The organism is Lacihabitans sp. CS3-21 (genome assembly GCF_024343675.1).
Classification (GTDB): domain Bacteria; phylum Bacteroidota; class Bacteroidia; order Cytophagales; family Spirosomataceae; genus Leadbetterella.
On the sequence record NZ_RJUD01000012.1, the window covers coordinates 57,672 to 102,265 of the forward strand.

35 protein-coding genes and 3 tRNA genes (1 of these 38 only partly in view) are annotated in these 44,594 nt (G+C 36.4%); 23 read left to right on the forward strand and 15 right to left on the reverse strand.

Annotation, left to right across the window (positions count from 1 at the left end; genetic code table 11):
* On the forward strand, window positions 1–48 hold the end of the coding sequence (locus tag EGI24_RS09385; protein WP_255048122.1) for a hypothetical protein. It extends 291 nt beyond the left edge of the window; the window shows 48 of its 339 coding nt (coding positions 292–339); the start codon falls outside the window, past its left edge; the stop codon is at window positions 46–48.
* An 8-nt stretch (window positions 49–56) separates the two neighbouring features.
* Here the strand turns inward: EGI24_RS09385 and EGI24_RS09390 are convergent, their stop codons facing one another.
* Window positions 57–1,922, reverse strand: coding sequence for a sensor histidine kinase (locus EGI24_RS09390; RefSeq protein WP_255048123.1), 1,866 nt, complete (start codon window positions 1,920–1,922; stop codon window positions 57–59).
* A 147-nt stretch (window positions 1,923–2,069) separates the two neighbouring features.
* Here EGI24_RS09390 and EGI24_RS09395 point away from each other — a divergent pair, with 147 nt between their 5' ends.
* From EGI24_RS09395 to EGI24_RS09405, 3 genes are read left to right on the forward strand one after another with little or no spacing between them, the layout of a single operon-like run.
* Window positions 2,070–2,819, forward strand: a complete 750-nt coding sequence (locus EGI24_RS09395; protein ID WP_255048124.1) for a hypothetical protein — start codon at window positions 2,070–2,072, stop codon at window positions 2,817–2,819.
* A 17-nt stretch (window positions 2,820–2,836) separates the two neighbouring features.
* Window positions 2,837–4,105, forward strand: coding sequence for a hypothetical protein (locus tag EGI24_RS09400; protein WP_255048125.1), 1,269 nt, complete (start codon window positions 2,837–2,839; stop codon window positions 4,103–4,105).
* A 10-nt stretch (window positions 4,106–4,115) separates the two neighbouring features.
* Complete coding sequence (locus EGI24_RS09405; protein WP_255048126.1) at window positions 4,116–4,442, forward strand: LytTR family DNA-binding domain-containing protein; 327 nt, start codon at window positions 4,116–4,118, stop codon at window positions 4,440–4,442.
* A gap of 70 nt (window positions 4,443–4,512) precedes the next feature.
* Here EGI24_RS09405 and EGI24_RS09410 read toward each other — a convergent pair whose 3' ends face one another.
* Entirely contained in the window at window positions 4,513–5,298 is a 786-nt protein-coding gene (locus tag EGI24_RS09410) for a LuxR C-terminal-related transcriptional regulator (protein ID WP_255048127.1), read from the reverse strand.
* 236 nt (window positions 5,299–5,534) lie between these two features.
* Between EGI24_RS09410 and EGI24_RS09415 the strand changes: the two genes are divergently transcribed.
* The 3 genes from EGI24_RS09415 to EGI24_RS09425 all read left to right on the forward strand — a co-directional run bounded on the left by EGI24_RS09415 (window position 5,535) and on the right by EGI24_RS09425 (window position 10,211).
* On the forward strand, window positions 5,535–7,142 hold the full coding sequence (locus EGI24_RS09415; protein WP_255048128.1) for a hypothetical protein: 1,608 nt from the start codon (window positions 5,535–5,537) through the stop codon (window positions 7,140–7,142).
* A 24-nt stretch (window positions 7,143–7,166) separates the two neighbouring features.
* The gene (locus tag EGI24_RS09420) at window positions 7,167–8,531 is read left to right on the forward strand and encodes a hypothetical protein (protein WP_255048129.1); all 1,365 of its coding nucleotides are present in this window, start codon (window positions 7,167–7,169) and stop codon (window positions 8,529–8,531) included.
* Between the two features lie 126 nt (window positions 8,532–8,657).
* Entirely contained in the window at window positions 8,658–10,211 is a 1,554-nt protein-coding gene (locus EGI24_RS09425; RefSeq protein WP_255048130.1) for a 3-coathanger stack domain-containing protein, read from the forward strand.
* 52 nt (window positions 10,212–10,263) lie between these two features.
* On the opposite strand, the gene ispF is transcribed toward EGI24_RS09425, so the two are convergent.
* Window positions 10,264–10,743 (reverse strand): 2-C-methyl-D-erythritol 2,4-cyclodiphosphate synthase, encoded by a 480-nt coding sequence (ispF, locus tag EGI24_RS09430; RefSeq protein ID WP_255048131.1) that lies wholly within the window; start codon window positions 10,741–10,743, stop codon window positions 10,264–10,266.
* Between the two features lie 134 nt (window positions 10,744–10,877).
* On the opposite strand from ispF, the gene EGI24_RS09435 reads away from it, so the two are divergent.
* The 3 genes from EGI24_RS09435 to EGI24_RS09445 all read left to right on the forward strand — a co-directional run bounded on the left by EGI24_RS09435 (window position 10,878) and on the right by EGI24_RS09445 (window position 13,475).
* Entirely contained in the window at window positions 10,878–12,113 is a 1,236-nt protein-coding gene (locus EGI24_RS09435) for a pitrilysin family protein (protein WP_255048132.1), read from the forward strand.
* A 270-nt stretch (window positions 12,114–12,383) separates the two neighbouring features.
* Window positions 12,384–12,920 (forward strand): hypothetical protein, encoded by a 537-nt coding sequence (locus tag EGI24_RS09440; RefSeq protein WP_255048133.1) that lies wholly within the window; start codon window positions 12,384–12,386, stop codon window positions 12,918–12,920.
* Between the two features lie 162 nt (window positions 12,921–13,082).
* Window positions 13,083–13,475, forward strand: coding sequence for a hypothetical protein (locus EGI24_RS09445; RefSeq protein ID WP_255048134.1), 393 nt, complete (start codon window positions 13,083–13,085; stop codon window positions 13,473–13,475).
* 56 nt (window positions 13,476–13,531) lie between these two features.
* Here the strand turns inward: EGI24_RS09445 and EGI24_RS09450 are convergent, their stop codons facing one another.
* Window positions 13,532–14,572, reverse strand: coding sequence for a N(4)-(beta-N-acetylglucosaminyl)-L-asparaginase (locus EGI24_RS09450; protein ID WP_255048135.1), 1,041 nt, complete (start codon window positions 14,570–14,572; stop codon window positions 13,532–13,534).
* A 4-nt stretch (window positions 14,573–14,576) separates the two neighbouring features.
* A complete protein-coding gene (locus tag EGI24_RS09455; RefSeq protein WP_255048136.1) occupies window positions 14,577–15,992 on the reverse strand; it encodes a sulfatase in 1,416 nt (471 codons plus the stop codon).
* A gap of 212 nt (window positions 15,993–16,204) precedes the next feature.
* On the opposite strand from EGI24_RS09455, the gene gpmI reads away from it, so the two are divergent.
* Window positions 16,205–17,740, forward strand: coding sequence for a 2,3-bisphosphoglycerate-independent phosphoglycerate mutase (gene gpmI, locus EGI24_RS09460; RefSeq protein ID WP_255048137.1), 1,536 nt, complete (start codon window positions 16,205–16,207; stop codon window positions 17,738–17,740).
* Between the two features lie 76 nt (window positions 17,741–17,816).
* On the opposite strand, the gene EGI24_RS09465 is transcribed toward gpmI, so the two are convergent.
* The 6 genes from EGI24_RS09465 to EGI24_RS09490 form a co-directional block, all read right to left on the reverse strand.
* The gene (locus tag EGI24_RS09465) at window positions 17,817–18,566 is read right to left on the reverse strand and encodes a hypothetical protein (RefSeq protein ID WP_255048138.1); all 750 of its coding nucleotides are present in this window, start codon (window positions 18,564–18,566) and stop codon (window positions 17,817–17,819) included.
* 491 nt (window positions 18,567–19,057) lie between these two features.
* Window positions 19,058–20,443 carry a glycosyltransferase family 39 protein gene (locus EGI24_RS09470; protein ID WP_255048139.1) on the reverse strand — a complete coding sequence of 462 codons (1,386 nt, stop codon included), beginning with the start codon at window positions 20,441–20,443 and terminating at the stop codon, window positions 19,058–19,060.
* Window positions 20,444–20,476: 33 nt separating this feature from the next.
* Window positions 20,477–21,217, reverse strand: coding sequence for a glycosyltransferase family 2 protein (locus EGI24_RS09475; protein ID WP_255048140.1), 741 nt, complete (start codon window positions 21,215–21,217; stop codon window positions 20,477–20,479).
* Between the two features lie 267 nt (window positions 21,218–21,484).
* Window positions 21,485–22,390, reverse strand: a complete 906-nt coding sequence (locus EGI24_RS09480) for an SPFH domain-containing protein (protein WP_255048141.1) — start codon at window positions 22,388–22,390, stop codon at window positions 21,485–21,487.
* A gap of 175 nt (window positions 22,391–22,565) precedes the next feature.
* Entirely contained in the window at window positions 22,566–24,332 is a 1,767-nt protein-coding gene (locus EGI24_RS09485; protein ID WP_255048142.1) for a RagB/SusD family nutrient uptake outer membrane protein, read from the reverse strand.
* A gap of 26 nt (window positions 24,333–24,358) precedes the next feature.
* Window positions 24,359–27,616, reverse strand: coding sequence for a TonB-dependent receptor (locus tag EGI24_RS09490; protein ID WP_255048143.1), 3,258 nt, complete (start codon window positions 27,614–27,616; stop codon window positions 24,359–24,361).
* A gap of 149 nt (window positions 27,617–27,765) precedes the next feature.
* On the opposite strand from EGI24_RS09490, the gene EGI24_RS09495 reads away from it, so the two are divergent.
* Entirely contained in the window at window positions 27,766–29,451 is a 1,686-nt protein-coding gene (locus tag EGI24_RS09495; RefSeq protein ID WP_255048144.1) for a GMC oxidoreductase, read from the forward strand.
* A 3-nt stretch (window positions 29,452–29,454) separates the two neighbouring features.
* Window positions 29,455–30,579, forward strand: coding sequence for an FAD-binding oxidoreductase (locus EGI24_RS09500; protein ID WP_255048145.1), 1,125 nt, complete (start codon window positions 29,455–29,457; stop codon window positions 30,577–30,579).
* Between the two features lie 138 nt (window positions 30,580–30,717).
* Here the strand turns inward: EGI24_RS09500 and EGI24_RS09505 are convergent, their stop codons facing one another.
* Window positions 30,718–32,235: an aldehyde dehydrogenase family protein gene (locus EGI24_RS09505; RefSeq protein WP_255048146.1), complete on the reverse strand. Its 1,518-nt coding sequence runs from the start codon at window positions 32,233–32,235 to the stop codon at window positions 30,718–30,720.
* Window positions 32,236–32,326: 91 nt separating this feature from the next.
* Between EGI24_RS09505 and EGI24_RS09510 the strand changes: the two genes are divergently transcribed.
* Genes EGI24_RS09510 through EGI24_RS09520 form a run of 3 tightly spaced genes read left to right on the forward strand, consistent with a single transcriptional unit; the run spans window position 32,327 to window position 34,919 of the window.
* On the forward strand, window positions 32,327–33,304 hold the full coding sequence (locus tag EGI24_RS09510; protein WP_255048147.1) for a zinc dependent phospholipase C family protein: 978 nt from the start codon (window positions 32,327–32,329) through the stop codon (window positions 33,302–33,304).
* A 2-nt stretch (window positions 33,305–33,306) separates the two neighbouring features.
* A complete protein-coding gene (locus EGI24_RS09515; protein WP_255048148.1) occupies window positions 33,307–34,389 on the forward strand; it encodes a hypothetical protein in 1,083 nt (360 codons plus the stop codon).
* Between the two features lie 29 nt (window positions 34,390–34,418).
* Window positions 34,419–34,919 carry a nicotinamide mononucleotide transporter gene (locus EGI24_RS09520; RefSeq protein ID WP_255048149.1) on the forward strand — a complete coding sequence of 167 codons (501 nt, stop codon included), beginning with the start codon at window positions 34,419–34,421 and terminating at the stop codon, window positions 34,917–34,919.
* On the opposite strand, the gene EGI24_RS09525 is transcribed toward EGI24_RS09520, so the two are convergent.
* Genes EGI24_RS09525 through EGI24_RS09535 form a run of 3 tightly spaced genes read right to left on the reverse strand, consistent with a single transcriptional unit; the run spans window position 34,906 to window position 37,543 of the window.
* A complete protein-coding gene (locus EGI24_RS09525; protein WP_255048150.1) occupies window positions 34,906–35,523 on the reverse strand; it encodes a polysaccharide deacetylase family protein in 618 nt (205 codons plus the stop codon). The two genes, EGI24_RS09520 and EGI24_RS09525, sit on opposite strands and share 14 nt — an antisense overlap.
* Window positions 35,520–36,632: a glycosyltransferase gene (locus EGI24_RS09530; RefSeq protein ID WP_255048151.1), complete on the reverse strand. Its 1,113-nt coding sequence runs from the start codon at window positions 36,630–36,632 to the stop codon at window positions 35,520–35,522. The genes EGI24_RS09525 and EGI24_RS09530 overlap by 4 nt, the downstream gene beginning before the upstream one ends.
* Window positions 36,629–37,543, reverse strand: coding sequence for a hypothetical protein (locus EGI24_RS09535; protein WP_255048152.1), 915 nt, complete (start codon window positions 37,541–37,543; stop codon window positions 36,629–36,631). Before EGI24_RS09535 ends, EGI24_RS09530 begins: the two co-directional genes overlap by 4 nt.
* A 72-nt stretch (window positions 37,544–37,615) precedes the next feature.
* Here EGI24_RS09535 and ruvC point away from each other — a divergent pair, with 72 nt between their 5' ends.
* The 7 genes from ruvC to carB all read left to right on the forward strand — a co-directional run.
* Window positions 37,616–38,188 (forward strand): crossover junction endodeoxyribonuclease RuvC, encoded by a 573-nt coding sequence (gene ruvC, locus EGI24_RS09540; protein WP_255048153.1) that lies wholly within the window; start codon window positions 37,616–37,618, stop codon window positions 38,186–38,188.
* A 278-nt stretch (window positions 38,189–38,466) separates the two neighbouring features.
* A tRNA-Ser gene (locus EGI24_RS09545) sits at window positions 38,467–38,553 on the forward strand.
* Between the two features lie 20 nt (window positions 38,554–38,573).
* A tRNA-Pro gene (locus EGI24_RS09550) sits at window positions 38,574–38,648 on the forward strand.
* An 85-nt stretch (window positions 38,649–38,733) separates the two neighbouring features.
* Window positions 38,734–38,807: transfer RNA gene (locus EGI24_RS09555), tRNA-Arg, on the forward strand.
* Between the two features lie 124 nt (window positions 38,808–38,931).
* Complete coding sequence (locus EGI24_RS09560) at window positions 38,932–39,837, forward strand: phosphatase (RefSeq protein ID WP_255048154.1); 906 nt, start codon at window positions 38,932–38,934, stop codon at window positions 39,835–39,837.
* Between the two features lie 113 nt (window positions 39,838–39,950).
* On the forward strand, window positions 39,951–41,501 hold the full coding sequence (locus EGI24_RS09565) for an NFACT RNA binding domain-containing protein (RefSeq protein ID WP_255048155.1): 1,551 nt from the start codon (window positions 39,951–39,953) through the stop codon (window positions 41,499–41,501).
* A gap of 399 nt (window positions 41,502–41,900) precedes the next feature.
* Window positions 41,901–44,594, forward strand: a 2,694-nt coding sequence (gene carB, locus EGI24_RS09570) for a carbamoyl-phosphate synthase large subunit (RefSeq protein ID WP_255048156.1), incomplete at its 3' end; no start/stop codon positions are given.

Genomic DNA, 44,594 nt, shown 5'->3' on the forward strand with positions numbered 1-44,594 from the left:
CCTCCAAAAATTGAATTCCTTTTAGAAGGATTCGTAACCACCAGATAATTGATATTTCAAACAGGAAAAGTAATGACAATTTCTGTTCCTGTTTGATTTTCCGATTTAATCTCCAGATTGCCATCTAGAGCTTTTACCCGAGTATTCATATTTTTCAATCCAAAACCACCAGAGTTTTCACTACTGATACCTATGCCATTGTCTTTTACAGTTAGTTGAATCGAATTATTTAGAAGTTGAATCGAAATATCCGCAATAGAGGCTTTTGAATGTTTCAAAATGTTATTTATGATCTCTAAAATAAGGCTATAAATGTTAATTTCAAATTTTGTATCAAGCCTTTTTTTGACCAAATCGTAAAAATTAAATTGAATTTGATTGGTCGTATTTAGCTTTTTGACAAGGTTTTGAATAGTCGCTTGTAGACCAATTCTCTCTAGTTCTTCGGGCATTATATTATGCGATATATTCCTAACTTCTGTGTAAGCATTATTCATCATGTCTTTTAGGCCTAAATAGATTTCTTTCTCCTTTTCTGAATAATTTTTAGTATTTATAGCCCCAAAACTCATTTTTATGGCTGAAAGTAAACTGCTCAGATTGTCATGTAACTCAACTGCAACTCTTTTACGTTCAATGGTTTGACCTTTAAACAATGCCTGACTTATTTCTTCATTTTTTCGAATTAAAACCTCATTTGCATTTTCTAATTCCGCCGTTCTTTCCCTTACTTTGGTATCTAAAACTGCATTTAGCTTTCTTAATTTAGATCTATTGTAAAACAAAAATCCGCCAATTAAAAGCATTACTCCAACCAGAAGAGTTAACAAAGTCCTATTTTTTTGGAGTGAAAGGTTTTGGTTTTCTTTTTTTACCAAATCAAAATTTTTACTCAATATTTCAGTCTCCTTTTGAGAAAGGTCGTATTCATATTGCAGGGATTTTATTCGCTTATCTACTTCTTCTTGCGAAGAGAGTTCTTTTTGATAAGTATAATCCTCAAAAGCTATCAATGCCTCTTTGTGCTTGTTAAGTGCCTGTAAGTTTTTGTATTTCCAAAATAAACTATTGATAAGGAATTCATTAGATCCGCCTTCTTGGCTCAATGCAAAAGCTTTATTTCCATATGCTAAGGACTTTTCGTATTGTTTTTGTCTGAAATAATGCGAGGCCAAATCAACATACACGCTACTTAAAGAGTTGGTGGCTTTTTCCTTTGTATGCATTTTTATGCTTTCTTCAAACAAAGGCAAGGCTTCTTTGAATCTCTTTTGCAAACTCAAAGCCTGAGCTAGATTATGCAATGCAATGGCATTTGAATGAAAATCTTGTAGTTCTTTAGCAACAACAATTGTTTTTTCATAAAACAGCTCAGCCATTTTATAATCACCTCTTTCAATGGATAAATTACCCAAGGCATTCAGGGTGGCCAATTGTTCATATTGGTCTTGATATTTAAGAGCTAATTCGTAAGCAGAATTGAGTAGTGCTTTTGCCCTATCATATTTTTTCAAGTCATAATAGGAGGTTCCCAAAACTCTATAAATGTAAATGGTGAGTTGAGGTTTTTTGAGCTTGTTGGCAAGAATTAATGCCTTGTAATTGAGGTCTATAGCCTTATATACCAACCCTTTCTGTTGATAGGCGAATGCCAATTGATTCATTAATTGAACCTCGCTTTCTGCCCAATTTCTCCTTTTAGCAATTTCAATTGATTTTTGAATAAAATAAATAGCAGAATCAATATTTACTTTAAAATAATAGTCAACAAAATAGGTAGAATTTACGGTAAAAAAGGTTGTATCGTTTTTTGCTATTTCCTTCAAATTGCTTCTTAAGCTATCAATGCTTTTTTTTGATTGAGAAAAAAGCTGGCTATTTAATATCAAGCCAATCAAGAAAAGGAATACCTTTTTTTTCACTTTTCAAATTGTTAATTATTAACTCCCTTGCATCGATATCCCTAAATTCAAGGATACTAAATCCCTATTAAGCAGGATTTTCTACGATTTAAAGCTTCTGCAATTTTGTAATATTATTTCGATAACAAAACAAAATCTTTTTAAATCATGAAAACAATAAGAATCTTTGGCTTATTAATTCTTATTTCTGCTTACTCTTTTGGGCAAAACCCTACAGTTCTTCAAACCAATAAAAACATTTTGAAAGCAGGCAGTATTGCAGCTGGCTCTACTGAAAAAATCAAACTAGAAGACATCGACGAATGGCTTTGCCCCAATCGACTCGAACGTGGCGACAGAGAATTTGGTGGCAATGGGCCAAAAGTAAAATCTGAAGTAAAACTTCGATTGGCCAACAATGGAACCGAAATATGGGCAGATATCACTTTTTCGGCTGTGGAAACGGTCCAAGACTTCAGCACAACTTCGGGAAAATGGTCAAAAAAAGTGTTTGATGTACCCTACGGCAAGAAAATCACAGCTATAAATTCTGATATGGCCTCAAGAACTCAATTTATTAGCCCAGCTGCAGGATTTCAGTTTTTATTGCCAGGTGAAGACGTTGCCAATGCATTCCATACTTTTCTAGACGGCGTAGATATCGAAAAAAAGATATTTGAGATGCATGGCATCAAACGAGAAGACAGAGCTGCTCTAAAAAACCTGATCAATACTGCCATAAATCATGGAAATACTGTAATAAAGGTTCCTGCTACCGAAGGTACCCTGGTAAAATCCTTCCATATCGTCGGCGATACTGGCGGCGATGACATCAGCCATGACGATAATTGCAATGACGACACCCGAATCGTGAAAATTGAGTTTTTCCCAGTGACAGTAACATATCAAAACAAATAATCTTAAATATTATTATCATGAAAAAAATTATTTATTCTTTCATTTTTCTTTCATTTTCTGCATCTGTTTTTGCCCAACAAAGTAATGATGCAACATCTACCGTTTCACCAAATACAAATGTAGAATCGATATCCGAAACTAAAATTTCTACACAAAGGGAAATAGGAGCAAAAAGTGTGGCCGTAACAAATTTTTCAGCATTTCACGAAATAGCAGGAGCTGAAAATAGTAATTCAAAAGTGCATTTGTTAATCAAGGAAACCTCTAATGCTTATCCAAGAATTAGAATGATTGGTTCAGCCTCTACCCCCGAAAATGATAGATTTTGGGACATCAGAGGTGATGTATACGAACCTACCATTACTGATGATTTTATGTTTTTCAAATACGGAAATGTTACTTATCCATCCATGTCTTTAAACCCCAATGGAAAAGTAGGAATAGGTATTTTAACTGAAACAAAAAATCTTCATGTGCATGAAAATAATACAGCTACTGTAGCCAGTGTAAAATTAACAACAGCGTCTACTGGTGCTGCGGATACAGACGGTTTGGAATTACAAATATTGGGAAATAATGATGTCTTACATGCCAATGCTGCTAGGGTGATGAACAGAGAAAATACCCAGCTCTTTCTAGGTGCAAATAATACTCCTGTGGTAAACATTACACCAACTGGCAATGTGGGCATTAATAGCTTATTTGGAGGTGCTCCCACAGCGAGGTTTCAGATATTCCATGATACAGAGGGCGGTTTTGTAAAACCTCATATTAATCTAATAACTGCGGTAGATGCCAACAACGGAATGATAAAAATGACCAACATAACCGCAAGCCGATATTTTGGACAATATTTCAACCTCAACAGCGGTACTGCGGCCAACAATTTTCTATCTTTTGACTACAATGGAACAACTCCAATTCTAGATTTAAAAGGAAATGGAAACGTCAATCATGCAGGATTTACAAAACTCGGTAGCGATGCCCCGAGTATAAAAGTGAAAAAATATACTGGCAATACAGCTTCTGTAGATGGAGGAACAATTGAAATATTGCATGGCCTTGGAAATGATAAAATTGTTTCAATGGATTTAATGGTAAATTATTCAGGAGTTGCCTACATAGAGGAAGATTATGTCGCAGCTGCTGGGTATGAATGTAACTTATTTGTCGGATTAGGAACCATAAATTTTTTACAACCAGTTATTAAAATTACAAATAAGGCAGGAAATAGTGCCAATGTTCTTAATAAACCATACAAATTGATTGTCACCTACGAAGAATAAATCAATACCCATGGAAACCATAAAATACATAGAAAACTGCCCACTAGTTCATGTGGGCAGCCGCAAATACCTTGCACCTTCTGAGATTTTACATTTGGAATCAGACATTAATTATACCCAAATACTTTTAGCAAATGGCAAGAAAATATTGAGTTCGACTACGCTCAAAATCATTGAAAACAGGTTAAGCCCTTTCAAGAATTTTGTAAGAATAAACCGGCAGAGTGTTGTCAATCTCGATTTGGTAGAAAAAATAGAAAATCAAACGCTGTTTTTACCAGGTAAAAAAAAGATAATATTCTCTAGAAGAAGGGAGAAAGCTTGGCGAAATCGCTGAATTACGAGATAAGCTTAAGTAAAAAATAAAATTCTTTAACATTTTGGCTCATTCAAATTTGATGTTCTTCTCAAATCAGATTATTTCGCCATACAAAATCAATGAGTTCTGCGGTGGTTTTGGTTCCTGTTTTTTTTCTGAGGTTCCGTTTGTGGTTTTCTACTGTGTGATAAGATATACATAGGTTTTCAGCTATTTGTGGCGAATTCAGCCCCCTTACCATGAGTTGAAGGATTTCTAATTCTCTTTTTGAGATAATAGGTAAGTTGAGTGAAATCAAATTTTTATTATCCACCTGACTTGCAAAAATTATATTTTCATTGTTGGAAGAATCCATCATAGTAAGCATCTTAGAAAAAGACTTCTGCAGATGCGAAAAGTCAGTAATTAAAATAAATGTACTCAAAACTTTGCCTTCCTCATCATACATTTTTCGGGGAAATTGAATCAAAACCCAGCGGTAGCAATTATTACAATCTAACATTCGAATATAGATGTTGATTTGAATCATTTCAACTTTTTCCTTAGGTGTATTTTGAGTCACTTCCATGCTAAGAGCAAAAGAAGCAACGGCAAATTCCCGATCTTCTGGATGCATATTTCGAAGCCAGAAGGTAAAATCTTGATTTAACCATTCCGAATGAGCAAAGGGCGTCATTTGGAAAATATTTGGACTACAAGCACCAACTTTCATTTCAGATTGATCTGGAATCAGCCAAAAATGAGGTCCAATGGCATATTTTTTTGCAATATCAATATCATTTTCAAAAAAGTCAAGACATTGACTTTCAGTAAGTTTAAGATTTCTAGTTGCTAAATTTTTAAACTCTGAAACACTGACAGGTTTTAAGTCCATAAATTAAAATGGAATATTCTTTGGGTATTTAATGGATATAAAAATACTAAAAAAATGACAGATATCTGTCATTTCATGCCAAAATTCAAAATCCGAACTTTGGGAGTTTATTGGATGAAAATCTAAAAAAACAAAATATCCTCAAAATTAAGGATGCGGAATACCCAAATTTTAGGATTTTAAACCATTCAATAAAATAAAATCTTTGTGTTTTATTTTTTTTACCCAAAAAACTCATGAAAAACTTCGTCAAAATTCTAATTTTCAGCCTTTTCGCTATCTCTTCCAATGCACAACTTGCCATCGAGATTGACTCCAAAAGTGTGAAGCTACCGAGGTATGCAGATTTGGCGGCTATTCAAGCCGCTATTCCTACTGCTCAACAGGGCATGATGGTTTATAATGTTGGCACTGCATCTAATTGGTATTATAATGGTACGGCTTGGACGAATATTTTGGGGAATGTTATTGCACCTTTAAATTTGATTTACTCAACCACTCCAGCAGTTAGCATAGGTCTTGATCAGACCATTTCAGGAGAAAGAATAGTGGGTGGCGACCCTTTTAATCCAACCCTTAGTGCAGCTTATGGTGTAAAAGGATCAGTAAGTGGAGTTGGATATCAAGGAGCAGGAGTATATGGAATAGGGTCGAGTCAAAACTATGGAGTAAGTGGTTATTCTCAATACAGGTCTGGAGTTTATGGTTCTTCTGAAAATAACATCGGTGTCGAAGGTATATCATCATCGGGGGTAGGTGGCTATTTCGTGGCAGGTAATGGACTTACTGTACCCCCAAACGACGCAGCTTTAGTTGCTTTCTCTTCCCTTAATAGTTACAAAGCAGTTTATGGTCTAATGAAAGGTTTGGGCCGAGGTGGGGTTTTTGAAATCGATAATGTTGGAAGTTCTAATCCCGCATTGGAAGGTATAACAAATGGAGCAGGAAATGGAGTTAGGGGAATATCTTATAATGGAGTTGCGGGCTTATTTAGTAGTTCTAATTATTACGTTTTGGGAGGAAATTCCTCGTTAATTGGGCATAGTAGTAAAGATGGTTTTAAGTCAATCTATGGAATTTCAGAGGGAAGCAACGGACAAGCTGGTGTTTTTGAAATTCAAAATAGTTCAAATTCTAATGCTGCCTTGGAAAGCTCTACTAATGGCACTGGAAAAGCTGCCTATTTTCACGGTATCAATGCCCTTGAAACTAATGGAAGTATAAAATTTGGAGGAGCTGGCGTAGGTACAATTGCAGCTGGGAAAGTTTTAACTTCTGATGCTGTTGGTAATGCAACTTGGCAAGGAATTCCTGCTGTTACTGGACCTCTAACATTAACCTCTACCACCACCACTATGTCTTCAACAGCGACAGGTACTGTGGGAAACGCAAGTAATTTTAGTATTTCAAATGTCTCAAATCCTTCAAATGGTATCTCTGTATCTACGTCAGGCACAGGTAAAGCAATATTTGCAACTAATAATTCTAGTATAAACCCCACAATTAATGTAGTAAATAATACTAATTTGGGCAATGCCCTTGATATTTCAGGCGGAATTAAGGTTTCGGGTACAAACAAAGCAGCTTTTAAGATTGTATCTACGGGAGGTCCTTTAACAAATATTTTTTTAAATCAACTAATAATACCTAATACATCACTTGCAAACCATATCGATGACATAGTAATGATAACCCATAATTACGGAGGAAGTTCAACCAATAATTTCGTAAAACCATGTGGTGTTTATTGGGAACCTGGTACTTCAACTTGGAGAATTTATGTTGAAGACGGAACAGCAATGCCACTAGGAATTACTTTTAATGTATTAGTGATCAAACAATAAACAATTGAAAATTTTATAGCTTACATGAAAAAACTAATATCTATCACCATATTAATGTCTTTCTCAGTATTCGGCATCAGATGCAAAAAATCAGGAAAAGACATAATTCCAGAAGAAAAAAGCATCACCATTGGGCAAAATCGTCTCTATGAACCCGACCAAGGCACGGTTTCTAATGTCGTAAAACAAGCCAATACAGCCGAAGTGCCTTTGGAAACCATGACGAAAAGTTTTGAAAGTTTCGACAAAGCCACTGGGCAAATGACCTTTAAAAGTGACGCCAGTGAGCTAAAATCCTTAAAAACTGGCTCAGTGGTTTTGTTTACTGGACATTCGCTCAAAAAAATCAGCAATGTGACAGAGTCGGGTGGTAAAGTTGTAGTAAAAACCTCCGCCGCCAAGTTTGTAGATTATTACAAATCGGCTAAAATTGCCTATAAAACCAATTTTCAATGGAATGCTTCTACCTTGGCAAGTTCTAGAATACAAGTAAATGGTGATCCGAATGCCCGAGTAAGACATATTGAAGGAACAAATGAATGGTCTTATAAAGGAAAAATAGGCAATTGGGAAATGGAATTGAAATTGGCACCTGAAACGTCAGGAGAAAATCGAAAACTCGCTATACAGCTCAACGGTAAAAGGGGCAATCTTGGAGGAGTTGAGTTTAAGGGTTTCATTTCCAATTTTGAGATAGAAAATAATATTTCAGTAGAAAATAGCCGGGTTACCAACTATTCCGAAACACATACGGGTGCAAATGGTGAAATAGAAGCCAAATACGCGTTTTTGTCACTCGCAAACGAAGATGCAGTATTCGAACTACCTATTGATTTTTTTCGAACTATGATTGTGCATGGCGTTATTCCGGTCACCTATCGATTAAGATGCGTATTTAAAGTTTATCCACAAGTTTCAGCCAATAGCTCTTCTCAAGCCAATTTAAAATTAACTTATTCAGGTACAAATGGCTTCAATTATCAAAATAATGGTCTTACCCCACGAGCTACCATGACTAATTTTAACCCATCAATAATAGGAGATACTGGCTCAGCCTCTACGGGTATTGTGGGTGTAGGTGTAGGTCTAGAATTCCCGAGATTCGAAATCGGTATATTTGATACCGTGGTGGTGCCATATATGTTAATGAATACCAGCATTGTAAATTATTTTGAAAGTGGCCTTCCTTTTATGCCTGGGCCATGCAATCGTACTAGACTTACATTTAAAGGCGTGGCAGGATTGGAAATGAGTTTCTTAGGTGCAAACTTTAAACAAGAAATGACACTTTTTGAAAAAATGCAGGAGTACAAAACAGAGGGTTCTAGATGTCCCACTTCTACTATTCCATTTGTTGAAAATGCTTTTTTGTTACCAAAGAGTTTGTAATAAGCTTTGTTAATTGTTGTATGAAATCAAAAACGCTTTTAAAAATTCTATTGAAGACCGCTTATTAAAATGTTTAAAAAAAGCATTGAAATAATAGAAATAATAATTTGATTTGAAGAAAAAACTATGAAAATAATTCGTAAATTAATCATTGTAAATTGTTTATATTTAAGTGTTTCGGCACAAATTACCCTTGTAAAAGACATTAACCCAAATGCCTTTTCTTCCAATCTCAATGGACAATACAATCGTCTTGTAAAAATGGGCAACCATGTTTATTTTGGTGCCTTAGAAAATAACAAAAGCGGGCTATTTAAAACTGACGGCACTACAGTGGGAACTGTGAGAGTAACGGATTCAAATGAGAATATTTTTGTAAAAGAACCAACAAGTTCTGGCACTTTTATAGGCTGGAGTGGTCCAAATCCTTTTGGAGCAGGTGAATATCCTTGGTCAAGTAATGGTATCACTTCTGGAACCGCAGGCTACAATACCTTTGTGCAAACACTTTATCCCTTTAACGGTGAGATATTTTATGCGGGATCTACATTTGATGAAGGATTTGAACTTTGGAAAATAAATACTTCAGGAATAGCGGAAATGGTAAAAAATATACCAGGAGTAGGAGTTAACAACACCATTTCACCTTCAAAATTTGTTGCTCATTCTGATGGATTCTTGTATTTTTTAGGTTGGGCAAATAATGCCCCTTGTGCTCTTTGGAAAACCGATGGAACCACCGCGGGCACTTCAAAAGTAAAAGACATGCCTTATTGTACGCAATTATTTTCAGCAGGTTCTAATCTTTTTATTTTTGGACCAAATTCAGGCTCATATACTGGTAATTATAAACTTTGGGTTTCAGACGGCACGAATGCTGGGACAGTGGTTATCAAAGATTTTAATCCAGCTGGTTTTCCGGTTTCAAGCAATTATTACACTTTTAATAATCACTTGTTTTTTAGTTTGGACGATGAAATAAACGGAACTGAACTTTGGGTTTCTGATGGTACAACACTTGGTACACAAATGGTCCAAAACTTAAATCCCGGGGTAGCCTCAAGCTTTGCAACGCCACTTGGTCATGCGGGCAATTTTATGTATTTGGCTGCAAATAATGGGCTTAATGGACCAGCCTTGTATAAAGTGGCTGCCGATCCAATAAATATCATTGGAGGTATTGGTCAATATGAAATAACATTTGTAAAAGACATCAACTCCATAAGTGACGCCACCAGTTATTTTGACAAAGGCATAGAATTTCAGGGCAAATTTTATTTTCCAGCAGGCGATGGGGTTACAGGTATGGAACTTTGGAGAACTGACGGAACAGCAACAGGAACGGAACTTTTAGGCGACATAAACCCAACTGATGGCTCATACCCTAGTCGTTTTTGTGTTTTAAATAATAAATTGCTTTTTGTAGCCTATACTTTTGATTTGGATCATGAACTGTACAAATACGAAGACCCTACATTTGTTCCTTGTGCAAATACCGGCTCATTTCAAGGTAATGCATCTGATAATCTATACGAAGCCAACAGTTCAATTCAATCCATTCATATCATACCAGCTTTGGCAGGATTTACAATTTATAAAGCACAGGCTATAACACTAAATCCGGGATTCAGAACGGAACCAGGAGCCAAGTTTATGACAATTACCGCTGGATGTAACTAAAAAAGCAGCATTTCTTTACTGAGATGCCGCTTTTAATGGAAATATCAAATCATTAATCTTTATAAACCAAACAAACCGCATGAGCTTCTAAACCTTCTTTTTTACCTACGAATCCCATGGTTTCAGAAGTAGTAGCTTTTATGGAAACATCGTCGGGTTCGATATTTAAACATTCGGCAATGGCGATTTTCATTTCAGGAATAAATTTCCCAATTTTTGGTTCCTCTAAAATCAATGTACTGTCTATATTGCCTACTTTATATCCTTTATCCGCTATCATTTCATTGACTTTTCTTAGGAATACCTTGCTGTCCATTCCTCGCCATTGCGGATCAGTGTTCTTAAAGTGCTTGCCAATATCACCCAAAGACAAAGCTCCTAACAGTGCATCACAAATGGCATGAAGCAATACATCGGCATCAGAATGTCCCATAGAACCCACAGAATGAGGTATTTTGATTCCTCCTAAACTCAACTCATATCCTTCTGCCAACTGATGCACATCGTAGCCATGCCCTATTCTGAATTTCATATTTTCTTAATTTAACCGTCATGACCCCATTTGACAAAGTGCAATTTTAACTTCGACCAAATGTCCTTCCGTCGTTTCTTTTTATTTTTTTATCGTAAAATTAGGCATAAATTTACACCAAATTAATGTATTTGATGATTCAATTCCAACATTTCGAACTCAATAACGGCCTAAAAGTTTACGTTCACGAAGATCCAACTAGCCCAATTGCCGCATTTAATATTTGTTATAATGTAGGCTCTAGAGACGAAAATCCAGACAAAACTGGTTTCGCACACTTATTTGAGCATTTGATGTTTGGTGGCTCAAAAAATATTCCTTCTTATGACGAACCACTTCAAAGAGTTGGAGGGGAAAACAATGCTTTTACCTCACCCGACATCACCAATTATTATATAACCTTGCCTGTCGATAATCTTGAAACCGCCTTTTGGTTGGAATCGGATCGTATGTTGGGACTTTCATTTGACCCAAAAGTATTGGAAGTACAAAGAAGCGTAGTAATTGAAGAATTTAAACAACGTTATCTGAATCAACCCTATGGAGATATTTGGCTAAAGCTCAGACCTTTGGCTTACCAAGTACACCCCTATCAATGGGCAACGATTGGAAAAGACATTAGCCATATTGAAAACGCAACAATGCAGGACGTCAAGGATTTTTTCTATTCACATTATTTACCCAACAATGCCACCTTGGTGGTGGCTGGAAAAGTAACCGTCGCTCAAATTGAAAAATTAACACAAAAGTGGTTTGGAGATATTTCTAACAGGGAAATAGCTAAAAGAAGTTTACCCATGGAACCCAAACAAACACAAGCTAGACGTCTAGAAACTTCTGCAAAAGTCCCTTTAAATGCGATTTATAAGACTTTTCATACATCTGGAAGATACCATGAAGATTTTTATGCCATCGATTTGCTTGGGGATGTTTTGGGAAGAGGAAAATCGGCACGTCTACATCAAAAATTAGTAAAAGAGGCTAAATTATTCAACAATATTTCGGCTTATTGTACAGGTTCCCTCGACCCAGGCCTTTTTGTAGTTAGTGGCAACCTAAATCAAGGAGTGGATATAAAAACTGCGGAAGACGCCCTCACTGAGGAATTAGAAAACATTAAAAAGGCTAACATTACAGAAATCGAACTTGAAAAAGTCAAAAATCAAGCCTTGGCAACTACTGCTTTTGGTGAGGTGGAATTGTTAAACAGAGCTATGAACATCGCATTTGCGGCAAACGCTGGTAATGTAGATTGGTGTAATCAAGACAAAACAAAAATTGAAGAAGTTACGGCAGAAATGATGCACAAGCAGGCCATTGAAGTATTGAGCGAGGACAATTGCAGTACATTAATATACGCAGCAGAATGAGCGTTTTAGTGTTGGAGATTATTGAATCATAAATAAGAAAGCAATTTTCCAAACGAATTTATTCTTATACCTCCGAAATAGGAAGTACTAATCGAGAAAAGCATATTTAAATGCCATGCTCAATTTCATCTCTGAGTTTTACAAGTTGGATACTTACCCTATTTAAAATGAGAATTATATAAAACAAAGATTTAATTCTAGAACATTGTTTTTTCATAAAGCCACAACTTTGTGTTGCTATTAAATTTTAATTTTAATAAAACACAGTATATGTTTAAATATCAATCCATCAGTATTTATGGTTTAATGATCATTTTGGCGGGCATTTCTTTGCTAATAAAATCAGGGACGAATATTGAAGTACACGCCACTTTAGTTTCCGTTTTTATATTATTGAGTGTGATAGTTGCAGGTTGGGTGGCTTTAAAAACGACAGCAAATAAAGTACAGAGTCGTTATCATACCCTACACGCCATTGGCTTACTTTTTTATGCAATCCTACTTTTTTTTTACAAAAATTCAATCTCAAAATTCTCAGACATTACTGCCTTGTTTTTTATATTTTATGGTTTTTCTGAAATTTTGTTTTGCTTCTGGCTATTCAACTTACAAGCTAAAATCAAGGTTTCTCAATTAATCATCCGACTTTCAATGGGTTTGGTGTTTTTTCTAAGCTCCTTGCTCATGATTGGGTTGAGACATCCATATCAATTAATGGAGTTAATTAGTGCAGGAATAATTTTCATCATTATTGGTATTCAAGTTATCCTTACAGCTCCAATTGTAACCAGATTAAATGCCATATAAAGATGGAATTTTTAATTTTAAATAGTATTAATATACCAAAAGCATAGATATTTCTTTGAAATCAATGGTTTTGGCACATAAAAATTGCCACTTAATAAAAAGTCTAAAGCGTTTATTGCTAAAAATGACTAACTTAGGTTCATAAAACAAACCCTAAAATTTATGAATACAAAAAATTTCTTTACGCTGGAGGCTATTAATTGTGTGTTATTCGGCATTATTCTCTTTTTTTTCCCAGATTTCATTGGACAAGAATACCTAACGAATCCAGATTTGATAAACGAGGCCTCAAAGATTGTCGCTAAAGGTTATGGTTCACTTCTTTTGGCTATGGCTATTGCATTTTGGCTTTCTAGAAAATCGGGGCCATCTATTGCTAGGCACGCGATGGTAGTTTTAGCCACTTTCTCCAACATTTTCTTGATAATTATTCATTCCATGGCCATTTTGGGAGGCGTAGAAACTGCAATTGCCTGGGGAACAGTAGTTATGTCGTTAATTTTAGCCATTTGGGGATTGACATTAATTCCTAAAGAAAAAGATATCACTGTATAAAAAAAATATAGACTTAAATTCCTCATTTTCAGCAACCTGAAAATGAGGATTTTTTTTTAAGAGAAATGGCTCTTTGCTTTTATCACTCTACCATTGCCCGGAGCGGTAGTTACAGAAAATACAAAACCTGGATTCACAGCATAAGCACCATACTCTCCATTTTTGTTTAAGGCTATTAAACCTACTTGGAAATCTCTGGCTTTTTTAGGGTTAATTTTCACCAATCTTTCAACTGCCATTTTACAAGCTGCTTCGGGCGACTTGCCTTGCCTCATAAATTCTACCACCATGGCCGCACCAGCTATTCTAATTACTTCCTCACCTTGGCCAGAACCTGTGCACGCACCTACTTCGTTGTCGACATACAGACCCGCTCCGATTATGGGCGAATCTCCAACTCTACCCCGCATTTTAAAACCCATACCCGAGGTTGTACACGCTCCTGATAGGTTTCCTGAATGGTCTAAGGCCAACAAAGCCATGGTGTCGTGGTTAAATTCCCCGTTTTCCAACATTTGTGGAGCAAATGGACCTTTGCCTTTTTGCATGGCTTTGTTTTGCTCCAATTCTATATTCTTAACAGGTTTATATTCAGATTTTTGAAGCCAATTTTTGTAGGCATTCTCAGCATCTTTTGAGAGTTTGTCTTCTTCCACTTTAAAGCCTTTTTCTATAGCAAACTGCCGAGCACCCTCACCAACCAAAAGTACATGAGGCGTATCTTCCATCACTTTTCTAGCCACAGAAATTGGATGCTTTATGTTTTCCATAAATGCCACACCTCCACAATTCATTTTTTCGTCCATTATGCACGCATCAAGTGTCACTTTCCCTTCTCGGTCAGGATTACCACCCAAACCTACACAACAGTTTATGGCATCTTCAATATTGTTTGCACCTTTCTCAACGGCATCCAAGGCTCTGCCTGTTGGATTTTTTAGGATTTCCATCGCTGCTTCGTTGACCGGAATTCCACTGTCCCAAGTTGAAATTACGATGGGCTTTTTTATAGCTTTTGTTTGCCCAAAAGCATTGGTTAATGATAAAAAAGGCAAAGAAAATAAGCCTTTTGTTAAAAATCCTCTTCTGTTTGTCATGAAATTATACTTTTATTTTTCCGATAGTTCTTCTATTCTTTCCTTCTGATTTGGTCAATTCATCACCTATATCTTGCCTAGCTTCCTCAGCTAAATGTGTCAATCTTTTTACAACCTCTGGATTTTCGGCTATAACATTATATCTTTCGCCTGGGTCTCGCCTTAAGTCGTACAATCCACCCTCAAAAGCGAAGTTTTCATTTGCACCACCCGGCATTCCGTCTTTCCCAGCAGAAAAACCTACATAAATACGGCCAGGATGTGGAAATACTAACTTCCAGTTTTCATCTCTTACGGCCTCTAAATTATTTCTTCTGTAATAATATAAAAACGTAGTTCGTGGATTGACCGTTGTATTTCCAGCTAAAACACTTAGTAGACTAACGCCATCAATACGCCTTTTGGGCATTTTTGCACCTGTAGCTTCTACAATAGTAGGTAAAATATCCAATCCAGCCGAGAGATTATTTGCAATCATACCTGCCGGAATTTTACCTTTCCATGTCATTAGGCAAGGTACACGTTGTCCGCCCTCAAAACTTGTCCCCTTTCCTTCTCTTAGACCACCAGCACTACCTGCGTGATTGCCGTAGTTGAGCCAAGGTCCATTATCGCTGGTGACAATGAGTAGTGTATTCTCCTCCAATTTGAGTTTTTTTATTGTTTCTCTTATCTGCCCGATGCTCCAGTCCAATTCCATCATCACATCGCCATAAAGCCCTTGTTTGGATTTACCCTTAAATTTATCAGAGACCGCCAAGGGGACATGCGGCATAGGATGAGCCAAGTAAACAAAGAAGGGTTTATCTTTTTTTCTCTTAATAAAATCAATGGTTTTTTCAGTAAAACTGGTCGTGAATTGGCTTTGGTCTGGGTTTGTTTGGATGGTCTTTTCACCCTCAATTAAAGGCAACTCTGGGTAATAATTCTTTGTAACGGGATGATTGGGCCACATATCATGCGAATATGGAATACCATAAAACTCATCAAATCCATGCTTAGTGGGCAAAAATTCAGGCAAATGCCCCAAATGCCATTTACCAAAGGCGGCCGTTGAATATCCTTCGGCCTTTAGCAATTCGGCAATCGTCTCTTCCTCTGAATTCAAGCCAATTTTTGCGGTATGATCAAAGGCTCCACTGAATCCAAGCCTGTTGGGGTAACAACCTGTTAATAATCCAGCTCTAGAAGCGGTACAAACAGCCTGTGGAGAGTAAAATTGAGAAAAATAGATACCATCATGAGCCATTTTATCAAAATTTGGAGTCAGATAGCCTTGAGCCCCATTTCTGCTTATGTCACCAAAACCCATATCATCCAAGTAAACCAATACTACGTTTGGCCTTGAGACTGGTTTGTCTTTTAGAACAAAGGAAAAGAAAAAAATAGGTAAAGAAACTGCAATTATTTTTTTCAGCATTAAAGAGAAATAGTTGATTTAATTAATGTCTGCATTTGATTTTTCTTCACGAAAATAATAAAATATTTTATTAAATATGATTTTCCATAACCTAAATACTTTGTGATCTTTTTAAAATACAAAATCAAAAAATATAATAAGGCTAAAACTACCTCCTTTCACCTAAAAAATTCTTAATTTTGCAGGTGATTTTAACCAAAAACATTAATATTTTGAACAAGAAAGTAATTTTAGCGATACTAGATGGTTGGGGATTGCCAAAACCAGGAGAAGAGTGGCGTTCGGCTATAGATGCAGCAAATGTGCCCTTTTTCAGGCATTTAATGGCTACCTATCCCAACAGTACCCTTGAGGCATGCGGAAGAGCTGTGGGCTTACCTATTGGACAAATGGGCAACTCTGAGGTCGGTCATACCAATTTAGGAGCAGGTAGAGTGGTGTATCAAGAGCTTGAAAAAATTAACGTGGCTGTTGAGGAAGGAAAAATTGCCAAAGAAAAAGTAATGGTGGATGCCCTTGCCTATGCCATAGCAAATAATAAGAAAGTACATTTCATTGGATTATGCTCAGATGGTGGTGTGCATTCGCACATTGAACATGTGAAAGGATTGTGCAAAATAGCAGCTGAAGCAGGTGTAAAAGATGTTTTTGTCCATGCATTTATGGATGGCCGCGACTGCGACCCAAAGTCAGGTAAAGCGTTTATAGCAGATTTGCAGAATACCTTGGACCAAACAGGCGGCCAAATTGCTTCTTTGACTGGAAGGTACTTTGCAATGGACCGCGACAAACGATGGGATAGGGTAAAACTAGCTTACGATGCCATGGTGAATGGAATTGGAGAATTAGAGGTTTCTAAAGAGGAAATATTAGCGAGCATCCAAAAATCCTATGATGCCGATATAACGGATGAGTTTTTAAAACCAATTGTAGTTGTTGAAAATGGTAAACCTGTTGGAAACATTGAGACTGGGGATGTGGTCATGTGTTTCAATTTTAGGACAGACAGAGGACGCGAAATTACAGAAGCTTTGACGCAGAAGGATTTTCACGAGCAAAATATGCATGCATTGGATTTGTATTACATCACCATGACCAATTATGATGAGACTTACAAAAACGTAAAAGTGATTTATGACAAAGACAATTTGACCAATACTCTGGGAGAAGTTTTAGAAAAAGCAGGAAAGAAACAAATACGCTCTGCAGAAACTGAAAAATATCCGCATGTAACTTTCTTTTTCTCAGGTGGAAGAGAGGAGCCTTTTGCGGGTGAAACTAGGTTGTTGTCTCCTTCGCCCAAAGATGTTGCCACCTATGATTTGAAGCCTGAAATGTCAGCAAAAGATTTAGCCAATAATTTGGTCCCAGAACTTCAAAAAGGAGAGGTTGATTTTGTTTGTTTAAATTTTGCTAATCCTGACATGGTGGGTCACACTGGGGTATTTTCGGCTGTGGTGAAGGCTGTTGAAACTGTGGATGCTTGCTTAAAACAAGTAGTGGAAGCTGGGGCAGCCAATGGATATACTACACTGGTAATAGCGGACCATGGAAATGCCGACTATATGCTGAACGATGATAAATCAGTAAATACAGCCCATTCGTTGAACCTTGTACCTTTTATAGTAGTAGATGATGCCTACAAAGGCCAACCTAAAAGTGGAAAACTTGGAGATGTGGCACCTACCATTTTGAGTATCATGGGCATTGATATTCCAAAAGAAATGGATGGAAATGTCTTGATTTAATATAACTTAAGCAATATGAGCAAAAAAACTCCTGAGGAATCAGGAGTTTTTTTTTGTTTAAATTATTGAATCCAAATTACAAGTTAGAATCCAAACCATTGAGATGCTTGACAATTTTAATTAAGTCAGAAGGATTTTGTATATTCAGATTATTTTTTTCTGCAAATTCTTTGGCCTTACCTTCATTTTCATCAAATATTTTAAATTTCTTACCTACTCGTTGCATTTTGTTGTGATAATTGATGTAATACGTAGTTTCTTTCTCAAAATATCCCTCATATCCATCGCCTGTTTGTTCGTAGCCTGTTTTTTCTCCTACCACCGCTGGGGTATATTTACATTTAAAATTTCTGAAAAGTTCGATTTCACCTTCTACTAATTTTTGATAATACAATTCACCCGCAGCTACATATTGATTTCTGAATTTCTTAAATGTGTTTCCATTCAAAGTAAATTCCTTGGGTCTTATTTCTACTGCATCTTTATTTTCTCCTATTGAAAAGAACAAGGAATTTGTTAAAACATTGTAAGCCATAAAGCCCTTTGAAACTCCACCAGTTTCGGTGGTTATACTTCCTTTAAACCAACCATTGTTAAAAAAGGGGGTTCCTTTATAAAACTTCTTGAAATCATTTTGGCTTTGGAAACGGACATTGGGGTTTTTGTATTCTGATACAAGCACCGTGTCTTTTCCTCTAATTTCAATTCTACTATCCGACGCTAAGACTGAAAGTTTGTCTACAAAATAAGAGGTTGTAGAATTCTGGGCATAAGAAATGATATTTACGAAAACAGCCAAAAGAACGGAGTTAAAATATTTCTTCATTTGAATTCAATTTTACCGGGTGATATTGATCAAAAACTAGGATTAAAATTCATAAAACATACTAATATACAGTACGTTATTGGTTTTTCAAAATTTCATTTATGTTTTAAAGTTGGCTTGATTATTTTCCAAATAAGCAAACTTTAATTTTACAGAATGATTATTTAAATGATATTATTCTTAAATTTCTACTGTGTAGAGTAGGAAAAGCAAAATAAAAAATTGACAAAATAGTTTATGAGATATCGAATTTATTTTTCGTTAATCATATGCTTCTGGTTTAATTATATCAAGCTTTTTACTAAAAAACTTTAAGTGATTTTAGCAAGTTATGAATTATACCAAGGTGTCCTACCTGAAATTTAATTTCAAACTATTGAGGCTAGATTAAATATCTATTAAAAAAAACAAGCTCTAATTGAAAAAAAAATAGTTTTCAATTATGAAAAAACTTAAGATTAATATTTCCAATAAACCATTAGCAGTTCACACTAAGAAAACTTTTCACTGAACATCCTAAATATTAAATCAACAACTGGTAAAAGGTAAAGCAGGGCAAAAACACAAATAAAGCTGTAATATACTTTCTTTAACATTTCACTTTTCAAAATGCCAAAAAAATAGCGATGACCAATACAAAATGGAATAATTACAGATAACAATCCAGGAAATAGATAAATATCTTTCATAAATACATGGATCCTTCCGAATAATGAAAAAATAATCGAAAAGCTTAAATAACCTATAAAAAATATGGAAGTCACCCATAAATCACTTTCTATAAAAAAAATTAAATTGCGATTTAAAACGCTAACAATTACACTATAAAGCATAAAGAAAACCCCAAAAAGGAGGATAATGGTGGGCAATATGGCTAAAGCCAATGTAATGCTCCCAACACGAATCATAAAAGGATTAAATGACTGCCATTGGGGTGGCCAGTGCTGAAAATATAAAAAGTGTGTTCTTCCATAAAGCTGCGAAAAATGCGACGTAAGATGTTTTATATTTGGTTCTTTTGGGCCTACTATTACCTGTGGATTTCGTATAAGATCAAAATAATAAAACTTAAAGTATCCTGAGTAAATGGTATTTATTCCCGGTAGGTAAGGGCCATTGGTTTTATAAATGGGCGGAAGTCCATGCAGTGGAGTATTGTAGGTAAAAGGCTTTTTTTCTTCAGTAATTGCCTTATAGTAACCGTTAAAGGTTAAAACTGCAACAATCGAAAAAATAATAATCAATAGGACTGTCCCCAAATATCCTTTTGAAAGAGATAAATAATAATTCTTCTGAGTTAAAGCAAACGCAACTAAAGAGATGACAGAACCCAAAAAGAAAATTATAGAATTATGTTTGGTCATTGTACCCAAAACCACCGATAGAATCAATATAATTGCATATTTGATTGAAGCCTCTTTATGCAATTTCAAGGTAGAATAGAGTGCTAAATTTCCCAAGAAAATAACCATTGCATCATTTGTGGCAAAAGAAAAAATTGAAATCAAACTTGGATTGAGAGCAATTAAAGCAAATACTATCAACTTGATGTTAAGACTAAAATTTAAACCAAATATAAATTTTCTCACCAGCACCAAAGTTCCCACACCAAAACAAGCATTTAAAAACTGGGCAGTTATTTGCTTCCAAAGGTGCGACTCCAAACCAAATAGATTCCAAATTTTAGCTACTATCCAATGGTATAACTTTGGATGGTAGCATTGCCAACACTGTGTCGAAACGGGCTGTTTTTTAAACTGAGCGATAATCTCTATGACTGTAAAATGGTCGTCAGGTGCATATCCATTATTTGCCACTGCCAATAGCACCATTAGCCCTGCTGATAAAAAAAAGATAACTCTAGACAGGGTTTGCATAGTTTTTAAAAAAAAGTGGATAAATTGAAACGCTTACTTGAATATTTCAAACTTGACCAATCCTTTTATGTCAAGCCAATATTGAACGGAAGTTAGTAAACAGCCTAAACCATAAATAGAGCTCCTTTTAAAGTTAATTGACGAAGCCTCCTCAAAATATTTTGTGGGACAGGTTACCTCTCCGATTTCATATCCTTTTCTAAAAATTTGACATATCATCTGATTATCAAATATAAAATCATCGGAGTTGGCCTCAAGATTTAAGCTTTTAATAACTTCAGCAGAAAAAGCTCTATATCCTGAATGATACTCAGAAAGTTTTTGATTGATCATTAAGTTTTGAGCAAAAGTTAAAAATCTATTGGCAACATATTTATATAAAGGCATTCCACCTTTTAACGCACCCTTTCCTAATATTCTAGAGGCTAGCACAACAGGATATAGACCTTCTACAATTATACTGACCATAGATTTTATTAAAAGTGGCGTATACTGATAATCTGGGTGTACCATGATCACAACGTCACCTCCTAATTCTAATGCCTTTTTATAGCAACTCTTTTGATTTCCACCATATCCTTTGTTACTAATGTGTTTAATAATGTGCTTGATTCCAATTTCCTTCGCCAAATTCACGGTATCATCAGTGGAGCAATCATCAACCAAAACCACCTCATCAACTATATCAAAAGGTATTTCTCTGTAAGTCTTTTCTAATGTGGATGCTGCGTTATAAGCAGGAAATACGACTACTACTTTTTTATTTTTATACATGAAGAAATATTATAATTAGTTTTTGATTCCGCTTAATCACTCTTCTAAACTAACGAACCAGTCGGAAGTTAAAAAATATTTCGCATTCAATAACAAAAAATATTTTTATTTTTAAAACTTGCAGCACCTTTTCGTTTATTCAAATCATTTAAAATACTTAAAGCTTCTTTAAAAGCTTAATTCTCGTTTCTGAGTGACCTTTCAAAAAAAAATCTCCAAGGAGTACTTTCTTGGAGATTTTCAGAACGATTACGAAAAATAATGGTTTTAATTTGCGTTTAACAATACCTGAGAGCCTTTGCTATTTCCCATGATGACTATTTTAGTATTCGGCGATGCTGCAAGATCTTTTTGAGCTTTGATTTGCTCATATTGAAGCTGCTTATCAGTCAATGTTGAGGTAATGATTCTCTGATAATCTGCAATACCTTGTGCTTCAACTCTTTTTCTTTCGGCTTCTTGCTTTTCTTTTTGAAGCACAAACTGCATTTTTTGAGCATCTTGCTCTGCGTTAATTTTAGACTCAATGGTTTTCTTAACCGATTCTGGCAAAGCTATATTTCTCACCAAAAGTTGTTCCAAAACCAAACCTCTGTCCTTAAAATCCTTTTCTATTGAATTAAAAATACGGGTCTGAAATTCGTCTCTTTTTGTAGAATATAAAGCGATGGCGTCATAATTGGCTGAGATATCTCTGATTCTCGTCCTAGATAATGGTCGAACAATCACATCCACATAGTTTAAACCTATTTGCTTATAAATGTCTGGTGCTTTTGCTGAAACTATCCTAAACAGAACGGTCAGGTCAATTGTAACTTCAAGGCCATCCGCAGACAAAACCTTTATAGCATCATCTCCAGACTTTTGCCCTTCATCATGAACCCCAGACATGGTATAGTTTTGGGTTTTCAAATCCAATTCTTTTATATCGGCCAATGGATTCACAATATTCAAACCACTGTTGAGTGTTTCTTTTTTTACATTTCCAAAAATAGATTGGACACCTACTTTACCTGCATCCACCTGAACCACACACTTAGAAAGAATTCCAAAAATCACCACAACGATTCCGATTACTCGAATCATTCCAGAATTGGCCGAAAGTGGGCTGTTTACTTTTTTAAGGTTATAGGCCACCAACAACAGTACAAGTCCAACAATAATAATTATCATCTGTTTATAAGTTTATTTGGGCAAATGTATGCCTACTTTCTACATTTTGTATCAAATATTTATGAATGGATTTTTTGCTTAGAAATAATGCTAAAAATTTATTTGGATCCTAATAATCTCTTAAACTAAAAAGCCTGAACAAATTGTTCAGGCTTTTTATGTATGCTATAAAATATTAGTAACCAGTATTTTGAACCAAAGTTGGTTTTCCATCTTTTTGGCTGTTCAATATTTCGTCTTGAGGGAGTGGAAAGTAATTGTTTTTACTTGTAAAAGTTTTACCTGCCATATATCCTCTTTTGTTGAATACTCTGCCAGAAGGCTCTTTACCAGGAGCTGCCTCTTCAGCGGCGTATTTGTTCAACACCTTCTCTGCAATACCCCAACGCACCAAGTCGAAGAATCTGTGACCTTCCATCGCAAACTCCAATCTTTGTTCCATACGTGTTGCATTTCTTGCAAAATCAGCTCCCTTTGTAGCGAAAGTTCCTGCAGGATAAGGTTTAACTACATAGTTAACTGTTGGATCTTGCACAGAGCCTTTTTGTGCTCTTTCCCTGATCATATTTACATAACCTTCCGCAGCAGCCAAATTCCCTAATTCTATTTCACATTCAGCCAACCAAAGTATTACATGTGACATTTTCAACAGTCTATAGTTATTATTTACATTTCTCTTACTTGTAGAGTGTGTAGTACTGTTTTCTTCAGCCAAATAGTACATCCATTTTTTGCCAGTAAAAGGACCAGCATATACTTGGTCTCTAATCCAAGTTGATCCTGGCATAGGACCCCAGTCAAGGAAATTCACTCCTCTTCTACCCACTGTCCAGTCTAATCTAGGGTCAACAGGGATACTTTTGTCTAAAGTAAAGGCTGTACCAGCACTTATACCTTGATCGTTTGGTAAATCTACTTTGTTGTAAGTATCTTCTGTACCATCAGCAGCGTTTCCAATTAGAGGAAGTCCATCTGAAGATGTCTTGAAAGCATTCACCAGGTTATGAGAAGCCTGATAAAAACCACAACATCCACGACCTGGAGCTGTTGAAGAATAAGGCCAGTTAAGGTTATCTCCAGCATTTCCGTTGTTACCAGTAGTTCCATCATTTACAGAAAATTGAACTTCAAAAATAGACTCTGAGTTATTGTTCGTAACGGTTCTATAATTGTCATGATAGTTGGCAACTAGTTTCTTTCCAGAGTTTTTGTAAACATCTTCTAAAAGAGCTTTTGCATCACCCCATTTTTTCTGGAAGATTTTGGCTTTGGCCAAATATGCCTTAGCTGCCCATTTGGTAGCTCTTCCTTTTTGAGCCTGTACCGCAGGAAGTGTATTTGCAGCAAACTCAAAATCTGCCTCTATTTTAGGCCAAATATCCTCTGTATTAGGAATTTTTGTAGAATTTGGGTCTGATGCTTTGTAAATTTTATCATCAATATAAGGCACTTTACCCCACATTTTTTTAGCCTCGAAATGATAATGTGCTCTTAAGAAACGTGCTTCGGCAATTACCTGAGCTTTCTCTGCATCGGTCATGTCTTTCACATCAGGACTTCCAACGATTTGGATAACTTCGTTTGCACGAGCTACACCATCGTATGAATGCCACCATTTTCCGAGGAAATAAGTGTTATCTGCAAGCCAGTTATATTGCTCAATAAAAGACTGCTCAGGTTGGTCACCCGCATCGGTACCTTTTACAGCATCATCTGAACTTATTCCACCAAATACGTAGTTTGAAATGGTAGACTGGCGACCCGTATTACCTGCTCCTACACCATCCAAAAGTGAGTAGGCACCTATCAACAAGGCATTTACGCCATTTTTTGTAGAAAGCTGAGCGAGTGATGCTCTACCCTGAGGCTTTAAGTCGAAAAAGCTATCAGAGCAAGAAAAGCTGATAAAAACAGCGACTAATAGTATGATTATTTTCTTCATTTTATTTAATATTTTTATCATTATAATTAAAAACCAAGTCTAACACCCACCAAATAAGACTTAGCTACTGGATAAGCACCCTCGTCAATTCCCATGTGAATATCTTGGTTGTCGTTGCCTGATCTTCTCAAGTTAATGTCTGGATCAAGACCTGTATATTTGGTCAAAGTCAGCATATTTTGTCCTTGAACATAGATTTGAGCAGAACCCATTTTTGCTTTATTCATGATAGCAGCTGGAATAGTGTAAGTCAACTGCACATTTTTCAATCTCAAATAAGAGCCGTCCTCTAAGAAATAAGAAGAAATCTGCTGACTTGTTGCATCGCCAGAGTTCAACCTCGGAAGCTTAGCTACATCACCTTGTTTTTTCCAAGAATCATACAACATTTCTTTTGATCTGTTTCCTTGGAAAGTGTTGAAGTCTGTCCAATATCTCACGTAGTTGAAAATCTCGTTTCCTTGAACACCCTGACCAAACATGGTCAAATCAAAGTTTTTATAGCCCAAATTAATGTTAATACCGTAAGTAAAATCAGGATGCGGATTACCAATAATTGTTCTATCTGCGGCTGTGATGACTCCGTCTCCATTTACATCTCTGAATTTAAATGTTCCAGCTCTCGTATAAGAACCAAACTTAGGTGCTGCTGCCGCTTCTGCGTCGTCTTTGATAACTCCATCTACAAAATAGCCATAATAACTCGCAATTGGTAAACCTGCTTTTGTTGCAGAAATTGCAGGTAAACGAGTCGTAAATCCGAATATCGTTGCATTAGGGTCATCATTCAGTTTAATCACTTTGTTTTTATAATGACCAATGCTGAAACCTATTTGATATCTAAAATCACCGACTTTGTCTCTGTAGTTGATACCCAAGTCAATACCCTTGTTTTGTACTTCACCAATGTTTGTATATGGAATTGAACCTGTACCTGCCGTTCTTGGAATGGCAATTTGGGTCAACATGTCAGAAGTTACCCTGTTGTAAACATCTAATACCAACTCCATTTTATTGTTTAACAAAACTGCATCTAAACCAATGTTTGTTGAAGTAGTAGTCTCCCATTTACCATTTGTGTTACCAAACTGTACCAAGTCAAAACCTCCAACAATTGACGAACCAGTTCCGTTGATGTCATAGGCATTGTTTGATGGGTCAGCGGCATACAAAGTATAAGCATTGTACACGTTCGGAATTAACTGATTACCAGTTTTACCCCAACCAAACCTTAATTTTAAGTCATTTACAAACTTCAAGTCTTTCATAAACTCAAACTCTGACATACGTACACCCACTGAAAAAGCTGGAAAAACACCATATCTATAAGCTTCTGAGAAACGAGATGAACCATCCCTTCTTAAGGTGAAGTCAGCTAAATAAATATCTTTGTAGCCATAATTTACTTTACCAAATTGAGAAAACAATGCACTTCTAATGGCACCGTCACCCGCATTGGCCAAACCAGCAGCCGAACCTGAGTTCAAATAACGATAGTCTAAGTCATCAAATGAGAAGTTACTTCTACTTGCTGAAAATCCAACTGAGTAAGTAGTTACTGACTCTGTTCCTACCAATACATTCAGCTCATGTAAGCCCATTGTTTTGGCATAGTTGATTGTATTAAACCAGGTAGCTGATTTATCAAAATTGTTAAGTACGTTCAAGCTATTGGCGTTTCTTGCTTCTGCAGCTTCAATATCTCTATGAAAATACTCAGAACGGTTAAATTGATTGTACTCTAATCCATAACTCGTTCTGGCTTTAAGACCTTTCATGATATCAAATTCTGCAAAAACATTTCCAAAAATGTGAGTTCCTTTGGTAAGGTTATCTTGTTCACGGTATAACCTCGCTAAAGGATTGGGAGCATTTCCAAGGTTTACCCCTTTACTTCCTGCAAAACCATTGTATGGTGAAGTATTTGTACCACCCAAAGCCACAGGGCCACCGGTGATGTCAAATACAGGAATGATAGGATGCACACGAATGGCAAACATAATCGGGTTTGATTCGTCGTTGTTGGTGATTCCTTGTCTTTCGTCATAAGAGAAAGTAAAGTTCTCACCAATGGTCAAGAAGTTTTTCTTAAATTCAGTATTTGCTCTAACCGAATATCTGTTGTATTTGGTGTATTTCAAAATACCATCTTGAGAAAAATAATTAGCCGAAATGGCATATTTACCAGAATTTGAACCGCCAGTAGCACCAATTTGATAATTAGAAATGGGAGCTGGATCAAAAATAGCATCTTGCCAATCTGTACCTTCTTTGTTGGCTTTGGTAATATTATAAGCCGTTTTACCCAAATTTGGGTCTGCAATATCGTTGGTATAGGTGTAATTGGCTGGCAAAGAACCATAAACGTTCGGATAGATATAATCCGCAATCGTTTGCTCACCGTTTGGACCAAATTTATACTGTACAGATGGAGAAGTCACCGAAGGATTTTTTCCTGCACCTAAATCTGCTTCATATAGATACTGACCAAGTTCCGAAGTGTTCAATAAATCCAACATTCTACCTGGTCTTTGTGTACCTGTGTAATAATCAAATGAAATATTCGGCTCACCAGCTTTACCCTTTTTGGTGGTAATGATTACTACACCATTGGCAGCTCTTGCACCATAAATAGAGGCAGCAGAAGCATCTTTCAATACCTGCATAGACTCAATATCATTTGGATTGAGCTGATTTAGTGTTCCTTGAGTAGGCACACCGTCAATTACATACAGTGGACTGTTGTTGTTTACTGAGCCAAATCCCCTGATACGAACCATCGTACCACCACCAGGAGAGTTGTCGTTGCCCACTACCACACCAGCAGCTCTACCTTGGAGCATCTGAGTGACACTGGCCGCTGGCGTTGCGGTCAATTCTTTGGCGTTTACTACCGTTACCGCACCTGTAATGTCTTTCTTACGTTGCGATGCGTAACCTGTAACCACCACTTCGCTCAGAGATTTTGTGTCAAGCGATAGAACTACGTTAATTTCTGACCGAGCACCGACAACTTCTTCGCTTGGGTTATAACCAATAGAAGAAAAGGTTAGCACACTGGTATTGCTTGGTACGTCAATGGTATAGCTTCCATTGGCATCAGTAGTTGTACCAGTAGAAGTACCTTTAACCAAGACTGTTACACCAGGAATCCCTGAAGTACTACCGGTTTCTGATACCTTACCAGCTACTTTTCTTTGGGCAAAAGCAAAGCTCACCGTCATGAGAAGACCCACGACCATCAATGCCCGACCCAAATTTCGAAAAAGGAGTTTTTTTTGCATACGAGTAGGAGTTTTTGTTAATTTTAAATAGTTTTAAGAATTAGAACTGTTTCTCAAATATAATTAATAATTCAAATATTATTATTTATAAAATTAAATTTTTTTAAAAAATAATACCATTTTCAAAATGATAAAGTTTTCTTAACACAATGGCTAAAGAAAAGATAAGTTATGACGCTATAGTAATTGGCTCTGGAATTTCTGGTGGCTATGCAGCTATGGAACTCTCCAAGAAAGGCCTCCAGGTGTTAATGATTGAAAGAGGACGAAGTGTGGAGCATATAGTAGACTATACAACCGCACTAACCCCTCCGTGGGAAATGCCTCACAGGGGTAAAGCTCCTTTGGAACTTTTGAAGGATTATCCTAAAACCGCTAGGATTTATAATAAAATAAATGAATATTCTGCTCATTTTTATACAAAAGACGCACTCCACCCCTATTTGGAAGACAAAAGATTTGACTGGATTAGGGGATATCAATTAGGCGGAAAATCGATAACCTGGGGAAGAATAGCTCTGAGGATGTCTGACCTAGACTTTGAAGCAAATGCCAAAGAGGGCCTCGCGATAGATTGGCCTTTGAGATACAAAGATTTGGCTCCATGGTACGAATACGTAGAGAAATTTGTGGGAATTTCAGGAAATGTTGACAAAATACCGCATTTACCTGATGGCGTTTTTCAGCCTCCTATGCCTTTGTCATGTGTCGAAAAAGACTTTCAGCAAAAAAGTAAAAAGTTTGGGGCCAAAGTCATTCACGCCCGACAAGCACATTTGACACAACCCACCGAAGAACAACTAGCCATAGGCCGGGGAAGTTGTCAATACCGAAACATGTGTGGCCGTGGTTGTCCATTTGGGGCTTATTTCAGCACCCAAGCGGCAACTTTGCCTGTAGCAAAAAAGACAGGAAATTTAACGATTCTCACCAACGCCATTGTCAAAGAAATTATTTACGACGACACCAAACAAAAAGCAACAGGGGTTTTAATAATAGATAGCATTACCAAAAAAGAAACAGAGCTTCAGGCCAAAACCATTTTCTTGAATGCCTCGACTTTGGCCTCTACGCAAATTCTTTTGAACTCCAAATCCAAAAGATTTCCGAACGGCATGGGAAATGACAGTGGCGTATTGGGGCATTATTTGATGGACCACCATTTTGGGGCAGGTGCCACAGCCGAAGTGGAGGGATTTGAGGATACCATAGAATATGGCAGAAGACCCAACGGTTTTTATATACCGAGATACAGAAATATTGGCGGAGAAAAACGAGACTATCTGCGTGGTTTTGGTTACGAAGGCGAGTCAAAACGTATTCACGAACATTGTCTAGATGAGTTTGGCGTGGAGTTTAAGAAAAAATTCACACGTTTTGGACCTTGGCAAATTGGGCTTTCTGCTTTTGCCGAAACCTTGCCTTATGAAGACAACAAAGTGTATCTTAGCCAAGACGAAAAAGACGAATGGGGAATACCGTTGCTGGTAATGTCAGCCGATTACAAAGAAAACGAAACCAAAATGCGAGTAGACATGAAAAACGATGCCGCAGAAATGTTTGAAGCAGCTGGATACAAAAACATAAAACCCTACGACGAAATCAGAGGATTTGGCAGATGCATACACGAAATGGGAACTGCCAGAATGGGGCATTCGGCCAAGGATTCTATTCTCAACAAAAATAACCAAGTGTGGGGCGTTCCCAATGTTTTTGTGACCGACGGTGCTTGTATGACGTCTTCATCGGCCGTAAATCCTTCCTTGACTTACATGGCTTTGGCTGCAAGAGCGGCCGATTTTGCGGTTGCTGAAATGAAAAAACAAAACTTATAAATCATGCTGAGTTTTTGGGAGAAAGACATTTTTAAGCAAAATTATGATATCCTGATTATTGGTTCGGGATTTACAGGACTTTGGCTGGCGTCATTTCTGAAGAAAAAGAGTCCCCTTTTATCCATAGCCATACTGGAAAGAGGAACTTTGCCTTCTGGTGCAAGTACCAAAAATGCTGGCTTTGCTTGCTTTGGTAGTCCTTCTGAGTTGCTTCAAAATGTCCAAGAAATAGGATGGGAAAAAACTTTAGAGATGACTTCCAAACGATATGAGGGCATCCAAATTATTAAGCAAAACTTTGGAAAATCAATAGATTATAAGCCTTGTGGAGCCTCTGAGCTATTTTCGGATGACGATTTTTTTGAAAAAACTACCCAAAACCTAAACGAACTCAATAAAGAATTAAGTGGTATAGTAGGCCATCCCAATCATTTTTTTGTGGACCAAAATATCATATCGGAGAGCCAATTTGAAGGTTTTAAATTTGCCATTAGCAATATGGCTGAAGCATCAATTCATTCTGGAAAACTATTTTATGAATTATACAAAAACTTGGTGAGTCAAGATGTAAAATTCTTCTTTGGAACAGCGGTAGAATCCATTGAAGCTGATGCTAAAACAGCTAAAGTTTACACCAAAAATCTAGGCGAATTCAATGCTTCACATGTAAGTATTTGCACCAATGCCTTCTCCAACCTATTCCTTCCCGAACAAAAAATAAAACCTGGTAGAGGACAAGTAATCATTACAAAACCTATCCTAAACCTGACCTTCGACAAAACTTTCCACTTTGACAAAGGCTATTATTATTTCAAAAACATAGGAAATAGAGTCTTACTCGGGGGCGGAAGAAACTTGGATTTTGAAACTGAAACTACGGAGCAATTCGGCACAACTGATATCATATTAAAACAATTAGAAAAATATCTAAGCAATTTCATACTTCCCCACAAAAATTTCGAGATTGATTACGCCTGGAGTGGCATCATGGCTTTTAACGAAGCCAAAACCCCATTTTCAGAAATCCTAAAACCCAATCTTTCGGCTTGCGTTTGTATGAATGGTATGGGGGTGGCCTTGGCTCCTTATTTGGCTAAAGAATTGGCCGAAATGATTGGCAATTCTTAAACGCTTTAAAAGAATCATCGCTGATTTTTTAAAAATCAATTTTAATCCCCTATTCTCAAGCTCTAACATGGTTCCACCATTGGTGCAGCGTCAAAAAAGTATAACTTGCTAAATCTCGTAACACACCATTATTTTAATTCAAAAATCAAACTTAATCCCCTGAGCCAAAGGCAAGGTTTTCCCATAATTGATGGTATTGGTTTGGCGACGCATGTAGGCTTTCCATGCATCTGAGCCACTTTCTCGGCCACCGCCGGTTTCTTTTTCACCACCAAAAGCTCCGCCAATTTCAGCTCCAGAGGTCCCGATATTTACGTTGGCAATTCCGCAGTCTGAGCCTGCATTCGACAAAAACCACTCTGATTCTTGCATATTGTTGGTAAAAATAGCAGATGAAAGTCCTTGAGGTACAGCATTTTGGAGAGTGATGGCTTCTTCTAGTGTTTCATAACCTATAACATACAAAATTGGTGCAAAGGTCTCATTACAAACCACTTCCATTTGTTCTTTTACTTCAATTATCGTGGGTTCCACATAACATTTGCCTAAATTGCTTAAAAGATTTCCACCATATTTTAGTTCGCCACCATTGTTTAAGGCACTGGTGATGGCATTGAGGTACATCTCTACAGCCGCTTCATCTATCAATGGCCCAATGTGGTTCTCTTTGTTCAGTGGATCACCAATTTTCATTTGGCCATAAGCCGAAACCAAACTTTCTACCAACCTGTCTTTCAAAGAGTTATGTACAATTAGTCGCCTCGTAGAAGTACATCTTTGTCCAGCAGTACCCACTGCACCAAAAACAATGGCTGGTATGGCCAGTTTCAAATCGGCATTTTCGGTAACGATAATGGCATTGTTTCCACCCAATTCCAACAAACTTTTGCCTAATCTGGCCGCTACATTTTGTGCAACAGCTTTGCCCATTCTTGTACTACCTGTCGCCGAAACCAAAGCAACTCTGGGGTCTTTCGACATCAGTTCACCAATGCCCCTATCACCCACTATCAAGCAGGAAACTCCCTCAGGTACTTGATTATTTTTCAGAACATCAGCAATAATATTTTGACAAGCAATTCCCGAAAGTGGTGCCTTTTCAGATGGTTTCCAAACACAAACGTCGCCACATACCCAAGCCAACAATGCATTCCACGACCAAACCGCCACAGGGAAGTTGAATGCTGAAATAATGCCCACAATGCCTATCGGATGCCATTGCTCATACATGCGGTGTTGCGGTCGCTCCGAGTGCATGGTGAGTCCATACAATTGACGAGATAAACCTACTGCAAAATCACAAATATCTATAATCTCTTGTACTTCGCCCAAGCCTTCCTGAAGACTTTTGCCCATTTCATAACTCACCAAACGCCCCAAATCATCTTTGTGTTTGCGAAAAGCATCACCCATTTGCCTTACGATTTCTCCTCTTTTGGGAGCTGGAATAGTTTTCCAAACCAAAAAAGCCTCCTCTGCTTTGCTCAAAACGATTTCAAAATCTTCCGCACTTCCCAGATTTGTACTGGCTATCAAGGAATCATTGGTAGGAGAAATCGAATCAATCTGCTCACCTTTCCCTTCCCAAAAATCTAAGCCTGTGGAAATACCTTTGTTTAATTTATCAATGCCTAAGCGGAGCAATACTTCTTTCATTTGTTGACTGATGTTAATTCACAAATTTATTAATTATTCTTTTATTTTGCTCTTTATAATTATTAGGTTTGAAAAACTAAATTCTTTTACAATGCTAATAACCTATATCCTTGCACTTTATTCGATTTTTTACCCTGTCAAAAACATCTCCGACCCACCTTTATGGGGTTTTTATGCCCACAGCCTTATCAACAGACTTGCAGTTTATAGTTTGCCAAATGAAATGCTGGGATTCTTTAAGCAAAACATTGATTATGTGACAGATAATGCCGTAAACCCCGATCAAAGACGCTACGCCGTGGTGGGTGAGGCACCTAGGCATTATATAGATTTAGACGATTATCCAGATTCGTTAAAAGCCGTTTTACCCAAAATGAATTGGAAACAAGCGGTTGAAAAATTCACAGAAGACTCACTTCTTGCCCATGGAATTGTGCCTTGGCAAATCCAAAGAATGAAGTTTCAACTTACACAAGCTTTTATGCAAAGAAATCAAAAGGATATTCTGAGAATTGCCACAGACCTTGGACATTATATTGCAGACTCCAACGTACCTTTGCACACCACAAGAAACTATAACGGACAATTAACCAACCAGTTAGGCATCCATGGATTTTGGGAATCTAGACTTCCCGAACTTTACAGCAAGGATTATGATTTGTTTATTGGTAAAGCCGAATATGAGAGTAATATACAAGAAAGGTCTTGGTCGTCGGTTTTGAATGCCAATGCCGCTTTGGATTCGGTCTTGCGTTTCGAAAAAATATTGAGCATAAAAATAGAAGAAGATAAAAAATTTACCATTGAGGAAAGAAACGGCCAGACGATTAAAACATATTCGCGAAATTTCTCTAAAGAATATCACAAGATGCTTGATAATCAAGTAGAAAGACAAATGAAAGCCTCGGTAAAAATGATATCCGATATTTGGTTTACGGCTTGGGTAGATGCCGGTCAACCAGATTTAAGTACATTTCCCAAACTAGAAATTGACTCAAAAGAAGAACAAGAAATAATGAAATCGTGGTTGCAGCGTTTACTGAATGTACGAAAAGAAGCCGATAATTGATTTTGAAAACTATTTACATTTTTTTTATTCTATTTTTTGTTCAAAATTCACTTTTTGGTCAATATCTTTTTGCTTTAGGCAGAAAAAACTCCACCATAAAAAATACTGATTTTGAGGTTATTGGTGTCAGAAATTCTACAAAAAACAGTTCAAAGTATTTTGGTGAATTATATGTAAACGAAAGACAAAAACAAAAAGTGGGTTTTGAAATCGGTATCGAAAAAAGCATTGAAAACTATTATAAATCGTATAATTTAGGTTCTAAAAAAGTTAAAGTTCTAGTCAATATTACCCACCTCAACATTTCGGAGGATTTGAATAACAACAAACAAATTTCGGGAAATATTAAATATGATATTGAGGGCTTTTTCATTAATGACAACGACACTACAAAATTTTGCAACTCCCGAAATTCTGCAAAATATACCCGCACTTTGCAAGCATCGATGCTGCCGAATGTTGAAAAACAAATCATTGAAGCTATTGATAGTGGTCTCAAATTTATGATTGGATACATAAAAAATTCTAAATCCAATTTGGAGGCATTTGCTACAGAATCTAGGGTAATTATTCGTCCATTTTACTCCCAACCAAATGCAGATACTGTTTACTATCAACAAAGAAAAGTAAATTGGTCAGATTTTGAGGGGCCAATAAGAAATAATAATCACTACGGAGCTGCCATTTTTACGAGTTTTGCTTTTGATAGTAAAGTGACCGTGGAAAATAATATTATCATAGCTGAAATTACCCCAAAAGTATATACCGATAAAAATATGTCTTGGGCCAAACCTGGAATTAAAACGCCATATGCTTTGTCACATGAGCAACTTCATTTTGACATTTGCTATTTGAATACTTTGAAATTTCTAGAAAAAATCAAGACATTTAAAGAAGATACAAGAGACGATTTGATCAGTAGGATTCAATATGAATATCTCGAATTCTATAAAAAAACACACAAGATGCAAACAGAATACGACGAAGAAACCAACCACAGTTTGGTAAAAGACAAACAAAAAGAATGGGAGGACAAAATCAAATCGGCCATCAGAGAATTTGATTTGCTCAAAATCTTCAATTAATCGTTATTTTTGGAAAAAAAAATCTCCTTATGCTCCAAGTAGCAGTTGCTGTTTTATATTTTATTAATAAAGTTTTGCTCAGTCTTGAGAAAAAATCAGGTTGGCAAATCGGCATTTTAGCATCTTGCCTCGCAATTTTCTATTTTTATAGTTTGGATTTATACCTCTTAGTAGGTCTGGAAGTTGGATTTATGGCGATTTTGATATTTGGCTTAATAAACCATAACCAAGAAATAAAATATGAGAATATGCTATATTTGGTGATGATATTGTTGTTGGTATTTCTGTATTTTGTATTAAAAAACAGCACCATATTAGAATTCTTAATCTCTCTAGATTTTATTTTGGCAATTTTTTTCCTCGCAAAAAAGAAGGTCTTGATAGGATGGATTATCATGCTTTTGGGACATTTGATGATGGGGTATTTCACCTACACGAGCCACCAGACTTTTTTTGCCGTCATGCAGTTTTTATCTGTTTTTGTTTCGCTATTTGCGATATACAGAAATTGGCCAGTTAAAGCTCCATAATCTCAAATCTGTAGCCTTTTTTTGAAAAATGTTCTAAGTATTTGGGCAAAACATACTTCAGGTTTTTTTGGGCTTTTAAACTGTCGTGGAACAATACTATAGAGCCATTCCCAGTTTTTTTTATGGCATTTTCAAGACAACGACCTTCGTTAAAATTGGCATCATAGTCTTTGGTTAAAACACTCCACATCCATATTTTATGTGTTTTCAGTATTTCACTTGCTTGTTTTCTTTTCAATTGTCCATAGGGTGGTCTGAATAAATTTGACTTTTCTTTTTTTATGGACACTATGCTGCTTTCACATAAATGGAAATTATCTAAATAAAGCTCAGTTTCAGTTTTCCAGCCTTTCAGATGATTTTGGGTATGATTAGCTACTGAATGGCCAAGATTGACTATTTTTTCGAAAATTTCGGGGTGTTTTAGAATGTTCTCGCCCACACAAAAAAAAGTGGCTTTTGCATTAAATAGGGCCAATTGTTCCAAAACCCATTCGGTAACTTCAGGAATTGGACCATCGTCAAAGGTCAAATAAATCTTCTTTTCGGTGGTTTTAATCCGCCAAATGTACTTAGGAAATAGTATTTCGAATAATCTTGTCATTTTAACTTTCTTCCTTTCCAATCATACGTCTTACCCATAAAAACAGCATTCAATCCAAAAAAAACCACATAAAATGGATAAATAATCTGAACCAAAGGTATAAAAACAATAGAACCTTTTTTCTTTAAAAAACTTAAAACCATTCCTAAAAAAATAATCTCTAAAGCCAACTTCAACGATAGGGCTAACCAAGCTCCAGAAAAAGCCAAATAAATAGAAAATGCATTTAATAGAAACACAAAAACTGCCAAAAGTTTTGGGATAATTGAATCATAATAAGTCCATTTACTCGCCCAACGTTTTCTTTGACTATAAAAAGACCACAAATCAGAACAGGCTTGGGTCTCCACAATGGCTTCTGACGAATTTGCAAAAACAATCGCATCTTTGAATTTTGTGTTTATTTTGTGCATTAAAAACTCATCATCCCCTGAAGCCAATTCTGTGTTTCCTTCATAACCATTAACCTCCAAAAATACACTTTTTCTGTAAGCAATATTGGCCCCACTACACATATTGGGCATTTTTATAAAAATAGAGACCGCGGCACTCCCAACCAAAGAGGCAAATTCTACTATTTGAATTTTCTCCCACAATCTTTCCCAAAAGCCAGTTTTCAACTCAAAAAAAGTTACAGGGCCAGAAATAAATTTCACCTTTTTATCTAAAAAAATACCACCATATTCTCGCAGCAGATTTTGGGACAAAACACAATCCCCGTCTGTGCAAAAAATCAAATCATGTTTAGCAATGGCCACTGCTTTGCTTATGGCGTTTTTTTTGGGAGCAAGTCCTCTTTCTGTGTTAGAAAGACTGAGAATACTCAAATCCAATCGACTCAAAAAAGCTTGGGCTATCTCAACAGTATTATCTTCAGAAGAATCGTCAATTAATAAGACCTCAAAATACTTATATTGTTGTTCAACCAAACTTTGAAGCAACCTGCCTATGTTCTTTGCTTCATTTCTAACAGGAATTAGGACAGAAAAACCTTTTTCTTGAATATTTGAATCTGCTTTGTTATCATATTTGTTCATGACCCAAATGATGATAAAAATAATCATCAGAAGACCGTAAGACAGTATGAATATTTCAGCCAACAGATTCATAATTTAGGTTTTATAAAAAATCCAATCAAAACAGGCAAAAAGATATTGATAAACCAAACCACAAATGTCACCACTAAAATTATTCTTACATCTACGTGATACATCCCAAAGAAATTAATACTCACAAATTCTCGAATGGTTAAATCTCCAAAAACATTGAGTCCGCCGCTTATTGTTTTTATCAATAACGTCAAATTTACACCAATAAAAATTATCAAAAAGGGCAACTGAATACCGAAACTGATATAAAACAACAAAAACTGAATATTAAAAACCATTGTACGAGCCAAAGACAGTAATAAGATGGTCATTCTTAACTTATTATCAAAGCCCAGTGTAGTTTTCGAAGAATTGATATAGGGTTTAAAAAAGCTCCATTTCCATAAAAAACTCCATGAAATTCGAAATTTAAAGACAAAAAACAGACCTAAAACAGTAGAAATTCCGAAAATCAAAACAGGAATAAAAAGGAAATTTTTGAATTTGTCTTCTGAAATTAACCACCAGAATAAGATGGATAAAAATCCAAAAAATAAAGTTGAGTAAGTTTGACAAATACTATTAAATAGATTAGAGCCCATAGCCGCTGTTTTATTTTCCTTTTTAAAACTCAAACTTCTGCCTAAAAAATCGCCAATCATTAAAGGTGTTAAAAGACCTAATTTTAGGCCTTTTAATACATCAATAGTTGATTCTCTGAAGTTTTTTGGTTCAAGGTGATTGGCCAATAAAAACCATTTAAATACCTCGAAAAAATAATTAAGAAATAGCAAAGCCACTGCTGCCAAAAAATAAACTAAATTGCTACTTAAAGTATTTAATAAGGCGGCGAATAGTGCCGTTTCGATTTTCAAATCGGATATTTGCCAAAATAAAAGTAGCAATACGGCCACCAAGAGTAGTAATTTCAACACTTGATTGGGTTTTAATCGAAACACAGCGGACTTTTTACTTTTTATATCAAAAATCAATATTGAGAAAATTTGGAAACAAAATTAACTGAAAAAATCATACTTGGTGTTGATCCAGGAACAAGGATAATGGGCTATGGGATCATTTCGGTGAAGGGATCTCAACTTTCCATTATTCAATATGGCGTCCTGAGATTAGAAAAATTGGGATCTCATGAACTGAAACTTAAGCGGATTTTCGAACGCATCACACAGCTCATTATTGAATATTTACCAGATGAGATGGCCATTGAGGCTCCCTTTTATGGAGAAAACGTACAATCTATGCTCAAACTTGGTCGTGCACAAGGTGTTGCAATGGCTGCTGCGTTGGCCAAAGACATCAATATAGTGGAGTATTTGCCAAAAAAAGTAAAACAGAGTGTAACAGGTAATGGCAACGCTTCCAAAGAACAAGTGGCTTACATGCTAGAAAAACTATTTAATCAGACCTTAGAAAAGAAAACTTTAGATGCCACGGATGCTCTTGCGGTAGCAGTTTGTCATTATATGCATGCCAAAACCAAAGCTTTAACGGGCAACAATTCTAAAAAAAGTGGTTGGTCGGCTTTTTTGTCTGAAAATCCAGAACGGCTGAAGAAATAGCTAGCTATTAAAATAATCGAATCCAAATCTGCCATTTTAAGTTTTTGAGATTTTTAGAAAAGGTTTTGAAAGATTCTATTTTGGTGCTTATTTCCTGGAAATCGCTTTTTTTAGAAAAACACAAAAAAAATGAAAATAAAATACAATTAGTAACCTATTATATTTCAATTATTTAAGAAAAATGCCGAATTTTTATTGTCAAAAACAAGTATTATTTTCAATCTAAGTTTTGCTAGTAAAAAAAAAGGGTCTATATTTGCAAACCTTTTCGGAGAGACGGAGAGATGGGTGAGTGGCTGAAACCACCAGTTTGCTAAACTGACGTACTGGTAACGGTACCGCGGGTTCGAATCCCGCTCTCTCCGCTGATATTTTAAAGGCTTTTCGGGGTGTAGCGTAGCCCGGTCATCGCGTCTGCTTTGGGAGCAGAAGGTCGCAAGTTCGAATCTTGCCACCCCGACAAAAAAGCAGCAATTGCTGCTTTTTTAAATTAAAATGGTTTCGTTTTTATTTACTTCTAAAGAGTTTTTAAAAACTACCGAGATGGTTCCATAGCTCAGCTGGATAGAGCAACAGATTTCTAATCTGTGGGTCGCAGGTTCGAATCCTGCTGGGATCACAAAAGCTCAAACTTTGGTTTGAGCTTTTTTTGTTTTAAGGAAAATCAAAAAACAGCTGGTCATCCTTCCATCTATAATGACCCAGCGTAACGAATTTAATGTATTGATTTTAAAAGCCTTTATATGAAAAAAGCTGTCATCGACCTAGGTACCAATACTTTTCACCTAATGATATTTGAAGGTAAAAATATACTTTTCAAAACTTCTATTGCTTCTAAAATTGGACAAGGCGGTATTAATCAAGGCATAATTACAGAAGAAGGAATCCAAAGAGCATTGAATGTCCTAAATATTTTCAAGCAAAAGTTGATTGAGTTTGAGGTAAATACTGAAAATGTTTTTGCCTTTGGCACAAGTGCAATCAGAAATGCTAAAAATCAAAGTGAGCTTTTAGAAAGGGTAAAAAAAGAAACTGACATAAATATTACAGTAATTGATGGCGACAAGGAAGCTGAGCTCATATATAAAGGTGTTAGCCAGGCCGTAAAAGTTGATAAAAATGCTTTAATAGTAGACATAGGTGGTGGGAGCGTTGAGTTTATACTGTGCAATCCCGACAAAATTCTTTGGAAAAGGAGTTTTGAAATTGGTGGCCAAAGATTGATGGAGCGTTTCATGAAAAAAGACAAAATTTCTCACACAGAAATGAGCCGTTTGGATGAGTATCTTCGACAAGAACTACTATCGCTTACCAATGCCGTTCACCAATATCAGCCTGAAGTTTTAATTGGTTCTTCTGGTTCTTTTGACACATTGAACGACATGCTGTATTGGAAAAACACTGGTAGCTTCGCTCCTACTGACATCGTTGGTTTTGATTATCCAATTTCAGAATTTTGGAAGGCATTTGAGCAGTTGGCCTTTGCGAATCACGAAGAAAGAATGCAGATTGGTGGAATGATCCCACTCAGAGTAGATATGATTGTGGTGGCGGTTTGTTTGATAAAATTCGTTTTGCAAACTTATAATATTCAAGAAATTAAAATTTCTAATTATGCCTTGAAAGAAGGAGCTTTCCTAATGTGTTAATTTGGCAATAATTGATTTAGTTAATTAACTGTTCTTAAAATATTTACCATAATATATATTTAACATTTGTCGAATCAACACATTATCGAATTAATCAATTAACTAATTAATACATGCATAACAATTATCTATTTCTTAAACACTTGGCTTCTGAACTAAAAGTGAAACTTTTAGGCTCCGAATTGCTGTCGTGTTTTAGCCAAGAAAAAGATGAATTGATGTTGGGTTTCAGTACAAACGAGGCCGAAGTATTCTTAAAATGCACATTAAAGCCTGATTTTTCCTGCATAACGGTTCAAAATGAATTTGCTCGAGCTAGAAAAAATACGGTAAATCTTTGGAGTGAAATTTATGGATTAAAGGTAATTGATTTTTCTATTTTCGAAAATGAAAGGGCTTTAAAAATCTGCCTTGAGAATGATTATCTGCTAATTATCAAGTTATTTGGTAACCGACCCAACCTATTGGTATATAAAAACAATGAACAAATAGCTATTTTCAACAACTCCTTGCTTTCTGACAAATCACTTACGATATCAGATTTTAAAAAAAACGCTGATTTTAGCTTTGAAAACTTCCAAAACCTAGATGGAAACTACAGAAAAGTTTTTTTCACTTTTGGTAAAAATCTCTTTAATTATCTAGATGCTATCATAAAAGACTATTCTATTGATCAAAAATGGGATTTCATTCAGGATTTCTTGAAAAAACAAGAAAACCCCAAATTCCAAATTGGTTTATTCAATGACATTCCAAGTCTTTGTTTATTTCCTATTGCGGATTATAAATATGAGTTTACAAGTGCCATTGAAGCGGTAAACGCTTACTATTTATTTTACCAGAAAGAATTCAGCTTCTCTAATCAAAAACATCTGTTGCTAAATGCACTTGAAAAAGAAAAGCTAAAGATCGAAAACTATCTCCAAAACACACAGTCCAAACTAGAAATCCTAAAATCTGAACAATCAAAAGAAATCATAGCCAATATTTTGATGGCCAATTTACACCATTTAGAAGAAGGAATTTCTGAGGTTGAATTGCATAATTTTTATACGGATCAAAACATAACCATAAAGCTAAAAAAAGAACTTTCTCCTCAAAAAAACGCCGAAAATTATTACAGAAAAAGCAAAAACGAGCAGATTGAAGTAGAAACAATACAGAAAAACATTGATACAGCTTTTAATAAAATCATAGAAATAGAAGGTCAAATTGAAATCGTAAGGGCCGCTGAAAATTTTAAAGAACTCAAATCTTTTGTTAAAATTCAAAAGAAAGTTGCTGAAGAGATGGAAAGTCCTAAAAGTCTTTTTCGGGAATATATGTTTGAGGGAAATTTAATCTTAGTGGGAAAAAACTCCAAGAACAACGATACTTTGACATTAAAAAATGCCCAAAAAGAAGATTACTGGTTGCATGCGAGAGATTGTGCTGGTTCGCACGTGGTCATAAAACGTAAGAATAAGGAAACCCTCCCTAATCATGTTATAGAATTTGCTGCTAGCCTTGCTGCTTACTATTCAAAAAGGAAAAATGAGGCTGTTGTCCCCGTGATTTTTACCCAAAAAAAATTCGTTAGAAAAACAAAAGGCCTACCTGACGGCCAAGTAATTGTAGATAAAGAAAGTACAATTATGATAGAGCCCTATAAACCAGAAGTTTAGTTTTAATACCCCAAGTACATTCACAGGGTATATTTTACTTGCTCTTCGTTTTTGAGTTTTATGAATCTTTCGGATCGCCCTTTATTTTAATTCAAAATTATATAACATTTAAACATTGGCATTTTTGAGTTCAGAAGAGTTATTTGCTTTTAAAAGTCATTAACTTTTATAGAATTAAAATATATTTTTTCGAAAAGATTCAACGGGTTTTTCCAAATCCACTGGTAAGTTTTGATTAAAAATCATACGGTATAAAAATCAAGAAATATTCGAATAAAATCTCGAAATTATTCAAAAAACGTAAAAACCTTTCCATTTATCTAAAAAAATTTATGCCAGTTTAATCTTTCTGTATTACCTTTGTTCTTCGATAATCGAATCGAAACTCTCCAAAAAAAAATGCCAAAAAATTCTAGCATTAAATCAGTCCTAATCATCGGTTCAGGACCAATTGTTATAGGCCAAGCATGTGAATTTGACTACTCAGGGTCGCAAGCAGCAAGATCAATCAGACAAGAAGGAATAGAAGTTGCCTTGATTAATTCCAATCCAGCGACTATCATGACCGACCCAATGAACGCTGATTTTGTGTATTTAAAGCCGCTCGAAAAGAAATCTATCAAAGAAATTTTGATAAAACACCAAGAAATGGGTAGACCCATTACCCACGTTTTACCAACCATGGGTGGTCAAACAGCTCTAAATCTCGCCATTGATTGTGAAAATGCAGGTGTTTGGAAAAAATACGGTGTAGAAATCATCGGAGTGGATATCAAAGCCATCGAAACTACTGAGGATCGAGAGCTTTTTCGCCAAAAAATGATAGAAATCGGTGTGGGTGTTTGTAAAGGACGCACCGCTAAATCTTTCTTAGAAGGAAAAGAAATCGCCCAAGAAATCGGGTTTCCTCTCGTAATTCGTCCTTCATACACATTAGGTGGTACAGGTGGCGGTTTTGTAAATACACCAGAAGAATTTGATGCAGCCTTAAACCATGGCCTACATGCTTCTCCAGTCCATGAAGTATTGGTAGAGCAATCCATTTTAGGTTGGAAAGAATATGAATTAGAACTTTTGCGTGATCACAACCAAAACATTGTGATTATCTGTACGATAGAAAACTTCGACCCAATGGGTGTGCACACAGGTGACTCCATAACGGTAGCTCCAGCCATGACCTTGCCTGATACTATCTATCAGAAAATGCGTGACATGGCCATCAAGATGATGAACGCCATTGGTCAGTTTGCGGGAGGTTGTAATGTTCAGTTTTCATTGAATCCTGACACAGACGAAATCATCGCCATCGAAATCAACCCGCGTGTGAGCCGTTCGTCAGCCTTGGCTTCAAAAGCTACGGGTTATCCAATTGCTAAAATCGCTGCCAAAATGGCGATTGGCTACAATTTAGATGAGTTGATTAACCCGATAACAGGCTCAACATCAGCATTTTTCGAACCAGCTATCGACTACGTAATTGTAAAAGTTCCGAGATGGAATTTCGATAAATTCCCAGGCTGTGACCGTCGTTTGGGCTTACAGATGAAATCTGTGGGTGAAACTATGGGAATCGGACGTAATTTCCAAGAGGCTTTGCAAAAAGCTTGTCAGTCGCTTGAAATCAAAAGAAACGGATTGGGAGCTGACGGCAGAGAAGAAAGAGATCAAGAGAAATTGAAATACAGTTTGGCCAATCCATCGTGGGACAGACTTTTCCACGTTTATGATGCCTTTAAGGCAGGTTTGTCGTTCAAAACGATTCAGAATCTAACCAAAATAGATAAGTGGTTCTTGCACCAGATAGAGGAAATGATTCAACTGGAGCACAAAATCGAGACTTTCAGATTGGATTCTTTGCCAAAAGAGATCCTGTTAGACGCCAAACAAAAAGGCTATGCAGACAGACAGCTGGCTCATTTGCTTAGATGTAAAGAAAGCGAGGTGACTTCTAAGCGTAAAGGTATGGGCATCAACAGAGTTTTCAAATGTGTGGATACTTGTTCTGCTGAATTTGAAGCCAAAACACCTTACTTCTATTCTACCTTCTCAGCATCCGAAGAAAATCCTGAAAATGAGTCGATTGTATCTGATAGAAAGAAAATAGTTGTCTTAGGTTCTGGTCCTAACCGTATCGGACAAGGAATCGAATTTGATTACTCTTGTGTGCATGGAGTGTTGGCAGCCAAAGAAATGGGCTACGAAACCATCATGATCAACTGTAACCCAGAGACGGTTTCCACAGACCCAGATATTGCTGATAAACTATATTTTGAGCCAGTTTTCTGGGAGAATGTTTTCGATATCATCGAGCACGAAAAACCTGAAGGAGTAATTGTTCAGCTAGGTGGACAAACAGCCTTAAAAATGGCGGAGAAGTTCACCAAATATGGCATCAAAATCATCGGTACTTCATACGAAGCCCTCGATTTGGCCGAAGACAGAGGTCGTTTCTCTGAAAAATTGAGAGAATTAGACATTCCTTATCCGCCATTTGATACCGTAAGAACTGCAGATAGAGCAGTAGAAGTTTCTAAATCATTAGGCTTCCCACTTTTGGTTCGTCCAAGCTATGTATTGGGTGGCCAAAGTATGAAAATTGTCATCAATGAGACCGAACTGGAGCAACATGTGGTGAAAATCCTGAACGATATTCCTGATAACAATATTCTTTTGGATCATTTCCTCGAGAACGCCATAGAAGCAGAAGCCGACGCCATTTGCGACGGAACTGATGCTTACATCATCGGTATCATGGAGCATATCGAGCCTGCAGGTATTCACTCGGGCGACTCTTATGCGGTATTGCCAGCCTTTGATTTGAGCGAAAACGTCATCAAACAAATAGAAGAATATACCAAGCGTATCGCCATAGCCCTTGACACTAAAGGCCTGATAAACATACAGTTTGCCATCAAAGACGAGAAAGTGTATGTGATAGAAGCCAACCCAAGGGCCTCACGCACGGTGCCGTTTATATGCAAAGCCTACCAAGAGCCGTATGTAAACTACGCCACCAAAGTGATGTTGGGAGCCAAAGTGAAAGACTTTGATTTCAAACCAGTGAAAGAAGGTTACGCCATCAAAATACCGGTA

Coding starts and splice junctions, on each gene's coding strand:
- EGI24_RS09420 (WP_255048129.1), top strand. CDS start 7,167: ATGAAAAAACTAATATCTATCACCATATTAATGTCTTTCTCAGTATTC.
- EGI24_RS09440 (WP_255048133.1), top strand. CDS start 12,384: ATGTTTAAATATCAATCCATCAGTATTTATGGTTTAATGATCATTTTG.
- EGI24_RS09490 (WP_255048143.1), bottom strand. CDS start 27,616: ATGCAAAAAAAACTCCTTTTTCGAAATTTGGGTCGGGCATTGATGGTC.
- EGI24_RS09435 (WP_255048132.1), top strand. CDS start 10,878: ATGATTCAATTCCAACATTTCGAACTCAATAACGGCCTAAAAGTTTAC.
- EGI24_RS09450 (WP_255048135.1), bottom strand. CDS start 14,572: ATGACAAACAGAAGAGGATTTTTAACAAAAGGCTTATTTTCTTTGCCT.
- EGI24_RS09505 (WP_255048146.1), bottom strand. CDS start 32,235: ATGAAAGAAGTATTGCTCCGCTTAGGCATTGATAAATTAAACAAAGGT.
- EGI24_RS09520 (WP_255048149.1), top strand. CDS start 34,419: ATGCTCCAAGTAGCAGTTGCTGTTTTATATTTTATTAATAAAGTTTTG.
- EGI24_RS09530 (WP_255048151.1), bottom strand. CDS start 36,632: ATGAATCTGTTGGCTGAAATATTCATACTGTCTTACGGTCTTCTGATG.
- EGI24_RS09410 (WP_255048127.1), bottom strand. CDS start 5,298: ATGGACTTAAAACCTGTCAGTGTTTCAGAGTTTAAAAATTTAGCAACT.
- EGI24_RS09495 (WP_255048144.1), top strand. CDS start 27,766: ATGGCTAAAGAAAAGATAAGTTATGACGCTATAGTAATTGGCTCTGGA.
- EGI24_RS09405 (WP_255048126.1), top strand. CDS start 4,116: ATGGAAACCATAAAATACATAGAAAACTGCCCACTAGTTCATGTGGGC.
- EGI24_RS09480 (WP_255048141.1), bottom strand. CDS start 22,390: ATGATAATTATTATTGTTGGACTTGTACTGTTGTTGGTGGCCTATAAC.
- EGI24_RS09445 (WP_255048134.1), top strand. CDS start 13,083: ATGAATACAAAAAATTTCTTTACGCTGGAGGCTATTAATTGTGTGTTA.
- EGI24_RS09455 (WP_255048136.1), bottom strand. CDS start 15,992: ATGCTGAAAAAAATAATTGCAGTTTCTTTACCTATTTTTTTCTTTTCC.
- EGI24_RS09485 (WP_255048142.1), bottom strand. CDS start 24,332: ATGAAGAAAATAATCATACTATTAGTCGCTGTTTTTATCAGCTTTTCT.
- EGI24_RS09470 (WP_255048139.1), bottom strand. CDS start 20,443: ATGCAAACCCTGTCTAGAGTTATCTTTTTTTTATCAGCAGGGCTAATG.
- EGI24_RS09425 (WP_255048130.1), top strand. CDS start 8,658: ATGAAAATAATTCGTAAATTAATCATTGTAAATTGTTTATATTTAAGT.
- EGI24_RS09510 (WP_255048147.1), top strand. CDS start 32,327: ATGCTAATAACCTATATCCTTGCACTTTATTCGATTTTTTACCCTGTC.
- EGI24_RS09465 (WP_255048138.1), bottom strand. CDS start 18,566: ATGAAGAAATATTTTAACTCCGTTCTTTTGGCTGTTTTCGTAAATATC.
- EGI24_RS09565 (WP_255048155.1), top strand. CDS start 39,951: ATGCATAACAATTATCTATTTCTTAAACACTTGGCTTCTGAACTAAAA.
- ispF (WP_255048131.1), bottom strand. CDS start 10,743: ATGAAATTCAGAATAGGGCATGGCTACGATGTGCATCAGTTGGCAGAA.
- EGI24_RS09475 (WP_255048140.1), bottom strand. CDS start 21,217: ATGTATAAAAATAAAAAAGTAGTAGTCGTATTTCCTGCTTATAACGCA.
- EGI24_RS09400 (WP_255048125.1), top strand. CDS start 2,837: ATGAAAAAAATTATTTATTCTTTCATTTTTCTTTCATTTTCTGCATCT.
- EGI24_RS09560 (WP_255048154.1), top strand. CDS start 38,932: ATGAAAAAAGCTGTCATCGACCTAGGTACCAATACTTTTCACCTAATG.
- EGI24_RS09415 (WP_255048128.1), top strand. CDS start 5,535: ATGAAAAACTTCGTCAAAATTCTAATTTTCAGCCTTTTCGCTATCTCT.
- EGI24_RS09525 (WP_255048150.1), bottom strand. CDS start 35,523: ATGACAAGATTATTCGAAATACTATTTCCTAAGTACATTTGGCGGATT.
- EGI24_RS09395 (WP_255048124.1), top strand. CDS start 2,070: ATGAAAACAATAAGAATCTTTGGCTTATTAATTCTTATTTCTGCTTAC.
- EGI24_RS09500 (WP_255048145.1), top strand. CDS start 29,455: ATGCTGAGTTTTTGGGAGAAAGACATTTTTAAGCAAAATTATGATATC.